The organism is Hydrogenophaga sp. LT287 (genome assembly GCF_055702805.1).
In genome coordinates, this window is sequence record NZ_JBVPZC010000009.1 from 58,530 (window position 1) to 112,732 (window position 54,203).

Genomic DNA, 54,203 nt, shown 5'->3' on the forward strand with positions numbered 1-54,203 from the left:
GAGGTGCTGGAAGTCAAGATTGAGCGTGGCACGCGCAGCTTCAACGTGGCCGACGTGCTGAACCTCACCGTGAGCGAAGCGGCGGCGCTGTTTGCGGGCGACCGCGAAGTCATTCGTGCGCTGCAGCCCATCGTGGACGTGGGCCTGGAATACGTGAAGCTCGGCCAGCCGGTGCCCACGCTCTCGGGCGGTGAAGCCCAGCGCCTGAAGCTTGCGGGCTTTCTGGCCGAAGCCGCCAAAACGGCCAGCGCCAGCCGCCAGCCGTTGTCGCGCAAGGGCACGCTGTTTCTGTTTGACGAACCCACCACGGGCTTGCACTTTGACGACATCGCCAAGCTCATGCGCAGCCTGCGCAAGCTGCTGGACGCTGGGCATTCGCTGATCGTGATCGAGCACAACCTGGACGTGATCCGCGCCGCCGACTGGCTGGTTGACCTGGGCCCCGAAGGCGGCGTGGCGGGTGGCCTGATCGTGACCGAAGGCACACCGGAAGAAGTGCGGCTGCACCCCACCAGCCACACGGCCAAGGCGCTGCGCGACTACGCGGCATCCATGGGCGAGGTGCATGCGGTGCACGAAGGTCGGTTGACCGATTACCTGCAGCAGCCCCAGCGCCAGCACGCGGCGGCGGAGCGCCAGGCGGGCCACAGCAACGCCATTCGCATCGTCAACGCCAAAGAGCACAACCTCAGAAACCTGAGCGTGGACATTCCGCGCGGCCAGTTCAACGTCATTTCGGGCGTGAGCGGTTCCGGCAAGTCCACGCTGGCCTTCGACATTTTGTTCAACGAGGGCCAGCGGCGTTACCTTGAATCGCTCAACGCCTACGCGCGCAGCATCGTGCAGCCGGCCGGCCGGCCCGAGGTGGACGCGGTGTATGGCATTCCGCCCACGGTGGCCATTGAGCAGCGGCTTTCGCGCGGCGGGCGCAAGAGCACGGTGGGCACCACCACCGAGGTTTGGCACTTTCTGCGCCTGCTGTATGTGAAGCTGGGCACCCAGCATTGCGTGCACGACGGCGCAGCCGTGATGCCGCAAAGCCCCGACAGCATCGCCGCCGCCATTCTTCAGCGCTACAAGGGCCAGCACATTGGCCTGCTGGCGCCGCTGGTGATCAACCGCAAAGGCGTTTACACCGAGCTGGCCGACTGGGCTCGCCCGCGCGGCCACACCCACCTGCGGGTGGACGGCGAGTTTCTGCCCACCACCGGCTTCCCGCGCATCGACCGCTTCAAGGAGCACACCATTGAACTGCCGGTGGCCGACGGCGTGGTGAACCCCGCCGACGAAGCCTGGCTGCGCACGCAGCTCACCAAGGCGCTGGAAATTGGCAAAGGGCAGGTGCATGTGTTGCACCCGCTCGATGGCCTGGCCCAGGCGCTGGCCGACGGCACCACCACCGTGGGGCTGGGCCGGCTGGAGGTGTTTTCGACCACCCGCGCCTGCCCGGTGTGCGCCACCAGCTACCCCGAACTGGACCCGCGCCTTTTTTCATACAACAGCAAACACGGCTGGTGCCCCGACTGCGTGGGGACCGGTCTGGCGCTCTCGCGCGAGCAGCGCAAGGCGCTGGACGACTCGGTGCGCGACGACAAAGAGCGCGGCCGCGAGCAGAGCTTTGCCGAGCCCGAGGTGGAAGACCTGGTGGACCAGCCTTGTCCCAGCTGCGAGGGCACGCGCTTGAACGCACAGGCCCGCGCCGTGCGGTTCGGCGCCTATGCGAAGACCGGTCAGGCCGGTCTGGGCATCACCGATGTGGCGCGCCTGTCGGTCAGCGAAGTCCGCGCGTGGGTGCAGGGCTTGCTGAAAGTGGACGTGTTGACGAGCCGCGAAGCCGACATCGCGCGCGATCTGCTGCCCGAGATCGAAAGCCGCCTGGCTTTCCTGGAAGAAGTGGGCCTGAACTACCTCACGCTCGACCGTGGCGCACCCACCCTCAGCGGTGGCGAGGCCCAGCGCATCCGCCTGGCGGCGCAGCTGGGCAGCAATTTGCAAGGCGTGTGTTACGTGCTCGACGAGCCCACCATTGGCCTGCACGCGCGCGACAACGCGATTTTGCTCAACGCGCTGCACAAGCTCGGCGACATGGGCAACACCCTGGTGGTGGTGGAGCACGACGAAGACACCATCCGCCGCGCCGACCACATCATCGACATTGGCCCCAGCGCCGGCAAACGCGGTGGGCGGGTGGTGGCGCAGGGGTCGGTGGCCGACCTGTCGGCGAACGAAGAGTCCGTCACCGGGCGCTACCTGCTGCACGCCATGAAGCACCCGCTGCAACCAAGGCGGCTTGTGTCTACTGCGGCTGGCGAGGTGGCGACAGCTGAAAAGGGGTCAGATCCAGATTCAGGACAGTCCCCTCAACGGAGCGCGAAACGCAATTCGAAATCGGGCTCTGACCCCATTTCAGCGACTTCAACGCCCACACCTCTTGCGTCCACCCCCCTCGACAACCACTGGCTCGAAGTGCGTGGCGCCAAGCTGCACAACTTGCAAAACCTCACGGTCGCCGTGCCCCTGCAGCGCCTGGTGGTCGTCACCGGCGTCAGCGGCTCCGGCAAGTCCACCTTTGCCCGCGACGTGCTGCTCACCAACGCGGCAGCAGCCGTGTCGCAGCGCAGCACCTTCGCTGGCCGCCAGCAGTGGGACGCCGGCGAGCGCCCCACCTGGACCGGCTGCGACAAGCTCATTGGCTCCGAGGTGGTGGACCGCGTGCTGGAAGTCGACCAAACCCCCATCGGCAAAACCCCGCGCAGCTGCCCCGCGACCTACATCGGTTTCTGGGACACGGTGCGCAAGCTGTTTGCCGACACGCTGGAAGCCAAGGCGCGCGGCTACGGCCCGGGCCGCTTCAGCTTCAACACCGGCGAAGGCCGCTGCCCCGGCTGCGAAGGGCAGGGCATGCGCACCATCGAAATGAGCTTCTTGCCCGACGTGAAAGTGCCCTGCGAGGTCTGCCACGGTGCGCGCTTCAACCCCGAGACCCTGGCTGTGACCTGGAAGGGCAAGAGCATTGGCGACGTGCTGCAGATGGATGTGGACGAAGCGGTCGAATTTTTCGCCGCCATGCCCAACATCAGCCACCCGCTGCAGCTGCTGAAAGACGTGGGCCTGGGCTACCTTACGCTGGGCCAGCCCAGTCCCACGCTCAGCGGCGGCGAGGCGCAGCGCATCAAGCTCGTGACCGAGCTCAGCAAGGTGCGCGACGACATCGGACGGCGCGGCCAGAAGGCGCCGCACACGCTCTACGTGCTGGACGAGCCCACGGTGGGCCTGCACATGGCCGACGTGGAAAAACTCATTCGTGTGCTGCACCGCCTAGTGGACGGCGGCCACAGCGTGATCGTGATCGAACACGATCTGGACGTGATGGCCGAAGCCGACTGGATCATCGACCTGGGCCCCGAGGGCGGTGGTGGCGGTGGCCGTGTGGTGGCCGAAGCCCCTCCCGACGAGGTGGTGCGGCTGGACACGCACACCGGCCGGGTGCTGGGGCCAGTGCTGGCGCGGGTGTGAAACATCCGTTCGGGCTGAGCCTGTCGAAGCCCAATCGAGAGCGCCATTGAGCCCGTACCAAGTCATTCACATCCACCCCGACGCGCCGCACCAGCCAGCGCTGGGCGCGCCCTGCAACGGTTGCGGGGTGTGTTGTCTGGCTGAGCCTTGCCCGCTGGGTCAGGTGATCTCGCGCAAGCGAACGGGCGCTTGCGACGCGCTGCGTTGGGCAGACGCCGATTGCCTTTACCGTTGTGGCGCTATCAACGATGCCGAGGGCGTGCTGGGGCCGCGCTGGCGCTGGGCGGCACCGCTGCTGCGCCGGCTGGCGCGGCGCTGGATCGCGGCCGGTGTGGGTTGCGACGCTTCGCTGACCGCGCAGCGCCCTGACCAAGGGGCGCGCTGAAGCCGGATGGCCCGGCGGTGGTGCTCAGCGCAACGCCAGCCACGCCACGGCCAGCACCAGCGCCGCTGCGCCCCACAGCAGCATGCGGGTGCGCAGGCGCAGCACTTCCACGGCGCTGACCAGGCGCGCATTTTGTTCGGCCAGTTCGGCCAGTGTCTGGGTGAGCTGTTCTTGCGTCTCGGCTTGCCGGTCCAGCTGCACCTGGGCCGCAATCAACCGGTTTTTGAGTTCACCCAGGCTCGGCTGGGCCTCGCCCATCCAGTCGGCGGTGGCGGTTGTGGACACGGCGGGCGCGGGTTCGGTGCGCTGGCGGTCCATCAGCTTGCGTGCGGCGTTGAGCACCTTGGGCGCGTGCTCAATCACGTCGCCCCAGGGTATGACTTTGAGAGCCAGCAGCCAGGGAATGGCCATTGAAGGGTCCTTTCGGGTTTCAGAAAACGCTGTTGTATGAGCTTAACCCGTTGAAAACGTTGCACAGAGTTTGCTAAAGATCAACCCGGCGGATGGGCCTCGGCGTAACATCCAAAAATACGCATATACAAATAATTGGAGTCGCAATGGACTGGACAGGCTGGATTGAGAGCCGGGGCGAACCCAAGGTGCTGGCGCTTTGCGGCGTGCTGGTGGGGCTGGGCTTCGGCTTTTTTGCCCAGCGCTCGCGGTTTTGCCTGCGTGCGGCGGTCATTGAGTTTTGGCACGGCAAGTTTGGTGACAAGCTGGCGGTGTGGTTGCTGGCCTTTGCCACGGCGGTGGTGGGCGTGCAGCTGCTGGTGGTGTCGGGCGGGCTGGACGTGAGCACGGCGCGCCAGCTGTCGGCCCAGGGCAGCTTGTCGGGCGCTTTGCTGGGCGGGCTGATTTTTGGTGTGGGCATGGTCATGACGCGGGGTTGCGCCAGCCGCTTGCTGGTGCTGTCGGCCAACGGCAACCTGCGTGCCCTGCTGTCGGGGCTGATCTTTGCGGTGGTGGCCCAGGCTTCGCTGGGTGGGGTGCTGGCGCCGCTGCGCGAGGCCATGGCCAGCTGGTGGGTGGTGGACGGTGGCCCGGCGCGCAGCGTGTTGGCGCTGGTGGGTGCAGGCCCTTGGGATGGGCTGGTGTTTGCTGCGGTGTGGTTGATCACGGCGCTGTTTTTTGCGCACCACAGCGGCTGGGGCTTCTGGAAATGGGCGGGCGGCATCGGCACCGGGCTGATGGTGGCGCTGGCCTGGGCCGGCACCTACCAGGTGATGGCGAACTCGTTTGAGCCGGTGCAGATTCAGGGCCTCACCTTCAGCGGCCCTTCAGCCGAATGGCTGATGCGGGTGCTGAGCGAGCCCGGCGAGCCATGGACCTTTGGTCTGGGGCTCATGCCCGGGGTGTTTCTGGGCTCGCTGGTGGGTGCGCTGGTGGGCGGCGACTGGAAGCTGGAAGGCTTTGGCGGCGGCTACACCATGCCGCGGTACATCATCGGCGCGGTGCTGATGGGCTTTGGGTCGATGCTGGCCGGCGGCTGCGCCGTGGGCGCCGGTATGACGGGAGGCGCCATTTTTGCCGTGACGGCGTGGCTGACCTTGCTGGGCATGTGGGTGGGTGGCGGCCTGGCCGACCGGGTATTTGACCGCCCGCACCACAAGGTCGAGGCGCCCAGCGGTGCGGCGGTGGCGCAGCAGGCGCCTTGACGCCGGTGTGTTTGGCGCCCGCTGGCCGGTTCTCAGTGCTGTTCAGCCCGCGCGCGAGGCCAGCACGGCGTTCACCACCTCCGTAAAGCCGGCGCCGCGCTCGCCCGCCGTCACATAGCGGGGCTGGTGTGGCAGCTGGTGCCAGAAACGTGCCACATTGGCCACGCCCACGCTGTGGGGAAAACGGCCAAACATGCGGGCGTCGTTGGTGGAATCGCCCACGTACACCCACTGGTCCAGTTCCGCGTCGAGGTCGCGCCCGAGCTGTTGGCGCACGACCCAGCGGGCGCCTTCCAGTTTGTCATGTCCGCCTATCCAGCCGTTGATGTGGATGGAACTCACCGTGGCGTTGAGGCCCTGGTTTTGCATCAGCTGGACCACCCGCTGAATATCTGCTGCGGGTAGGTGGTGGTGTTCGCTGTGGTCAATGGCGATGTCGGTTTCTCGGCCCGCGCTGTCTTGTGCCAGGCGGGCGTGGGGCAGCTCGCTCAGAATGTGTGCGGCCACGGTTTGCAGCCGCTGGAAGTTGGCGCGGCGCGTGGTGGCGTCTTGCAAGTAACCGCGCTGCAGTTGCCCGGTGGGGCCCCTCCACAGCGCCACTGCGCCGTTTTCCGCCACGATGGCGTTCACCGGCCAGGCCAGGGCAAACGCTTCGCTCCACCCCGAGGGGCGCCCGGTGATGGCAAACACCGGCAGCCCTGCGGCCCGCAGCCGGTGCAGGGCGTCCAGCGCGTCAGGCGTGATGGCCCCTTCGGTGGTCAACGTGTCGTCAATGTCGGTCAGCACGCCGGCAATGCGCGCGCGGGCTGCTTGGGGCCAGCTGGAAAGGGGGGAATGGGCAAACTGGGGCATGAAAGCGCGCCAGTTTCGCACACACGCAAAAAGCCGGACTGCGCTAGAATTGCGGGATCCGAGGAGCGTTGCAGCGCACCCCTGGCCACCGGCCAGCGCGGGGCGTGAGGCTCGGAAATAAATGCAACGACGCTCATCCACCTCTGGTGCGATGGGCTTTTTTTTGCCCGCGTTTCGCGCCCAAGGTGGTTCATTCAACCTGTATTGGAGCGAACCATGAACGCACGCATTCCTTCCGCCCTCAACGCTGACTGCGTCATTGCCGACATTGGCCTGGCCGACTGGGGCCGCAAAGAAATCAAAATTGCCGAAACCGAAATGCCCGGCCTGATGGCCATCCGCGAAGAGTTCGCGGCCAAGCAGCCCCTGAAGGGCGCACGCATCACCGGTTCGCTGCACATGACCATTCAAACGGCCGTGCTGATCGAGACCCTGCAGGCGCTGGGTGCGCAAGTGCGCTGGGCTTCCTGCAACATCTTCTCGACGCAAGACCACGCCGCCGCGGCCATCGCCGCCGCCGGTACGCCGGTGTTCGCCATCAAGGGCGAAACCCTGGCCGACTACTGGGACTACACCCACCGCATCTTTGACTTTGGCGCCGCCGGCACCGAAGGCGAAGGCCCCAACATGATCCTGGACGACGGCGGCGACGCGACCTTGCTCATGCACCTGGGCAAGCGCGCTGAAAAAGACGCATCGTTGCTGGAGAACCCCACCAGCGAAGAAGAAACCTGCCTGTACGCCGCCATCAAGGCGAAGCTGGCCGAAGACGCCACCTGGTACAGCCGCAAGAGCGTCCAGATCATTGGCGTGACCGAAGAAACCACCACCGGCGTGCTGCGCCTGAACGAGATGTCGGCCAAGGGCTCGCTCATGTTCCGCGCCATCAACGTGAACGACTCGGTGACCAAGAGCAAGTTCGACAACCTGTACGGTTGCCGCGAGTCGCTGGTCGATTCGATCAAGCGCGCCACCGACGTGATGATCGCCGGCAAGGTGGCCGTGGTGGCCGGCTACGGCGACGTGGGCAAAGGCTCGGCCCAGGCCCTGCGCGCCTTGAGCGCTCAGGTGTGGGTGACCGAGATCGACCCCATCAACGCCCTGCAGGCCGCGATGGAAGGCTACAAAGTGGTGACCATGGAATACGCCGCCGACAAGTGCGACATTTTCGTGTCCGCCACCGGCAACAAGAACGTGATCCGCTACGAGCACATGGCGGCCATGAAAGACCAGGCCATCGTTTGCAACATCGGTCACTTTGACAACGAGATCGACGTGGCTTCGCTGGAGAAGCTGACCTGGGACGAGATCAAGCCCCAGGTGGACCACGTGGTGTTCCCGGACGGCAAAAAAATCATTCTGCTGGCCAAAGGCCGCCTGGTGAACCTGGGCTGCGCCACCGGCCATCCCAGCTTCGTCATGTCATCCAGCTTTGCCAACCAGACCATTGCGCAGATCGAGCTGTTTTGCCATGCCGACGGTTACGACGTGGGCAAGGTCTACACGCTGCCCAAGCACCTGGACGAAAAAGTGGCGCGCCTGCACCTGAAGAAGGTGGGCGCCCAGTTGACCGAGCTGAGCGACGAGCAAGCCGCTTACATCGGCGTGCCCAAGCAGGGCCCTTACAAGGCCAATACCTACCGGTATTGATGGTTCACCCGGCGCCGGCTGCGGTATCCCCCCTCAGGGGACGAGCCAGCTCTGCGGCACACTGGGTTTGAGCGGCCTGCGGGCCGCTCTTTTTCGCGCCAGACTGGCATTGGTTTTCGTTTTGATTGCGGTTCTTCATGCGTGCTGACCAGCTTCTCGTTGAACGCGGCCTGGCCGCTTCACGTTCTCAGTCCCAGCGGCTCATTGCGTCGGGCGTGCGTTGGCGTGTGTCGGGCGGCGACTGGAAAGTCGTTGCCAAAAACGGCGACGAGCTGCGCGAAACGGTGGAGCTGGAGCTGCTGGACGGCGCCGAATCGCGCTTTGTATCGCGGGGCGGGCTGAAGCTGGACGGCGCCCTGAGCCAGGTGGCTATGCCGGTGTCGGGCATGCGCTGCCTGGACGTGGGCCAGAGCAGCGGTGGCTTTACCGACTGCTTGCTGCACCGCGGGGCCGCCCAGGTTGTGGGTGTGGACGTGGGCCATGGCCAGTTGCACCCCAGGCTGCGTGCGGACGCCCGCGTGGTGTGCATTGAAAAATGCAATGCGCGCGAACTGGATGCCGAGGCTGTGGCTGCGGCGGGTGGCGGCGAGGCTGCGTTTGACCTGATCGTGGGCGACCTGTCGTTCATTTCGCAGACGCTGGTGTGGCCCGCCATCGTGCCCCTGCTCAAGCCCGGCGGCCGCCTGCTGATGCTGGTGAAGCCGCAGTTTGAACTGCAGCCCGCCCAGATTGGCAAAGGTGGTCTGGTGAAAGACCCCGCCAGCTACGCCGTGGTGCGCGAGCGCCTGGAACAAGCCTGCCGCGACCACGCACTGACGCTGCTGGATTACTTTGAAAGCCCGATCACCGGCGGTGACGGGAACCGCGAGTTTTTTGTGTTTGCCCGCGCCGCAGATTGATGCACGCGACGGCGAACACGCCTGTTTTTGAAGGAGGACCCGACATGGGCCTACCCCTGAGTTTTGAATTCTTTCCGCCCAAGACGCCTGAAGGCGCCGAAAAACTGCGCCTGGTGCGCGAGCAGCTCTACACGGTGAAGCCTGAGTTTTGCTCGGTCACCTACGGCGCGGGCGGCTCCACGCAGCAAGGCACGTTTGACACGGTGCGCGCCATTCAGGCCGAAGGCGTGGCGGCAGCTTCGCATTTTTCGTGCATTGGTGCCACCAAAGCCAGCGTGCTGGAACAGCTCGCCACGCTCAAGGCCATGGGCGTGAAGCGCCTGGTGGCGCTGCGCGGTGACCTGCCCAGTGGCTACGGCATGGGCGGCGAGTTTCACTACGCGAGCGATCTGGTGGCGTTCATCCGGACGGAGACCGGCAGCGACTTTCACATTGAAGTGGCCGCCTACCCCGAGGTGCACCCACAAGCCAAGTCGCCCGATGCCGACCTGCAGGCCTACGCCACCAAAGTGCGGGCCGGTGCCGACTCGGCCATCACCCAATATTTCTACAACAGCGACGCCTACTTCCGCTTTGTGGACGACGCCTACAAGCTCGGCGCCGATGTGCCGGTGGTGCCGGGCATCATGCCCATCACCAGCTCCACCCAGCTGATGCGCTTTTCGGACGCCAGCGGCGCCGAAATCCCGCGCTGGATCCGTTTGCGCCTGCAAGCCTTTGGTGACGACACCGCGTCCATCAAGGCCTTTGGCCTGGACGTGGTGACCGACCTGTGTGACCAACTGCGCAACGGTGGTGTGCCCGCGCTGCACTTCTACACCATGAACCAGAGCGCGACCACGCTGGAAATCATCAAAAGGCTGCAACTGGGGTAACTTGTCGGGCTGGCCAAAAACATCAGAGAGGAAACGCCATGCCCCTTCACTTTGAACCCTTAAACGCACCAGCGCGCCGGCACTGGGCGCTTGTCTGCCGGCCCTTGCTGGCAGTGCTGGCGCTCGGCTTGGCTGCTTGCAGCAGCCCACTGCCCAGACCGTCTGGTGAAGCGGCTCTTGCGCCAGTGCCACTGGCTGCGGTGCCTGTCACGCCGTCCAGCAGACCTGCAGCGCAAGCCCGAGTACCCAAGCCCGCTCCATCATCGGTAGACGTTGATCCTGCCGGCTCAGTGGCCGTTGAGCCCGAGGCCGCAACTGCGGCAGAAACCGTTGCACCACGCAGCCCGGCCACTGATGCTGGCACCGTGTTTGCCAAGGGCCGCGCGTCCTGGTACGGCAAGCGTTTTCATGGCCGGCGCACCGCCAACGGCGAGCGCTTTGACATGCATGCGCTGACCGCTGCGCACAAAACCTTGCCGTTTGGTACCCGCGTGCGGGTGCGCAGCGTGCACACGGGCAAAGAGGTGGTGGTGCGTATCAACGACCGGGGGCCTTACGCCCACCAGCGGATCATCGACCTGAGCCACGCCGCAGCCACCGCACTGGGCGTGCGCGAACGCGGGGTGACCGAGGTGCACTTGCTGCGAGAATGAGCGCGCCCCGTTGGCATCCAACCTCGCAGGAGACACCCATGAAACTCGAAACCATCGCCGTGCACGGCGGTTACACCCCGGACCCCACCACCAAGGCGGTGGCGGTGCCGATTTACCAGACCGTGGCTTACGCGTTTGACGACACGCAGCACGGCGCCGATTTGTTCGACCTGAAAGTGGCGGGCAACATCTACAGCCGCATCATGAACCCCACCAACGGCGTGCTCGAAGCGCGCCTAGCGGCCCTCGAAGGCGGCATCGGTGCACTGGCCATGGCCTCGGGCATGGCGGCCATCACGGCGGCGATCCAGACCATCGCCGAGAGTGGTGACAACATCGTCTCGGCCTCCACGCTCTATGGCGGCACCTACAACCTGTTCGCACACACCTTCCCGCAGCAGGGCATCACGGTGCGCTTTGCCGACCCGCGCGACCCAGCCGCGTTTGCCGCGCTGATCGACGAGCGCACCAAGGCCATCTATTGCGAGTCCATCGGCAACCCGCTGGGCAACGTGACCGACATCGGCGCGCTGGCCAAAGTGGCGCACGCCGCGGGTGTGCCGCTGATCGTGGACAACACGGTGACCAGCCCCTACCTGTGCCGCCCGTTCGAACATGGCGCCGACATCGTGGTGCACTCGCTCACCAAATACCTCGGCGGCCACGGCACCACCATCGGCGGCGCCATCGTCGACAGCGGTAAGTTCCCGTGGGCTGAACACAAGACCCGCTTCAAACGCCTGAACGAACCCGATGTGAGCTACCACGGCGTGGTCTACACCGAGGCGCTGGGCGCCGCCGCCTACATTGGCCGTGCGCGCGTGGTGCCGCTACGCAACATGGGCGCTGCGCTCTCGCCCATGAACGCGTTCCAGATCCTGCAAGGCATTGAAACATTGGCGCTGCGCATGGACCGCATTTGCGACAACGCCGTGAAGATTGCCACCCATCTGCAAAACCACCCCAAGGTGGCCTGGGTCAACTACGCCGGCCTGCCCGGCCACAAGGACCACGCGCTGGTGCAGCAGTACATGGGCGGCCGTGCCTCCGGCATCATCAGTTTCGGTCTCAAGTCGTCCGATGCGATTGCCGCCGGTACCCGCTTTCAGGACGCGCTGCAACTCTTCACCCGCCTGGTCAACATTGGCGATGCCAAGTCGCTGGCCTGCCACCCGGCTACGACCACGCACCGCCAGCTCAACCCCGACGAGATGAAGAAGGCCTGCGTGAGCCCCGACATGGTCCGCTTGTCGATCGGCATCGAGCACATCGACGACCTGATGGCCGATCTGGAGCAGGCCCTGGCCGCGGTCTAAAGCGTTGGTTTCCTGACAACAAAAAACCCGCCAAGGCGGGTTTTTTGTTGGGGCAACGTGGCCGGTTCAGCGCTCGTCGTAGCTGACCACCAGTTTGTTGGTGGTCGGCCGAGCCTGGCAGCTCAGCACAAAGCCTTTGTCGGTTTCCCAGGGCTCCAGGGTGAAGTTTTTGTCCATGGTCACGGCGCCTTCCATCACCTTGGCGCGGCAGGTGCAGCACACGCCACCCCGGCACGACCAGGGCAGGTCCAGGCCCGCGTTGAGCGCCACGTCGAGCACGCGCTCGTCCTTGCCCATGCGCAGCTGGTGCGGCTTGCCGTCGAGCACCACGGTCAGCGCGACTTCGCCGTCGGTGCGCACTGCCGGGTGGCCCAGCACCGCGCTCTGGCGCTGTTCGACGGGCAAGGCTTCCAAGGTGGGCGATGTGAAGCGCTCGGTGTGCACTCGGTCTGGGCGCACACCGGCGTCGAGCAGGGCTTTCTCGGTGGCTTCAATCATGGCCTCGGGGCCGCAGATGAACACCTCGTCCATGCTGCCCACAGGCAGCAGCGTGCTGATGATCTCGCGCACCTTGTCGCCGTCGATGCGGCCTTCCAGCAGCGGCACTTCCTGCGCCTGGCGCGAGAGCACATGGATCAGCGTGAGGCGACCCGGGTAGCGGTCCTTCAGGTCCTGCAAGGCTTCGTTGAACATCACGCTGGCCATGCGGCGGTTGCCGTAGACCAGGGTGAACTTCGCGTCGGGCGATTCCTCCAGCGTGCTGGCCATGATGGACAAAATCGGCGTGATGCCCGACCCCGCCGCAAAGCCCACACGGTGCAAGGCGCGCGGCTTGTGGATGGTGAAACGGCCTTCAGGCGGCATCACACGCAGCGTGTCGCCGGCCTTCAGTTCGGCCGCAGCCCAGTTGGAAAACACCCCGCCTTCGACCGGTCGGATACCCAGCGTGAGCTCGCCTTGCTGTGTGAGCAGGCTGCGCGGGCTGCTGATGGAGTAGCTGCGCCGCACGTCCTGTCCGTTGATGGTGGCGCGCACGGTGAGGAACTGGCCCGGCTCGAACGCAAAGGCCTCGCGCAGCGGCTCGGGAATGGCGAACGAGATCGCCACCGCACCCGCGGCTTCGGGGCTGACGCGGGAGATGTTGAGGTCGTGGAAGCGGGGGGCTGTGGCGGTCATGGCATGGGTCCTGTGGCAGCGGAGATGGTTAAACCCAGAAGGTCGCGGAACCGGCTTTGCCGGGCCGCAGACGTTGCCCCCTTAGGGGTGAAGGGCAAAGCCCGGCGCGGGGGTGGGTCTGTCTAAAAAGGTTTGAAATAGTCGAACGGTTCGAGGCAGTCGAGGCACTTGTAGAGCGACTTGCATGCGGTCGAGCCGAAGGGCGATGTTTCGGTGGTGTTGTGCGAGCCGCATTGCGGGCAGGCAATGGCTTCGGCCGTCACGGCCTGGCGGCTGAAGCGCATCACCCCGCTGGGGGCGGCTTGCGTGCAGCGTGGTGGCGCTATGCCATAGGCGCGCAGCTTCTCGCGCGCCACGTCGCTCATCCAGTCGGTGGTCCAGGCGGGGGCGAGTTGCGTGATCACGCGGCCGGGCAGGCCGGCCTCGTGCAAGGCCGCCACGATGTCGTCCTCGATCTGGCCCATGGCCGGGCAGCCGCTGTAAGTGGGGGTGATCACCACCTCGGGCGTACCGTCTGCGCCCTCCCGCACTTCGCGCAGAATGCCCAGCTCCGTCAGCGAGACGACGGGGATTTCGGGGTCAGACAAGTGGGCCAGCGCCTGGGCGATGGCCTGCAGCGAAGCGTCGGTGGCCACGCTCATGGTGCTCACCAAACCGCGTTCGGGTGTGCGCGCGCCAGGCTCTGCATCTCGGCGAGCAAGAAGCCCAAATGCTCCGAATGCACACCCACATGGCCCTGCGTCACGTAGCCCGCATGCGGCTGATCGTGTCGGCTCAACGTGGCTTCCAGCAGCGTTTCGTTGACCAGTGCATTCCACGGCTCACGCAGCGCGCGCAGGTCCACACCGCTGCCATCGGCCGCGGCAGCCTGCTCGGCGGGCGATGGCTGCCAAAACGCTTCGCAGTAGGGCAGCAGGTGGTCCACCGCCGCTTGTGCGCGGTGGCTGGATTCGTCGGTGCCGTCGCCCAAACGCACCAGCCAGTCGCTGCTGTGGCGCAGGTGGTAGCGCACTTCTTTGAGCGACTTGGTGGCGATGGCGGCCAGATGCGTGTCTTTGGACGCCTGCAGCGCGTCCCACACCAGCGCCATGAGGGCGCTGACGAGGAAGTTGCGTGCAATGGTCACCGCGTAGTCGCGTTCGCTCACCGCGTAGCCCACCAGTGGGCCGTGGTGCGGCAGCTCCATCAGCGTGTGGTTACGAAACTCGGCGGTGTCCCGGAAATAGGCCAGTGTGTCTTCCGTGACCAAACCATTCTGGCGCGCGCCCTGCAGGTGCGCGAAGCGCTGGGTCTCGGCCGGGTCGGCGTTGATGAGGCTGGCCGCGTGCTGGTACAGCAGCCGCGCCTGACCCATCAGGTCCAGGCTGTTGTTGGCCAGGGCCAGGTCTTCTTCGAGGATGGGGCCATGGCCACACCACTCGGCGTTGCGCTGGCCCAGCACCAAGGCGTTGTCGGCCAGGTGCAGCAGGTAATCGATGGGAGCCCCTACGCTTCCCACTTCGTGTGGTGCGCTGCCCCCCGAGGGGACGCTCGCTGGCTTGGGGCGGCCCTGCGCGGCGCTCGGTTCGGCGGACTTCATCACATGTGCCCCACTTTTTCGGGAATCTCGTAAAACGTGGGGTGGCGGTAGATCTTGTCGGCCGCCGGGTCAAAGAAGCTGTCTTTGCTGTCGGGCTCGCTGGCCGTGATGGCGTTTGAAGGCAGCACCCAGATGCTCACGCCTTCCTGTCGGCGGGTGTACACGTCGCGCGCCATCTGCAGTGCGTGCTGCGCGTCGCTGGCGTGCAGACTGCCGCAGTGCTTGTGCTCCAGGCCTTGCTTGCTGCGCACAAACACTTCCCAAAGGGGCCATTCTTTCAAAGCGGATGCGGGGGTGCTCATGCGGCCTCCTTCAGGTTGCGGGCTTGTTGTTTGGCGGCGTGGGCCATGGCGGCTTCGCGCACCCAGGCGCCTTGCTCGTGGGCTTTCACACGGGTGGCCAGGCGTTCTTTGTTGCAGGGTCCGTTGCCGTTCACCACGGCCCAAAACTCGTCCCAGTCGATCTGGCCGTAGTCGTGGTGGCCGCGGGCTTCGTTCCACTTCAGGTCCGGGTCGGGCAGCGTCACGCCCAGCACCTCGGCCTGCGGCACGGTGGCGTCCACAAACTTCTGGCGCAGGTCGTCGTTGCTGATGCGTTTGATGCCCCAGCGCATGCCTTGCGTGCTGTTGGGGCTGTCGGCGTCGGGCGGACCGAACATGGCCAGGCATTTCCACCAATAGCGGTTCACCGCGTCCTGCACCATGGCCTTTTGCTCGGCCGTGCCCTGCATCATCACCAGCAAGGCCTCGTAGCCCTGGCGCTGGTGGAAGCTTTCTTCCTTGCAGACGCGGATCATGGCGCGGGCGTACGGGCCGTACGAGCAGCGGCAGAGCGGGATCTGGTTCATGATCGCCGCGCCGTCCACCAGCCAGCCGATCACGCCCACGTCGGCCCAGTTCAGCGTCGGGTAGTTGAAGATGGAGCTGTATTTGGCTTTGCCGCTGTGCAGGCCGTCGAGCATCTGGTCGCGGCTGGTGCCCAGGGTCTCGGCGGCGCTGTAAAGGTACAGGCCGTGGCCGCCTTCGTCCTGCACCTTGGCGATCAGGATCGCCTTGCGTTTCAGGCTCGGCGCGCGGCTGATCCAATTGCCTTCGGGCAGCATGCCCACGATTTCGCTGTGGGCGTGCTGGCTGATCTGGCGCACCAGCGTCTTGCGGTAACCGTCTGGCATCCAGTCGCGCGGCTCGATCTTGCCGTCGGCGTCCACCACCGCGTCAAAGTGCGCTTGCAATGCCATTTCGGCTTCGCCCAGCGGGGCTGGCACAGCCTTCAGGCTTGCGGATTTGGCTTCGCCGGCATCGTCCGGCACGTTGAAAGATTGCGTGTACATGGGCAGCTCCTGCGCCGAGAGGGGGCGCGTGAGCCGCAGTATAGTCAATTAACCGACCGATCGGTCGGTTAATTGTGGGGTGCTGTACTAGGGTTTTACCGGGGGGTGGCGGCTCAGCCGCCCGAGTCCACCGTCTGGCCCTGGCCGCGGCCACGGCCCAGCACCGCGAGCATTTGCGGCAGTGCTGCTTGCAGCACCGCCTTGAGCGTGTGCGGCGGATTGATCACAAACATGCCGCTGGCGGTCAGGCCGGGGCGGTCTTCGGGGCCGTGCGTCGGGTCCTGGCCAATCGCCAGGGTGGCGTTCAGCCACGGCCGCTTCGATTGGTTTGACAGGGTTTTGAGCCGGCGCGGCAGGTCGTGCGCTTCCGGCCGGGGAATGATCGGGTACCACACCATGTAAGTGCCGGTGGGGAACCGCTTGAGCTGCTCCTGGATGCAGGCACTGACGCGGCCGTAGTCGGTCTTCACCTCGTAGCTCGGGTCCATCAGCAGCGCGGCGCGCTTGGAGCCGGTGGCCGATGGCGGCGGCGGCAAAAACGCCTTGATGCCTTCAAAGCCGTCTTCGCGCGCCACGGCAATCTGCCGGCCCGCTTCGAGCTGTGCGATGTTGGCCGCCAGCACCTTGCTGTCCGTGGGGTGCAGTTCAAACAGCTTGAGCCGGTCGCGCGACTCGGCACGCAGCAGGTGGTGCATAACAAAGGGCGAACCCGGGTACACCCGCAGGCCGCCAGACGGGTTGAAGCTGGCGATGAGGTCCATGTACTCGGCCAGCGCGGGTGCCGCCGTGGCCGGTGGTTTGCCCGCCGGGCGCAGCGCCGCAAACAGCTTCACCACACCATCTTTGGCTTCCCCGCCGGTTTCGGTGTAGTCACCATCGAGCCGGTACAACCCGGCACCCGCGTGGGTGTCGATCAGGGTGATGCCCGCCTCTTTTTGCATCAAATGGCGCAGGGTGGCGATCAAAATGGTGTGCTTGAGCACATCGGCGTGGTTGCCTGCGTGGAAGGCGTGTCGGTAACTGAACATGCGCTGATGGTAGCGCTTTGGCCACGTTCGCCACAAGCGCGTCGCACGAAACTTGCCGCACAGACACTTTTATTCGTACAATGGAAGGCTTCGCAGCGATACGCATGGCTCCGCGACGAAGACCAGCGCCTGGGTAACCAGAGGCTGGCAAACCCACCTAAGAGTTTTCCATCAGAGAAAAACCGACCGTGGAAAAGAGCCGCCAAACCACTTCTTGAATAGAGAAACTCATGACCAAAACGTTCAGCGCAAAACCCGCTGACGTGACGCACGAGTGGTTTGTGATTGACGCGACCGACAAGGTCCTCGGACGAGTAGCCAGTGAAGTTGCTCTCCGTTTGCGCGGCAAACACAAGGCCATTTATACGCCTCACGTCGATACCGGTGACTTCATCGTCATCATCAACGCAGCCAAGATCCGCGTCACGGGCAACAAAGCCCTGGACAAGGTGTACTACCGCCACTCGGGTTACCCCGGCGGTATTTACGGCACCAACTTCCGCGACATGCAAGCCAAGCACCCTGGCCGCGCACTCGAAAAGGCTGTCAAGGGCATGCTGCCTAAAGGCCCGCTCGGCTACGCCATGATCAAGAAGCTCAAGGTGTACGGTGGTGCAGAGCATCCGCACACCGCCCAACAGCCGCAAGTGCTGGAACTCTAAAGGAGCCTTGAGATGATTGGTGAATGGAACAATGGCACCGGCCGTCGCAAATCCAGCGTCGCCCGCGTGTTTCTGAAAAAAGGCTCCGGCCAGATCGTTGTGAACGGCAAGGACATCCAGTCCTATTTCGGCCGTGAAACCTCGATCATGATCGCCAAGCAACCCCTGCTGTTGACCAACCACGCCGATACCTTCGACGTGATGGTGAACGTGCATGGCGGTGGTGAATCTGGCCAAGCCGGCGCTGTGCGCCACGGTATCACCCGCGCCCTGATCGACTACGACGCCACGCTCAAGCCGAGCCTGTCGCAAGCCGGTTTCGTGACGCGCGATGCCCGTGAAGTTGAACGTAAAAAGGTCGGTCTGCGCTCTGCGCGCCGCGCCAAGCAGTTCAGCAAGCGTTAATACGCCGGGCTTCTGCCGCGAAAACCGCCTTCAAGCTCGTCTTGGGGCGGTTTTTGCATTCTGGGGCCTTGTTGCGTTTGCTTGCACTTTGAAAGGTGGCCTGAATGCGTTTGCGCTTGTTGCGAAGAAGACTGACTGTGAGTGCGCCCCGCATGGCGGTGCGCAGCGCGTTGCCGTGGCCGTTTCGCTGGTTGTTGGGCGCTGTGGTGCTCGGGTTTTCGGGTGCGCTGGCGCTCTGGGCCTTTGAGGTCGGCAAGGACATTGCCGGCCTGGACCGCAATGCCAAACAGGAGCTGGTGCAACTGCGCGCCGAGGTGCAGCAGCTGCGCAGCGACCTGGCCAAAGCCCAATCGGTGTCCAACACATCCGAGAGCCTGCTGACCGCAGAAAAAGCGGTGCAGGAGCAGTTGGCCCAGCAGATTCGCCAACTGGAACTCGACAACCAGATGTTGCGAAGCGACCTCGGTTTCTTCGAGCGCCTGATCCCTGGCACGGGCAGCGATGCGCTGAGCATTCGGGGTTTGCAGGTGGAGCGGCTGTCTGAAGGGCAGATCAAGTGGCAGGCCCTGATGATCCAGGCAGCCAAAAATGCGCCAGAATTCAAAGGCTCGCTGGAGATCACGTTCAGCGGAACACTGGAAGGCCAGCCTTGGTCCATGGCCCAGGCGGCTGCGCCTCAGGCGGTCTTGATCAAGAGTTACCTCCGGCAAGAGGGTATCGTTTCGGTGCCCCCGTTGGCGGTGGTGAAAGTCGTGACGGCCAAAATCCTGCAAGGCGGTGCCGTCAAGTCGGTGCAAACCGTTAAGCTATAAATTCCCATCTGTCTGGAGACCCACCATGTTTGGCAAGAAAAAACAGCCACCGATCAAAAGCCTGATTGCCCAAGGCACCCGCATTGATGGCAACGTGGTCTTTCACGACGGCCTGCGGGTCGATGGCGAAGTGGTGGGGAATATTCGGGCCAGCGACGAACAGCCCAGCATTTTGGTGGTCAGCGAGTCTGCCAGTGTGACCGGGCAAATTCACGCGGACCACGTCATCATCAACGGCGCGGTGAAGGGGCCGGTGTTTGCCTTTGACCTGCTGGAGCTGCAGCCCAAGGCGCGGATTGAGGGTGACGTGTCTTACAAGGCGCTGGAAATGCACCAAGGTGCCACCATCTCTGGCCAGCTCAAGCCGATGACCGGTGGCGTTGAAGACAAACCCACACTGAAATTGGCGGCAAATAACGGCTGAGCACAATTCCGACCGTTTTGCTATAGCATTGAATACTGTTGTGGGTGACGGTCACCCGCAGCGCCTATTTTTCTGTGGCGGTCACACCCGCTGCAACCACGATACGAGGTGATCCATGAGCGCAATGGCCGAGAACATCCAGACTGAAATGCCTGCTCCGCTGGTCTTTACAGACAGTGCAGCGGCCAAGGTGGCCGATCTGGTGGCTGAAGAAGGCAACCCGGACCTGAAGTTGCGCGTGTTCGTGCAAGGTGGCGGCTGCTCGGGTTTTCAGTACGGTTTCACTTTTGACGAAGTGATCAACGAAGACGACACCATCATGTCCAAAAATGGTGTGTCCTTGCTGATCGATGCCATGAGCTACCAGTATCTGGTGGGTGCCGAGATCGACTACAAGGAAGACTTGGAAGGCGCGCAGTTCGTCATCAAGAACCCCAATGCCAACAGCACCTGCGGTTGTGGCTCCAGCTTCAGCGTTTAAGCTTCGTACCAAGCAAAAAAGGGAGCCACTGGCTCCCTTTTTTCGTTTGAGGTCGGCGTGACGTCAGCTTGGCGGATTGTTACTGTGCACTGGCCTGCTGCAAGGTGGCGGCTGCGTCCAGCTGCAGGCGCTGCAGTTGCGCTACCGCTTCGAAGCGGGCGCGCAAGGCGGGGTTGATGGGAATGTTTTCGCTCTGCCGTGCGACTTCCAGTGGGTCTTGCGGCACGTTGTTGGTTCGGAATTCAAAGTGCAGGTGTGGACCGGTGGACGCACCGGTGGAGCCCACTGCGCCCACGCGGTCCCCTTGCTCAACACGCTGCCCACGGGTCACATCTATGCGGCTCAGGTGTGCGTACAGCGTGCTTTTGTCCTCTTTGTGCTGGATCTGGATGGTGTTGCCGTAGCCGCGCTGCCAGCCAGCAAAGGTCACCACGCCGTCACCAATGGTGCGCACCGGGGTGCCAGTGGGGGCTGCATAGTCAACGCCAAGGTGCGCCTTTCGCTGACCTGAAATGGGGTGAAAACGCATGCCGTAGCCGCTGCTAACCCGCGAGAACTCCAGTGGAGACGTGAGGTAGGACTTGCGGGAGCTTTGTCCGTCAAACCCGTAATAGGCGCCTTTCTTGCCCTCGCCATCAAACCAGACGGCCTCGTGTTCGCGGCCGTTGTTGATGAATTCCGCGCTCAGCACCTGGCCAGCCCGCATGGCTTCGCCGTCGGCTTCCAAGGTTTCGTAGACCACGCTGAAACGGTCGCCCTGGCGCAGGTCGCGTCGGAAGTCGATATCAGAAGCGAAGATTTCGGCGAGCTGGACCGCTACGCTGTCGGGCAGGTTGACCGCATCGGTGGCAGCGAACAACGAACTGCGAATGGTGCCGCTGGCCAGTCGGGCCGATGCCGTGAGTTCACCCGTTTCGAGGCGCGAACCGAGCCCAGTGTCCTGTTTTTCGATCACCAGCCGGTTGAATTGACGGCTGTCATCGGGCAGCCAGCGTGCGGTCAGTCGCAGCAATTCGCCACGGTCGGTGGTTTCCACGCTGACCAGCTTGCCCGTGCGGCCCGAAAAAAGCTGTTTGGCGACTGGGTCTGAGCGCAGAAACTGTTGGGCGGTTGCATCGCCGACGCCCATGCGCTGCAGCAGGCTTTGGGCGGTATCGTCGCGGCGAATGGTGTCGCTGCGAAACAGCGTGAGCGGCACGGCTGCGGCAAAAGTGTCCACCGCCAGGGGTTCCAGCGCCAGGGACTCAATGACTTGACTGACCGGGAGTTTGGATGCGTCGGGCGCGAGCGGGGCGATGCCAAAAGCGGTGACCCCGGTGCCCAGCAGCAGCACACCAATGGCGCCCATGACGCGACGGGGGTGATTTGCGATGCTTGTGCTTGTGGCTTGAACGAGACTGGCCAGCGTGTTGAGTAGCGAATTGGTCAAAATACGGTTCCGGCAGGCAGACCGCCGTAGCGGTTTGCAAAAAGCATGGTGGAGACAGCAGAACGCACGATGGTTCCCGCTGGCTGAGGCGTGGCCTTGAAACAGTTTGCAGCGCCCAAAAAATCGCGCCACTAAAATCTACGGTCAATCTCTAAAAGTATAGCCAGATCAAGGGCTATTGCATCCGAAAAACCCCGTATGAACCCCAGCCAAAAAGACGTCGATAGTTCTAAAAACAATACCCCTCCTGGGCTTGAACTGACAGACGGCGTGCGCGAGGCGATGGCCGTGACACTGCGCGGCTGTGAGGAATTGATTCCCCAGGACGACTGGGCGAAGAAGCTCATGAGGGCGGAGGCGAGTGGGGTGCCGCTGCGGATCAAGCTCGGGCTGGATCCGACGGCACCCGACATTCACATTGGCCACACGGTGGTGTTGAACAAGATGCGCCAGTTGCAGGACCTGGGGCACCAGGTGATCTTTTTGATCGGCGACTTCACCAGCCTGATCGGTGATCCCTCTGGCCGCAACAACACGCGCCCGCCGCTCACCAGCGAGCAGATCAAGGCCAACGCCGATACCTATTACAAGCAGGCCAGCCTGGTGCTGGACCCAGCCAAGACCGAGATTCGTTACAACAGCGAATGGAGCCTGCCGCTGGGTTCGATGGGCATGATCCAGCTGGCTGCCAAGTACACCGTGGCCCGCATGATGGAGCGCAACGACTTTCACGACCGCTTCAAGGCCGGCACACCGATCAGCGTGCACGAATTTTTGTACCCGCTGATGCAGGGCTACGACTCGGTGGCGCTCAAGAGTGACCTGGAGCTGGGCGGCACGGACCAGAAGTTCAACCTGCTGATGGGTCGCCATTTGCAGCAAGAATATGGGCAGGAGCCGCAGTGCATTTTGACCATGCCGCTGCTGGAAGGCTTGGACGGCATCGACAAGATGTCCAAGAGCAAGAACAACTACATCGGGATCACCGAGGAGCCGAACAGCATGTTCGCCAAGGTGCTCTCCATCAGCGACACGCTGATGTGGCGCTGGTACACGCTGTTGTCGTTCAAGTCGATGGCCGAGATTGAGGTTTTGAAGTCGGAAGTGGCGGGTGGTCGCAACCCCAAGGATGCGAAGGTGATGCTGGCCAAGGAAATCACTGCGCGCTTCCACAGCGCCGCGGCGGCGGACTCGGCGGAGCAGGATTTCATCAACCGCAGCAAAGGCGGCGTGCCGGACGAAATTCCCGAGGTGTCGCTGTCTGGCGTGCCTCTGGGCATTGCTGCGCTGCTCAACGCGGCGGGGCTGGTAGCGTCCAACGGCGAAGGCAACCGCTTGATTGATGGTGGTGGTGTTCGCATCGATTCCGCTGTGGTCAGCGACAAGGGTTTGAAGCTGAGCGCTGGCGTGTACGTGGTGCAGGTGGGCAAACGGAAGTTTGCTCGCGTGACTTTGGTCTGATTTTTCACGCCCGGTTGTGTGCGGGATCGGAGCGCCAGCGCGCTCTGTTCCGTTCGTGTCCCCCGGACCGGCTGCGCCGGCCCTCCTCCTTGACCTCACTGCACAGAACGCACTGGCGCCCCGATCCTGAGGTGATGGTGGCCCGCGACGGTCAGCGCTGGCGCTCGTTCCATGAGGTAGCGCGGGACAGAAAAGAGACTCAACGCGCCCCAGCCTTCTCCAGCATCGACACCATCGCCGAATACCCGCGAGCCTTTGCCAGCGTAAGCGGCGTCTGACCGCTGCGGTCCGCCAGCTGCAGATTCGCTCCTGCGTCGATCAGCGCCTTCAGCGTCACCTGGTGCCGTGCTCCGCCGTCCCCCAGCACGATCGACTCGATCACGGCGGTCCAGTGAAGGTTGTTCACATGGTCCAGCGGCGCGCCGGCGGCGATCAACTGCCGCACCACGCCGTCGTGCCCCAGGTGCGCGGCCGCGATCAGGGCCGTGCCGTCGTAGCGGCTGGTGGTCTGCTTCGCGCTGGCGCCCAAGTGGAGCAAGACCTTGAGCGTTTCCTCGTCGTCCGCCACCGAGGCGATGGTGACGGCGTCGTAGCGGTCGCTCTCCAGTTTGTTGAGATCGGCCCCGGCTTTCACCAGTGCGCGGACCGCTTCCCGCTGGCGGGCGAAGGTGGCGACGTGCAGCGGCGTACGGCCGTAACCGTCGGTCGCGTTCAGTGCCGCGCCCGATGCCACCAAGCGCTGGATCTTGGCCACGTCGCCCTTGTGCGCCGCGGCGTGCAGCCCGGTGTAGCCCGCGGCCTCGGCCGCGCTGGGCGCGACCTGGGCCTGCCCGGCGAAGGGGGCCACGGCCAGCGACAGAGCCAGCAGCAGCGTCTTCATTTCAGCAACTCGGCCACTTTGGCAATGCCGGCGTTGGCGCATTGTTCGTCCAGGTGGCCGCCTGGCGCACCGCCCACGCCCACGGCGCCGATCACTTCGTTGCCCACCTTCACAGGCACGCCACCGCCCAAAATGAGGAAGCCGGGAATGTCGACCAGCGTTGCGGCGCCAGGGTTCTTTTGCACGTTCTCCAGCATGGCGCCGGTGCTGTTGCGGGCCGACGCTGAGGTGTAGGCCTTGCCTTGCGCGGCCCCCACGGTGTGCGGGCCGGCGTTGTCGGCGCGCTGCAGGGCGCGCAGGTTGCCCGCTCGGTCGACCACGGCGGCGGTTACGTTGTAGCCGCTGGCGCTACAGGACGCGACGGTGGCCGCGGCGATCTGGTTGGCCAGCTCCAGCGACATGTTCTTTTCGGTGCGCACGGCCTGCGCGCTGGCGGCACTGGCGATCAGGGAAAGGGCGAGGGCAGATGCAAAAGCGAAGGATTTCATGGAGTTCTCCAGGGTGTTGAACGGTTCGATCAACCGTGGGAGAACTGTAAAAATTTGAGGCCGCCAGCGCCATTCGGGCGGCTACGCGCGGGGCTCCGTAAAACTACGGAGTGGCACCTTCAGCGTCGACCAGCGCGGCATAGCGGCGGATCAGCTGCGCCAGCGACTCGGCCTGCAGCTTGGCGAACAGGTTGGCACGGTGGGTTTCCACCGTGCGCGGCGAGAGGTCGAGCGCGCGGCCAATTTCCTTGTTGGTCAAGCCCGCGACGATGAAGCCCAGCACCTCGCGCTCGCGCTCCGACAGCTGCGCATACCGCTCTCGCGCTTCGCGGTCCGCCTGGTGGCGCTCGCGCGAGCGCACGTGCTGGCGCACCGCGTTTTGCAGCGTCTCGATCAGCAACTCGTCGTCGACCGGCTTTTCCAGGAACTCGGCGGCACCGGCCTTGAAGGCGCGGCGGCACATGTCCACCGTGCCGTGACCGGTCAGCATGATCACCGGCTGGTCCACGCCTTGCGCAACCAAGGTGTCGAGCACGGTCAGGCCGCTGATGCCGGGCATGCGCACGTCGAGCACGATGGCGCCAATGCCGTCTCGGTCGAAATGCGCCAGAAACGCCTGCGGATCGGCCCAGGTCATGACCCGCAGCCCAACGGTACCGATCAGCAGCGCCAGACTTTCTCGTACCGCTTGATCGTCGTCAATCAACTGGATGGTGGGCGAAAGCAGGCTGCCCGCGGCGGCGTTGGAGCGGCTGGCTGTCATGTCGCGGTGTCCTGTAAAGGCAGGCGCAAGCAGAACAGTGCGCCGCCCTCGGGGCGGTTGGCCGCGGTGAGCGATCCGTCCATGCCAGTGGCCAGCGTTTCGCACAGCGTGAGGCCCAAGCCAAGACCACCCTCGCGCGCTGAGAAAAAGGGCTCAAACAGGCGCGGCAAAAGCTCGGGCGCAATGCCCGGCCCGGAGTCGGCGACCTGCAACTCGCCTTGGGCACCCCTGCGCGCCACGGTCAAGGTAAGCCTACGGGCTGCCACGTCCACCGATTCCAGCGCCTGCAAAGCGTTCATCAGCAGGTTGTGCACGATCTGGTCGAGCGCCACCGGGTCCGCCCTGACGTGCACGGGCTCGGGTGCATGCAACTGCAGCACAACACCGCGCCGCTGGCACTCGGGTTCCAGCAGGTGCAAGGCGCGGCGCAGGGTTTCAGCCAGGTCCACCGGGTGCGACTCGCCGCGCGACTCGGGGCGCTCCACCGCACGGCGCAACCGCCCCACCACATCGACGGCGCGCCGCGCTTGCGCAACCGCCTGGCCCATGGCGTCGCGAGCGGTGGCCTGCTCGGGTGGGTCTTCGGCCAGCAGCCGCTGGGCGGCTTGCGTGTTGGCGAGCACCGCGGTGAGTGGCTGGTTAAGCTCGTGGGCCATGCCGGCGGCCAGCTCGCCCAGCATGTTCAGCCTGGCCACCTGCCCGAGCCGCAGCAATTCTTCAGCCCTCCGGCGCGCGGTGCGCTGGCGCTGCAATTGGGCCAGCACCGACAGCACCGCCGCCACCGCCAGTGACCACGCCAACATGCGAAGCCAGGGCAGCTGGCCCCAGCCCAGGTGCCGCAGGGCAACCACCTGAAAGGGCTGGCTCTCAGACGCCAGGGGTTTGTTGAACTCGAAGCGCCAACCACCGCCCGACGCAAGTGCGCGCGTGTCGCCCGGCTGCACTTCAAAGCGCTGGCTCCCATCTTCCAGGGCCACGCTCACTGGGCTGGTCTCGGGCTCCATGGGCCAGTCGCTCCAGGGCACCATGCCGCGCAAGTCGATGGACAGCGCGTAGGCAGTGGGTTCGGCGGCGAACACCAGGCGGTAACGGCCGCTGCTCAGGTCGGGCTGCGCCAGCGCGGCGCGGCGGGCAAGGCGTGAGTCGGTTTCGGCGGCGCTCAGGGCGGCGTCGGGCCAGGTTTGACCACGGTCACGCCGCTGCACCGCGAGGATATGCGGGTACAGCGCTGGCAGGCGCTGCTCAGGCGGGGCTGCGCCGGGGGCTTCGGGGCTGGGTTGCAGCAGGGCCAGGGAGCCCAGAATCGCGTCGTGCTGCACCACCTGCTGGCTCAGCAAGCGGTGCACGATGCGCGCATCGGTTTCGAACGCCTGCCGCTGGCGGTCGATTTCCAGCCGGGCGAGCACCACACCGCCCACCACCGCGAGCACCGTGCCAGTGGCAACCCATGCCGCTATCGCCTGCCAGGACTTTTTCATGTGGCGGATTCTGGCATGGGCTGCCGCAGGCGCTGGGCGACAATCCCAGCATGTCCTTTATTGCTGCCCGTTTCCTCACCCCGCGGCGCCTGCTCATGGCGTCGGTCGTGGTCGCCCTGATCACCATCACGCTCAAGACCCTGGCCTGGGTCATCACCGACTCGGTGGGCTTGCTGTCTGACGCCATGGAGTCGCTGGTGAACCTGGCCAGTGCGGTGTTTGGTCTGGTCATGGTGACCATTGCCGCGCGCCCGGCCGACGAAGACCACCCCTACGGACACCACAAGGCCGAGTATTTTTCGTCCGGCTTCGAAGGCATTCTGATCATCGTCGCGGCGCTGGGCATCCTCTGGGCGGCCACGCACCGCTTGCTGGACCCGCAGCCGATCCAGCAGGTGGGCTGGGGTCTGGCGCTGTCGGTGGCCAGCTCGGCGCTCAATGGCCTGCTGGCCTGGGTGATGTTTGGGGCCGCACGGCAGCACCGCTCCATTGCGCTGGAGGCCGACGCCAAACACCTGGTGACCGACGTGTGGACGTCGGCGGGCGTGGTCATTGGCATTGCCATGGTGCATTTCACAGGGTGGCTCTGGCTGGACCCGGTGGTGGCCATGGCGGTGGCCGCGAACATTTTGAAAGAAGGCGTTCACCTGATGTGGCGCTCGTCGCAAGGGCTGATGGACGAAGCGGTTGAGCCCGAGATCATGGCCACCATTCAGGAAACCCTGGCGGTTTTTGCCAGCCAGGATGGCGAGGCGGCCATCATCCGGTTTGACCACCTGAGCACCCGCAAAGCCGGCCAGCGCAGGTTTCTGGACGTGCACATGCACATGCCAGCCGCTTGGTCGCTCGGCCGTGCGGCGGCGGTGCGCACCAGCGTGGAGCAGGCACTGATGAGCGCGGTGCCCGGCTTGCGCGCCACCATCCAGCTGCTGCCCAGCGACGTGGAAGCCCACTTTGACGACGAAAAGGACCTGATTTGATCGCCTTGCTGCAGCGTGTGAGCGAAGCCCGCGTGGTGATCGCCGGGGAAACGGTGGGTCAGATTGGCGCTGGCTTGCTGGTGCTGGTGTGCGCTGAGCCGGAGGACACCGAAGCGGTGGGCCAGAAGCTGCTGGCCAAGATACTGAAGCTGCGCATTTTTGGCGATGACGCGGGCAAGATGAACCGCAGCGTGCAGGACGTGGGCGGTGGCTTGCTGATCGTCAGCCAGTTCACGCTGGCCGCTGATACGAAAAGCGGCAACCGCCCGGGTTTCACCGGGGCCGCCGCGCCCGCGCTGGGCGAGGCGCTTTACAACCAGTTGGTGGCAGCGGCGCGGGCCCAGCACCCGCTGGTGCAAACCGGGCGCTTTGGTGCCGACATGCAGGTGCATCTGGTCAACGATGGGCCGGTGACCATTCCCTTGCGAATGGTTTGAGCGCCTGGGCTCAGGCGTAGGGGTTGGGCAGTCCCAGGCCCGCCAAAATTTCAACTTCCCGCGCTTCCATTTCCTCGGCATCGGCCTCACTGGTTTCGTGGTCCCAGCCCTGGGCGTGCAGGGTGCCGTGCACCAGCAGGTGCGCGTAATGTTCGCCCAGTGTCTTGCCCTGCTCAGTGGCTTCGCGGGCCACCACGGGCGCGCACAACACCAGGTCGGCCATCACCATCGGGTCGGTTTCGTAATCGAAGGTGAGCACGTTGGTGGCGTAGTCCTTGCCCCGGTAATCGCGGTTCAGGGCCTGGCCTTCTTCGGCATCGACGATGCGCACGGTGATTTCCGCATTCGCTTCCAGCGCGTGGCGGATACAGCGGGCCACGGTGTGGCGGGGCAGGGCGGCACGGTGGGTGGCGGCGTCGGCGAGCGCGCCGAACTGAAGTGAGAGGTTGAGGGTAGGCAGGGGCATGGTGGTTGCAGTCTCAGACCGTCTTGCGGCGTGGGCGTTTCGCTGGCAAGGCTTCGTCAGTGTCAGCGTCGGGGCTGCGGGCATCGTAGGCGTCCACAATGCGGGCCACCAGCGGGTGGCGCACCACATCGGCGCTGGTCAGGCGGTTGAAGGCAATGCCGGTGACGCGCTTGAGCACGCGCTCGGCGTCGATCAGGCCGCTGAGCTGGGTGCGCGGCAGGTCGATCTGGCTCACGTCGCCGGTGACCACGGCCTTGCTGCCGAAGCCGATGCGGGTGAGGAACATCTTCATCTGCTCGGGCGTGGTGTTCTGGGCCTCGTCCAGGATCACAAAGGCGTGGTTGAGCGTGCGCCCGCGCATGAAGGCCAGCGGCGCGATCTCGATCTGCTGGCGTTCGAACGCTTTCTGAACCTTGTCAAAACCCATCAGGTCGTGCAGCGCGTCGTACAGCGGGCGCAAATACGGGTCGACCTTCTGGCCCAGGTCGCCGGGCAAAAAGCCGAGCTTTTCACCCGCTTCCACCGCCGGGCGGGTGAGCACGATGCGCTGCACCGCGCTGCGCTCCAGCGCGTCCACCGCACAGGCCACGGCCAGATACGTCTTGCCGGTGCCGGCCGGGCCAATGCCGAAGGTGATGTCATGCGTGGCCATGTTTTCCAGGTAGCGCGCCTGGTTGGGCGTGCGCCCGCGCACCTCGCCGCGGCGCGTCTGCATGGCCAGTGCGCCGTCGCCCGGCTCGGCCAGCGCCGTGTCGCCGCTCAGCATCAGCTGCACGGTTTCGGCCGGAATTGGCTTCTTCGCCATCTCGTACAGCGCCTGCAGGGTTTCCAGCGCCTGGTTGGCCTTGGCCTTCGGGCCTTCAATGCGGAACTGCTCAAAGCGGTGCGCCACCTTGACCTGCAGCGCCGCTTCAATGCTGCGGATGTGGCTGTCCATGGGGCCGCAGAGGTGGCCCATGCGCAGGTTGTCGGGCGGGGAGAAGGTGTGTCTGAGAATCAAACCGATAATCCATCAAGGTGAAGGGTCCCCGCTCTGGCTGCGCCAAGGCCCCGCAAGGGGTTCCGCTGTGGGTGGGCGGCCCGGCCAACGACTGAAACAAGGAATCCCCCAATGATAGGCAAGTTGACCGGCACGCTGCTGGAAAAGAATCCACCGCAACTTCTCATCGACTGCCATGGCGTGGGTTACGAGGTGGATGTGCCCATGAGCACGTTTTACAACCTGCCTGCCCTGGGTGAAAGGGTGTCGCTGTTGACGCACTTTGTGGTGCGCGAAGACGCGCAGATTTTGTATGGCTTTGGCACCGCGCCAGAGCGCGAGGCGTTTCGCCAGCTCATCAAGATTTCGGGCGTGGGTCCGCGCATGGCGCTCAGTGTGCTCAGTGGTATGAGCGTGGGCGACCTGGCTCAGGCCATCAGCGCGCAAGACAGCGGGCGTATCGTCAAGGTGCCCGGCATTGGCAAAAAAACCGCCGAGCGGCTGCTGCTGGAGCTCAAGGGCAAGCTCGGTGCCGACCTGGGCCTGCCCGGCGCCGGCCCGGCCCAGAGCGATGTGCAGAGCGACATTCAGCAGGCGCTGATGGCGCTGGGCTACAGTGAAAAAGATGCGGCCGCCGCGCTCAAGCTGCTGCCAGCCGAGGTGGGCGTGAGCGACGGTATCAAGCTGGCGCTGAAGGCGCTGGCCAAGTGACGATTGCAGATTGAACCCATGAGCATCCAGACCGACGACTTCGCCCCCGCGCCCCGCATGGTGTCGGCGGCGCCCGCTTCGCCGAAAGAAGAGGCGATTGAGCGCGCGCTGCGCCCCAAGCTGCTGGACGACTACGTGGGCCAGCAAAAGGTGCGCGAGCAGCTGGAGATCTTCATTGGCGCGGCAAAAATGCGCAACGAAGCGCTGGACCATGTGCTGCTGTTTGGCCCGCCCGGCCTGGGCAAGACCACGTTGAGCCACATCATTGCGCAAGAGCTGGGCGTCAACCTGCGCCAGACCAGCGGCCCGGTGCTGGAGAAACCCAAGGACCTGGCGGCGCTGCTGACCAACCTGGAGCCCAACGATGTGCTTTTCATCGACGAGATCCACCGCCTCAGCCCGGTGGTGGAAGAGATCTTGTACCCCGCGCTGGAGGACTACCAGATCGACATCATGATCGGCGAGGGCCCGGCCGCGCGCAGCATCAAGCTCGATTTGCAGCCCTTCACGCTGGTGGGCGCCACCACGCGCGCGGGCATGCTCACCAACCCGCTGCGCGACCGCTTTGGCATTGTGGCGCGGCTGGAGTTTTACACCGCTGAAGAGCTGGCACGCATCGTCAAGCGCAGCGCGGGTCTGTTGAACGCGCCCATGGACGAGGCCGGCGGCATGGAAGTGGCGCGGCGTTCGCGCGGCACACCGCGCATTGCCAACCGGCTGCTGCGCCGCGTGCGCGACTACGCCGATGTGAAGGGCAGCGGCACCATCACGCTGGACATCGCCAACCGCGCGCTGGCCATGCTCGACGTGGACCCGCAGGGCTTTGACCTGATGGACCGCAAGCTGCTGGAAGCCGTGATTCACCGCTTTGATGGCGGGCCGGTGGGGCTGGACAACATTGCGGCCAGCATTGGCGAAGAGCGCGACACGATCGAAGACGTGATTGAGCCCTACCTGATTCAGCAGGGTTATTTGCAGCGCACGCCGCGCGGGCGCATTGCCACGCTGGCGGCTTACCGCCACCTGGGTGTGGCACCGCCCAAGACCGACGGTTTGTTTGAGGCGGGCCTGTGAGCCGGGCGGCCTCGGCACCGGCAGGGCGCCGCCGGCTTGTTGTTGCAGGCGCCGTGCTGGTGGTGGCCGCCGTGTGGGGCGCCTGGCTGTTCATGCGGGGGCCGGTGATTGATGCTGTCACCGTGCAATCTGCCCCCTTGGTGCGCACGCTGCAGTTTTCGGCCCGCGTGGCCGCCCTTTCGCGCGTGGACGTGGGCAGCACCATCACCGGGCGGGTGGCGCAGGTGCTGGTGGACGAGGGCGCTGCCGTGCGCCAGGGTGACGTGCTGCTGCGGCTGGAGTCTGACGAACTGGACGCGGCATGGGCGCAGGCGCAGGCCGCCCAGCAGCAAGCCCAGGCGCGCCTGGCCGGCTTGCGCAGCACGGGGCGCAGCGCGGCCTCTGCCGCCGTGGCCCAGACGGACGCAACCTTGCGCGCGGCAGCGGCAGAACTGGCCCGCACCGAGCAGCTGGTGGCCCAGGGCTTTTTGAGCGCCGCCCGGCTGGACGATGCCCGGCGTGCCGTGGCCGTGGCTCAGGCCCAGCAGGCCAGCGCACGGGCGCAAAACCAGGCTGTGGGCGAGGCGGGTACCGAACTTGCGCAGGCGCAGGCCCAGCTGGCGGTGGCGCAAGCGGCCAGCGCGGCGGCGCGGGCGCGCCAGGCGCAGGCCAGCGTGCGTGCGCCAGCCGATGCGCAGGTGCTCTCACGCACCGTGGAGCCGGGCCAGATTGTGCAGCCGGGCCGGGCGCTCATGGCCCTGGCGCTGGCTGGCCCGACACAGCTGAGCGCGCAGGTGGACGAGCGCTTTCTGGACCAGCTGCGCCCGGACCAGACCGCTGCGGTCGTGGCCGATGCGTTCCCCGCGCAGCGCTTCATGGCCAGGGTGTTGTCCATTGCCCCGGCGGTGGACGCCCAGCGGGGCGCCATCGAGGTGCGGTTTGCGCTGGTGGAGGCGGCGCCGCCTTATTTGCGCGAAGACATGACCTTGTCGGTCGAGGTGGAGACCGCCCGGCGCGACAGTACGCTGGTGTTGCCGCTGGCGGCGTTGCGCGATGGCGTGGCCAGCGCGCCTGGTGACACCGGTGCTGCCGGCTATGTGCTGGTGCGGGTGGATGGCCGTGCCCAGGCCCGCGACGTGCGCCTGGGGCTGCGAACGCTGGATGCGGTCGAGGTGCTGGAAGGGCTGGCCACTGGCGACGAAGTCTTGCTGGGTGGTGCGCTGGAAGCGGGGCAGCGGGTGCGTGCGCGGCCGGTGGCGGGGCCTTCGGCGCGCGCTGCTGCGTCGGCGCAGGACGCCGGCTCGGCGCTCACCAACACCATGGGGCGCTGAGCGCCATGAACGCCATCACTGCGCTGCTCGGCTTCGAGTTTCGGGTGGCCATGCGTTTTCTGCGCGAGGGGCGCATGCAGACCGTGTTGATCATGGTCGGTGTGGCGGCGGGGGTGGCGGTGATCGCCTACATCTCGGCGCTGATTAGTGGCCTTCAGGAAAATACGCTGGCTAAAACCCTCGGCGCGCAGGCGCACATCACGCTGCGCTCGCCCGACGATGTGGTGGTGCCCGCCGCCGAGCGCGTGCTGGGGGCCCAAACGCTGACCGAAACCCAGCCGCGCGCCCAGCGCCTGCGCTCGGTGGCCAACTGGCAGGCGCTGTTGCCCGGGCTTGAACAGCGGCCCGGCGTGGCCGCCGTCTCGCCCATGGTGGCCGGCGCGGGGCTGGCCTTGCGGGGCGAGGCCACGCAGTCTATTTCGCTCATGGGCGTTGATCTGGACCGCTACGACCGCATCGTCGGGTTGCGCGGCAAGGTGGTTAGCGGCGTGGCACGGTTGGCGCCCGGTGAAGCCATTGTGGGGCGCGACCTGGCCGCCGACCTGGGCGTGCGCGTGGGCGATCGCTTCACGGTCCAGACCGCCTTGGTCAGCGACGCGGTGCGCGTGACCGCGCTGGTGGACCTGGGTGTCAAAGAGCTCAACCGGCGCACCGTGATCGTGCCGCTGCGCGCAGCCCAAAGCCTGCTCGACCTGCCCGGTGGTGCGACCACCATCGACCTCGCCGTGCGCGACGTGTGGGCGGCGCAGGCGTTGGCCGACGACTTGCGCCGCCAGTTGCCTTACCAGGTGGAAAGCTGGCAGGAAAGCAATGCACAACTGGTTTCAGCACTGAACGCACAGTCGGTCAGCACCAGCCTGATCCGGGGTGTGGTGCTGGTGGTGGTGGTGCTGGGCATCGCCAGTGTGTTGGTGGTGTCGGTGGTGCAAAAGAGCCGCGAGATTGGCATCTTGCGTGCGATGGGCGCCACGCAAGGCCAGGTATTGCGGGTGTTTCTGCTGCAGGGGGCGGTGTTGGGTTCGGTGGGTTCGGTGCTCGGGCTGGTGCTGGCGGTGGTGCTGATCTGGCTGTTCACCACCTTTGTGCGGGGCGCCGATGGGCTGCCGCTGTTCAACATCACCCTGCAGCCGGCGCTGGCCGTGCAGATCGCCTTGCTCGCCACCGTGTGCGGAGTGCTGGCGGCCGTGGCGCCGGCGCGGCGTGCGGCCGCCATGGACCCGGCGCAGGCCATCCGCATCTGACTGCAGGCCCCACCGCACATGGCAGAACTTGTAACCCCGTCACCCACCCCGTTGATCGAGCTCGACGGTTTGCGCAAGACCTACAACGCCGGACTGCCCTCCGAGGCCGAGGTGCTGCACGGCCTGTCGCTGCGCGTGAACACGGGCGAATTCATGGCGCTGATGGGGCCTTCCGGTTCGGGCAAGAGCACGCTGCTGCATATCGTGGGATTGCTTGAGCGCATGACGGCGGGGAGCTACCGCCTGCAGGGCGAGGCGGTGCAAGACCTGGGCGACACCGAACTGACCTTGCGCCGGCGACTGATGCTCGGTTTCGTGTTCCAGTTTCACCACCTGTTGCCGGCCTTCACCGCGCTGGAAAACGTGACCATGCCCGCCCTCATGGCCGAGGGACGGGTGGGCGCCAAGCAACTGGCCCGCGCCCGTGAGCTGCTGGACGCGGTCGGTTTGTCAAAGGCCATGGACAAACGCCCGTCCGAGCTGTCAGGTGGCATGCAGCAGCGGGTGGCCATTGCCCGTGCCTTGGTGATGGAGCCGCCGCTGGTGCTGGCCGATGAACCCACAGGCAACCTGGACACGGCGTCTTCGGACGAGGTGTTCGTGCTGCTGCGCCGCATGCACGCCGAGCGCGGCGTGTCGTTTGTGGTGGTGACCCACGACCCCCGGCTGGCCGCACGCTGCGACCGCCTGGTGGAACTGGTCGATGGTCAGATTGCGCGCGACGAGCCGGTTGCGCCATCCCCATCGTCTGCCCCGGTGGTGGGCGCTGGCTGACCCTGGACCCGTCCCGCTGGCGCTTTCTCAGGCTGTGCGCTCGTCCAGCGCACCGGTTTGCAGGTGGTGGGTGTCGGCCCAGCCCACCAGGCTCAGGCCTTCGGGGGTCCACAGCAGGCGGTTGATGGCGGTGTTGGTCAGCTCCCAGCTGCGCGGCGCCTGCAGTTCCAGGCGGGTGGCGGCGCGGTACAAAATGTCCAGCACCCCGCCGTGGGCCACCATCAGCACCTGTTCACCGGGATGGCGCGCGGCCAGTTCGGTGACCGCAGCCACCACCCGGGCTTGCAGTTGCACCAGCGACTCACCGCCGGGCGGTGCGAAGTCGGGCACGCGTTTGCGCCAGGCCAGCGCGTCCTCGGGCCAGCGGCTTTCCAGGTCGGCCCAGGTGTGGCCTTCAAAACGGCCAAAGCAGCGCTCGCGCAGGCCCGTGTGGGTGGTCACCTGGCCGCTGTGCAGCGTGGCCACGGCCTGCGCTGTTTCGTGGGCGCGGCTCAGGTCGCTGGCGTAAAAAGCGGCAATCGGCTCCTCGCGCAGCGCCTGCGCCAGTTGCTGTGCCTGCCAGCGGCCGTGTTCGTTCAGCTCAATGTCGGTGTGGCCCTGGATGCGGGTGTCGCGGTTCCAGGCGGTTTCACCGTGGCGCACGGCCAAAATGCGGGTGACTTGCAAGGGGATGTCCTTGGGTGGGTGCAAAAGCGCACTGTACCGGCATGCGCCGGGCGGCGCTGGCTGTTCGATCGGCTGCGCAATGGGTGGGAGTTGAATCCCCCGCATTTTTCACGCAACGCCGCAAGGCTTTGCGACAGAATGTGCAAATGTCCATGCCAGACCCTTCCTTGGCCGGAGACTTTTCGTCCCTGTTCAATTTTTTGCCCATCGGCGCCTACCGCAGCTCAGCGGAAGGCGCGATGCTGCGTGCCAACCCCGCGCTGGTGCAACTGAACGGCTATGAGTCTGAAGCCGAGATGCTGACCAACGTCAACCGCATCGGTAGCGATTGGTACACGGTGCCTGGCCGGCGCACCGAGTTTCAAAGCCTGTTGGCGCACCACGGTTTTGTGCGGGGTTTTGTCTCTGAGGTGATCCGCCACGGTGGCGACGAGCGCCTGTGGGTCAGCGAAAACGCCCACACGGTGCGCGACGCCCAAGGGCAGCTCTGCTATTACGAGGGCACGGTGGAAGACATCACCGAAGCGGTGCGCGCGCAGCAGGCGCTGCGCCACAGCGAAGAGCAGTTGCGCCTGATCACGACGCAGATACCCGGCATGGTGTTTGTGGTGCATGTGGCCCCCAACGGATGGCGCAGCTTTCGGTTTGTCAGCCCGGGGGTACAAGAAATTTACGGGTTTTCGCCCGAAGACCTGATGCGCGACCCGATGCTGGTGACCCGCTACCGCCACCCCGACGACCAGCCGCAGCTGGAGCAGGATGTGAACCAGATTGCACAGGGGCCCGTGGATCTGGTGGGTGAGTTCCGCATCGTGCTACCCGACGGCCGAATCAAATGGCTGCTGCGCCGGTCGTGTGCGGTGGCCTCTGACCACGAGGGCCATGTGCGGGTGGGCGTGTTGCTCGACATCACCGACCGCAAACAGACCGAGATGGCGCTGCGCCAGAGCGAAGCCCTGTGGCGGCTGGCCCTGGAGAGCGCGGGCGACGGCGTGTGGGACTGGAACCTGAAAACGGGTGAGGAATTCCTGTCGCCCAGCATCAAAGCCATGTTTGGCTTTGGCGACTCCGATCTGGCCAACCTGGCCGCCGCACTCGACGAACGTACCCACCCGGACGATGTGGCGAAGATGGCCGCCGACCGGCACGCGCATTTCGACGGCACGACCCCGGTGTACCGCAACGAGCACCGGGTGCAATGCAAGGACGGCACCTGGAAATGGGTGCTTTCGCGCGGCATGGTGATTGCCCGCGACGACGCGGGGCAACCCCTGCGCATGGTGGGTACCCACACCGACATCACCGAACTGAAGCAGGCCGAAGCCCAGCAGCGTGCGCTGGAAGCGCAGTTGCGCGAGTCGCAAAAAATGGAGGCCATTGGCACCCTGGCCGGCGGGGTGGCGCACGATTTCAACAACCTGCTGGCCGCCATTTTGGGCAACCTGGTGCTGGCCCGTGAAGATGTGGGCGAACACCACCCGGCCCAGGAAAGCCTCACCGAAATCAGCCGCGCGGCCATTCGGGCGCGCCAGCTGGTGCAGCAGATACTGACCTTCAGCCGCCGCCAGACGCAGGAAATGCAGCGCCAGCCGCTCACGCTCCTGGTGGAGGAGGCGCTGGGTCTCATGCGCTCGCTGCTGCCGGCGGGCATCAAGCTGGTCGCCCGGTTGCCGTCGGCCACGCTGCCGGTGGTGGCCGATGCCACGCAAATGCAGCAGGTGCTGATGAACCTGTGCACCAACGCCTGGCAAGCCATGGAGGGCCGTTCGGGCGACGTGACCGTGGCGCTGCGGGAGGTGCGCCTGGACGCCGCCCAGGCCTTGCTGCTGGGCGACGATTTGCCCAGCGGCGCTTACGCCTGCCTGAGCGTGGCCGACAACGGGCCGGGTATGGACGCGGACATCCAGCGCCGCATTTTTGAGCCGTTTTTCACCACCAAGGCGCCGGGTGCTGGCACCGGGCTGGGGCTGGCGGTGGTGCACGGTATTGTCAAAACCCACCACGGCGCTATTGCGCTGGCCAGCCGCCCCGGTGAGGGTGCTCGCTTTGATGTGTACCTGCCGCTGGCCGGCGCCGAAACGGCGGTGGCTACAGATGCGCCACCGCCGAGTGCGCCGCCCGAAGCCAGCGCGGCGCCGGGCAAACACATCGTCTACATCGACGACTACGAGGCCATGGTGTTTCTGGTGGGGCGCTTGTTGCGCAAGCAGGGCTACCGCGCCAGCACGTTCAATTCGGGCGAAGAAGCCTTGGACTGGCTGCGCGCCCACCCACAAGAACCGGTGGACCTGGTGGTGACCGACCAGAACATGCCCGGCATGTCGGGTGTGGACGTGGCCAGCGCCCTGGCGCAGTGGCGCCCCGGCTTGCGCGTGGCCATTGTTTCAGGCCATGTGAACGACCAGCTGCTGACCGCTGCAGCGGCGGCGGGCGTGACCGAGGTGATGGGCAAACAAGACAGCATGGACGCGCTGGGCGATGCCATACGTGAACTGCTGGAGCGCACGACCGGCGCCGCGCGCTGAAGCGGGCGGGCGCCTGCGCTGCCTCAGCGCGGCACTTCGATGTTGACCTGCCGCACACCGTCCGGTGGCGTGGGGAAGTCGCGCAGGGCTGCGTCGAGCATGGCGCTCCACAGCTCGGGCGCACTGTTCCAGCGGCCTTCGTGGGCCGCCCGCGACTCGTACACCACCCGCGCACTGGCCGCGTGGCGCACCACCAGCGACACCTCGCGTTTGTAGTACGGCATGTCCATGCGCATGAACACGGGCGACCAGATGATGTGCCCACTGGCTGTGACCGCGTAGTCGCGCCCCGGAAAACCCAAACCGCCCCAGTAGCCGTCCCACGGGTCTTCCCAAGGCGCGCGGGGCAGCCGCAAGGTGCCGGCGCTCACTTGCACCGTCCAGGGGGCTGCCGTGGGCGCATCGTGCACCGACCAGCCCACCTTGGCCAGCGCCACACGTGCCAGGTCTTCCAGTGCGTCTTGCCCGGCTGCGCCCGGCCCGGCGCCTTGCGATGGCAAGCGTTCAAAGCGGTAGGTTTGTGGCGCCTGCGGCACGGCCGCCGGGGCTGTGGCGGCGGCGTCGCTCCAGCGCGCAAAGCTTTGCACCTGGTTGTCCACCAGGTACACGCTGGCACAGCCGCTCAACAGGCTCAGCGCCAGCGCGGCCAACGCCGCCGTCATGGGGCGCAGCCGGGTGGTGCGTTGTGGGGCATGCAGCGGGTGTTTCGTCATGGGGCCTCCGGCAGGTGGGTGGCGCCCAGTCCCCAAAGAGGGGTCAGTGCGCCGTGGCGATGGGTATCACGGCTTTGGTGACCGTAGCGTTCCCGGCGTCCGTGAGCAAGTCCTCTGCGTCAAATTTTGGAGCCGGCAAGGGCTCCTCGTCAAACGCCTTGTCACCGTCTTCGCTGGCCACACCCGTGGCCTTGAGGGTGGTGAACGGGTGCAGCTTGGTGTCCAGCAAATGGCTGGCCACCACGTTTTGCAGGGCCGAAAACATGTTTTCAATGCGCCCTGGAAACTTCTTTTCCCATTCTTTGAGCATGTTGCCCACCTGCTTGCGCTGCAGGTTTTCCTGGCTGCCACACAGTGTGCAGGGAATGATGGGGAATTCGCGCAGCTCGGCCCAGCGGCTCAGGTCTTTTTCGGCCACGTAGGCCATGGGGCGGATCACCACGTGCTGGCCGTCGTCGCTCACCAGCTTGGGTGGCATGGACTTCAGCTTGGCGCCAAAAAACATGTTGAGCAGCAGGGTCTGCAAAATGTCGTCGCGGTGGTGGCCCAGGGCAATTTTGGTGGCGCCCAGCTCGCTCGCTACGCGGTACAAAATGCCCCGGCGCAGGCGGCTGCACAGGCTGCACAGCGTTTTGCCTTCGGGTATGACGCGTTTGACGATCGAATACGTGTCCTGGTTTTCAATGTGGAACTTCACCCCCAGTTTCGTCAGGTAGGCGGGCAAGATGTGCTCGGGGAAACCGGGTTGCTTCTGGTCCAGGTTCACCACGATCAGCTCAAAGTTGATGGGCGCGCGGGCCTGCAGCTTTTGCAAGATGTCGAGCATGCCGTAGCTGTCTTTGCCCCCCGAGAGGCAGACCATGACCCGGTCGCCTTCCTCGATCATGTTGTAGTCCACGATGGCGCGGCCCACTTCACGGCACAGGCGTTTTTCAAGCTTGTGGTTTTCGCGCTGCTGCTTGCCCGCGGCACCGTATTCGGCGGCCGGTGCTTCGGTGGGGCTGGTGTCGTCCAGGGTGGGGTCGACCCAGCCAGGGGCGTTCGTTGTGGTTTCCATCGTGTTCACCATTGGCCACTTTCCATGCGAATCGCCACTTCGCAGTCGTCAAAAATTTCGAGTTTGGCAATTTTTACCCGCACGCCAACCACACCCGGCATCTGCATCAGTCGGCGGGTCAGTTTGCCAATCAGGCTTTCCAGCAGGTTCACGTGTTCGGCGGTGCATTCGTCAATGATCAGCTGGCGCACCTTGCGGTAGTCCAGTACGTGGCTGATGTCGTCGTCGTGCGGCAGCAGCGGCTGCGTACCCTGGTTCAGCTCGGCGTCTACCTGGATCGGCTGCGGGCTGGTTTTTTCGTGCTCCAAAATGCCCAGGTTGGCGTCGAAGCGCAGGCCGGTGAGGGCCAGTATTTGGGTGCCGGCCTGCGGCGCAAAAGGTGTGTTCATGACGGACGGTACAGGTTGGGCCGCGAGGCGGGTTACATCAGCGAGAAGTCGCGTTCAAAGCGCATCAGGTGCTGGCCACCGTCCACCAGCAAGGTGGTGCCGGTGATGGATCGGTTGTCCAGCGCAAACGCGACCGTGGCCGCCACGTCTTCCGGGGTGGACGAGCGCCCCAGTGGCGACTGGCGGTGCAGCGCCTCGAACTTGTCGTCGCTGAGCATGTGGCTGGTGAGCGTGAGGCCCGGGGCCACGCCCACCACCCGCACGCGCGGCGCCAGCGCCATGGCCAGCATGGTGTTGGCCGCTTCCAGCGCCGCCTTGGACAGCGTGTAGCTGAAAAAGTCGGGGTTCATGTTCCAGAGCTTCTGGTCCAGCAGGTTGACCACGGCGGCGTCGCCCTGGCCATCCACCGCCACCCGGTGGGCGTGCAGCGCTTGGGCCAGCAGCACGGCGGCACCCGTGTTGGCCCGCAGGTGGGTTTCCATGGCGGCAAAGCCAAAGCTCTCGGCGCTGTCGTGCTCAAAGGTGGACGCGCTGTTGACCACCGCATCCACCGCACCAAAATGCGCCACCACCGCGGGCAGCAGGGCCCGCACGCTGGTCTCATCGGCCAGGTCGGCGTAGAACGGGTGGGCGCTGCCTGCACGGCCGGTCAGCGCGTCGCAGTCGGCCGCGGTTTGCTGGGCGTCGGCCACCGAATGGCGGTGGTGCACCGCCACGTTCCAGCCGGCGCTGGCCAGCTTGAGGGCAATTTCGCGGCCCAGGCGTTTGCCCGCGCCGGTCACAAGCACGGTGCGGTGCGCAGGCTGTGCAGCAGCCGCAGGGAGGGAAGCGAGGGACATTGGGCGACAATCTGAGGGTGAGCACCCCCTTGATGACAGAACCTTCTAGTTTAACGATCGCCCTGCTGCAGCGGGTGCATGAGGCCATGGCCGAGGCCGGCGGCTGGTTGCCGTTTGACCGTTTCATGGCCATGGCGCTGTACGAGCCGGGGCTGGGCTACTACGCCAACCAGACCCCCAAATTTGGCCAGATGCCCGGGGGTGTGGACGGGCAGGGCAGCGATTTCGTGACCGCGCCCGAACTCACCCCCCTGTTTGGCCAGACGCTGGCGACCCAGGTGGCGCAGGCCTTGAGCGCCACCGGCACCGACGAGGTGTGGGAGTTTGGCGCCGGCACCGGCGCGCTGGCCTTGCAGGTGCTGGACGCGCTGACCGCCCAAGGTCACATGCCCAGGCGCTACACCATCGTGGACCTGTCCGGCAGCCTGCGCGAGCGCCAGCAGGCCACCCTGGCCGCCTACGCGGGTGTGGTGCGGTGGGCCGACGCCTTGCCCGAGCGCTTTGAAGGCGTGGTGCTGGGCAACGAGGTGCTGGACGCGATGCCGGTGCAGCTGCTGGCGCGGGTCAGCGGCGCCTGGTTGGAGCGTGGCGTGGCGCTGGACAGCGCCGGCGAGCTCGCCTGGGCAGACCGGCCCACTGCGCTGCGCCCACCGGTGGAGGTAGAAGGCGTGCACGACTACCTGACCGAAATCCACCCCCAGGCCGAGGCCTTCGTCAAAACGCTGGCCGACCGGTTGCAGCGCGGCGCAGCCTTGTTGCTCGACTACGGTTTCCCCGAGGCCGAGTACTACCACCCGCAGCGCCACATGGGCACGCTGATCTGCCACCGCGGCCACCGCACCGACCACCACCCGCTGACCGATCTGGGCTTGAAAGACATCACCGCGCACGTGAACTTCACCGGCGTGGCGCTGGCCGCGCAAGACGCCGGCATGCAGGTGCTGGGCTACACCAGCCAAGGCCGTTTTTTGTTCAACTGCGGTCTGCTCGACCTGGCCCGCAACGCCAGCGTGCGCGACAACGTCATGATGCAAAAGCTGGTCAACGAACACGAAATGGGCGAGTTGTTCAAGGTGCTCGCACTGGCGCCTGCCGCCAGCGCCACGGGCTGGGAACCGCTGGGCTTTTCCCACGGCGACCGCACGCACCGGCTGTGATCGCCATGACCGCTGGATCCCGTTTTTCAACAGGCTGCCCATGATCCGCTGGATGATCGTCATTTTTCTGGCGCTGCTGCTCATCAGCTGGTTTACGCCGTTTTTGCAAAAGCTGGGCTTGGGCAAGTTGCCGGGTGATGTCCGCTTCCGCTTTCTGGGTCGCGACTGGTTTTTGCCGTTCACCACCACGCTGCTGCTGAGCTGGGGCGCCAGCCTGATCGCGCAGTTCGTGTAAGGTGGGTATACCCACCGGGGTGTCTTGATTTTTCGGCGCTGACCGCCAACTGAAGCGTCACACCCCCCCACGGAGCCACCATGTCCAACGAATCCCTGCACATTGTTTGTCCCCACTGCCACACCACCAACCGCGTGGCCAGCGCCAGCCTGGGCCAGGCGCCCGACTGCGGCAAGTGCCACCGCCCCCTGTTCACCGGGCATCCGGTGGCGCTGAACGAGGCCGCGTTTGACAAACACATTGCGCGCTCACAGGTACCGGTGTTGGTGGATTTTTGGGCGCCCTGGTGCGGCCCCTGCCGCATGATGGCGCCCGCATTTGAGCAAGCCGCCCAGCAACTGGAGCCGCAGATGCGTCTGGCCAAGGTGGACACCGAGGCCGAGCAAAACCTGGGCGCGCGCCTGAACATTCGCAGCATCCCCACGCTGGCGCTGTTTGTGGGCGGGCGCGAGGTGGCGCGCCAGGCCGGCGCCATGGGCGCGGCCGACATCGTGCGGTGGGCGCGTTCGCACGGGGTTTGATCGGCGGTTGATGCGCAGGCCTTTGCGGTGAATGGCTGGTAACTGAGTTACGTGTCCCGCATAATCCGGACTCGTTCGAGCCGTTTTTGACGGCACGGGACCGATCTGTTTTGTGGTTTTCACCCTATGTCCTCTTCAACCTCCGACCGTCCCCGCCTGCTCGCCGACGTGGGCGGCACCAACGCCCGATTTGCCTGGCAAGCTGGCGCTGGCGCACCCATCACCGATGTGCGGGTGTTGCCTTGCGCCGAGCACGCGACGCTGCAGCACGCCATACAAACCTACCTGAGCGCCCTGGGGCGCGGCACGCCGCACGCGGTGGCCATTGCCATTGCCAACCCGATCACGGGTGATCAGATCCGCATGACCAACCACCATTGGTCGTTTTCGCAAGCGGCGGTCAAGGCCGAGTTTGGTTTTCACACGCTGCGTCTGTTGAACGACTTCACCGCCTTGGCGCTGGCGCTGCCTGACTTGCCGGCGCACGAGCTGCGCCAGGTGGGCGGCGGCATGGCGCAGCCCAACGCGGCCATGGGGCTGGTGGGTGCCGGCACCGGGCTGGGTGTTTCGGGCTTGTTGCCCAATGGTTTCGGGGGCTGGGTACCGCTGGAAGGCGAGGGTGGCCACGTGACGCTGCCCGCCACCACACCGCGCGAACGGCTGGTGATGGACGGTTTGATTCGCCGCTACGGGCACGCCTCGGCCGAGCGTGTGACCTGCGGCCAGGGCCTGCTGGACACCTACCTGTTGCTGTGTGAAGCCGATGGTGTGAGCGTGGGCGGTGTGAATGGTGCTGCCGACGTGAGCGACGCCGCCCTGAAAGCCGGGCACCCGCAGGCGCTGGAAGCGCTGAACCTGTTTTGCGCCATGCTGGGCTCGGTGGCCGGCAACCTGGCGCTCACGCTGGGTGCGCGCGGTGGCGTGTACGTGGGCGGCGGCATTGTGCCGCGCCTGGGCTCCTGGTTTGACGCCTCGCCGTTTCGCGAGCGGTTTGAAACCAAGGGCCGGTTTCAGCCCTATTTGAGCGCGCTGCCGGTGTGGGTGATTACGTCGGCCCAGTCGCCGGCCTTGATGGGGGCTGCCCGCGCGCTGGGTTGAAATTTAGTAACAGATTTGCGGGTTTTCCCTGATGGTCGTTTTCATTAATTAATGAAAAATTAATGACCCCGGCGCGCTGTGCGTGGGGCCAACCAACAACGGGCCACAGGCCCCTCTCGGAGACAGCCATGAAGTTCAATTACACCCTGGGCGCGACCTTGGTGGCGGCCATGTTGGCCACCGCTTGCGGAAAAAAAGAAGAAGTCGTTGCCACTCCTGCACCAGCGCCCGCTGCTGCGCCTGAGCCCGCAAAAACCTCGGTCGAGGTGTTGCACTACTGGACATCGGGTGGCGAGGCCAAGTCGGCAGCCGAGCTCAAGGCCATGCTGGAAGCCAAGGGCCACGAGTGGAAAGACTTTGCTGTGGCCGGTGGCGGTGGTGACAACGCCATGACCGTGCTCAAGAGCCGCGCCGTGTCGGGCAACCCGCCCACGGCCGCGCAGGTCAAGGGCCCGGCCATCCAGGAATGGGCGACCGAAGGCATGCTGGCCAACATCGACAGCGTGGCCCAGGCCGAGAAGTGGGACGAATTGCTGCCCAAGGTGGTGGCCGACGTGATGAAGGCCAACGGCAGCTACGTGGCCGCCCCTGTCAACGTGCACCGCGTCAACTGGATGTGGGCCAACCCCGAGGTGTTGAAGACAGCCGGCGTGTCCGGCATGCCCAAGACCTGGGACGAGTTCTTTGTCGCGGCCGACAAGATCAAGAAGTCGGGCAACGTGGCGCTGGCCCACGGCGGCCAAAACTGGCAGGACTTCACCGTGTTCGAGTCGGTGGTGCTGGGTGTGGGTGGTGCCGCGTTTTACAACGACGCACTGGTGAAGCTGGACCCGGCTGCCATTGCCAGCCCAACCATGACCAAGGCGCTGAACACCTTCCGCAAGCTCAAGGGTTACACCGACGCTGCCTCCACCGGCCGCGACTGGAACATGACCACCGCCATGGTGATTGGTGGCAAGGCCGGTTTCCAGTTCATGGGCGACTGGGCCAAGGGCGAATTCACCGCCGCAGGTCAGAAGCCGGGTGAAGGTTTCCTGTGCGCTGCCGCACCGGGCACGGCCAACGCCTACACCTTCAACGTGGACTCGTTCATCATGTTCAAGCTGAAGGACGAAGGCGCCCAGAAGGCCCAGGCCGATCTAGCCTCGGCCATCCTGAGCACCGAGTTCCAGGAAGTGTTCAACCAGAACAAGGGTTCCATCCCCGTGCGTCTGGGCCACAACATGGACAAGTTTGACGACTGCGCCAAGCTCTCGGCCGCCGACTTCGTGGAAACCGCCAAGTCGGGCGGTCTGGTGCCGTCCATTGCCCACGGCATGGCGGTGGACCCAGCCAAAGCCGGCGCCATTCAGGACGCGGTCACGCAGTTCTGGAACGACGACAAGTTGAGCGTGGCCGACGCGCAAAAGCGCATCGCACAAGCCGCCACCAACTAAGCGGCTTCACCAAGCCTTATCAGCGAGTCAGGCACGGGCGCTCCCCAGCGGGGGGTGTCCGTGTCCGAACCTCCCATGCCCAAAACACCCGACAACCTCCTGCCCAAGCTGGTACTGGCGCCCGCCTTTGTACTCGGCCTGGCCTTCATCTACGGCTTCATGGTCTGGAACGGGCTGCTGTCCGTCACGGCATCGCGCATGTTGCCCAACTACGAGCTGGTGGGACTGGCCCAGTACGAGCGCCTGTGGGCCATGGACCGCTGGTGGGTGGCCCTGAAAAACCTGGCCATTTTTGGCTTTCTGTATGTCGGCGTGTCGATGGCGCTGGGCGTGTTTCTGGCCGTGCTGTTGGACCAGAAAGTGCGTGGCGAAGGCTTCATTCGTACCGTGTACCTTTACCCCATGGCCTTGTCGTTCGTGGTGACCGGCACCGCCTGGAAATGGATTTTGAACCCCAGCGAAGGCCTGCAGAAAATGATGCAGGACATGGGCTGGACAAGCTTTACGTTTGACTGGCTGGTCCAGTCGGACATGGCGATTTACTGCGTGGTGATTGCCGGTGTGTGGCAGTCGGCGGGGTTTGCCATGGCGCTGTTTCTGGCCGGCTTGCGCGGTGTGGACGACAGCATCATCAAGGCCGCGCAGATCGACGGCGCATCACTGCCCCGCATCTACCTGCGCATCGTGCTGCCCGCGCTGCGGCCGGTGTTCTTTTCAACCCTGATGGTGCTGGCTCATCTCGCCATCAAGAGCTTTGACCTGGTGATGGCGCTCACATCGGGCGGCCCCGGCTACGCCACCGACGTGCCCGCCACCTTCATGTTTGCCATGAGCTTTACCCGTGGCCAGATCGGTCTGGGTGCCGCCAGCGCGACCATCATGCTCGCCACCGTGGCGGCCATCGTGGTGCCGTATTTGTACAGTGAGCTGAGGAGCAAGCCCCATGACCGCTAGATTTTCCCTGGGGCGCCTGGTGCTCATGACCACGCTGCTGGTGGGCGCTGCCTTCTTCCTGGCGCCGCTCTATGTGATGGTGGTCACGTCGCTCAAAGACGCCGACGAAATCCGCAACGGCAACCTGTTGAGCCTGCCCGGCAGCCTGAACTTTTCGGCCTGGGGACAAGCCTGGTCCACCGCCTGCACCGGCGTGGAATGCAAGGGCCTGCAGCCGTTTTTCTGGAACTCGGTGTGGATGGCGATTCCCGCGGTGTTGATCTCCACCACCTGGGGCGCCCTCAACGGCTATGTGCTCAGCCTGTGGAAGTTTCGCGGAAGCGAAACCTTTTTTGGCTTGCTGCTGTTTGGCGTGTTCATGCCGTTTCAGGTGGTGCTGCTGCCCATGAGCCAGGTGCTGGGGTGGCTGGGCTTGTCCAGCACCATCGGCGGTCTGATCTTTGTGCACTGCCTGGCCGGTTTGCCCAGCACCACGCTGTTTTTCCGCAATTACTACGCTGCGGTGCCCGGTGAGTTGCTCAACGCCGCCCGGCTCGACGGTGCGGGTTTTTGGCAGATCTTCCTGCGCATCATCGTGCCCATGTCCACCCCCATCGTCATGGTCACGCTGATCTGGCAGTTCACCCAGATCTGGAACGACTTCTTGTTTGGCGTGGCCTTCAGCGGTGCCGATTCCAAGCCGGTCACCGTGGGCCTGAACAACCTGGCCAACACCACCAGCAGCGTCAAGGCCTACAACGTGGACATGGCGGCGGCCCTCATTGCGGCGCTGCCCACGGTGGCGGTGTATGTGCTCGCCGGGCGGTATTTTGTGCGCGGCCTCACCGCTGGCGCCGTCAAAGGTTAAGGAAAAAAATCATGGCATCGTCACTCGACATTCAAGGCGTTCGCAAGTGTTTCGGCAAGGGCGACAAAGCGGTGGAGGTGTTGAAAAAGATCGACATCGCCGTCGCTCCGGGCGAATTTCTCATCCTCGTGGGCCCATCGGGTTGCGGCAAGTCCACCCTGCTCAGCATCATTGCCGGGCTTGAAGAGCCCACCGAAGGCGCCATCAAGATTGCGGGGCGCAACGTGGTGGGCGTGGCCCCTGCGCAGCGCGACATTGCCATGGTGTTCCAGAGCTACGCGCTCTACCCCACCATGAGCGTGGCCGACAACATTGGCTTTGCGCTGGAAATGCGCAAAGTGCCCAAGCCCGAGCGCAAAAAGCGCATCGACGAAGTGGCTGCCATGTTGCAAATTGAGCACCTGCTGGACCGCCGGCCCAGCCAGCTTTCGGGCGGGCAGCGTCAGCGCGTGGCCATGGGCCGGGCGCTCGCGCGCCAGCCGCAGCTGTTTCTGTTTGACGAACCGCTGTCCAACCTGGACGCCAAGCTGCGCGTCGAGATGCGCGCCGAAATCAAGCGGCTGCACCAGGCCAGCGGCATCACCAGCGTGTATGTGACCCACGACCAGATCGAGGCCATGACGCTGGGCAGCCGCATCGCGGTCATGAAAGACGGCATCTTGCAGCAGCTGGGCACGCCGGACGACATTTACAACCGCCCGGCCAACACCTACGTGGCCACCTTCATCGGTTCGCCCACCATGAACCTCATCACCGGCAAGGCCATTGCGGCGGCCGATGGTGGCGGTTTTGGCATTCAGGGCGCCGACTTGCGCCTAGCCAGCCCGGCGCCCCAAGGCAGCCAGGCCGTGCTGGGTTTGCGCCCCGAGCACATCGTGTTCAGCGACGCAGCGCCTTGGCGCGGTGAGGTGAGCGTGGTGGAACCCACTGGCGCCGACACCTACGTGGTGGTGAAAACCGCGGCGGGCGACGTGACGGTGCGCACCGCGCCGCAAGTGCGGGTGAACCCCGGCGACCGCGTGGGTCTGGACATTCAGATGGCGCACGCCAACTGGTTTGACACCCAGTCGGGTGTGCGGCTCGGCTGACCCGCCAGCAAAGGACCAAGCCCCGGCGGCTAACCCAGCCGCAGCTCCACCCGCAAGCCTTGCGGTTGCACCCGCTCCACCCGCGCTTCACCGCCGTGGCGGCGGGCGATCTCCTGCACGATGGCCAGGCCCAGCCCGCAGCCGCCAGGCTGTTCGCTGGCGCGCCAGAAGCGTTGAAACACGTGCGCCATGTCCTCGTCGCTGAGCCCTGGTCCGTTGTCTTCCACCGCCAGCAGAGCGCCGCTGGGCAGTGCCTGCACCCGCAGGGTGATGGTGCTGCCGCACGGGGTGTAGCGCAAGGCGTTGTCGATCAGGTTGGCCATGGCCTCACGCAGTTGCAGCGTGTCGCCGTTCATCACCAGGTGATCGGCGCCCTCGTAGCCCAGGTCCATGCCGGCGGCCAGTGCGCGCGGTGTCCATTCGCGGGCCACTTCACGGGCCAGCACCGGCAAGTCCAGCGGCTCGCTGCGGGCGCGGGTTTCGGTGCGGGCCAGGGTCAGCAGCTGGTGCACCAGGTGGGCGCTGCGCTGCGCGCCGGTGAGCACCTTGGCCAGCCGCTGCGACAGGGCAGGGTCGCTGGTTTCCCGCTGGGCCAGTTCCACCTGGCTGATCAGCCCGGCCAGCGGCGTGCGCAGCTGGTGCGCCGCGTCGTTGATGAAGCGCTTTTCCTGGTTCACACTGCGCGCCACCTCGTCCAGCAGGCCGTTCACCGCCTGCACCAGTGCATGCACTTCGCTGGGGGCCTGCGTCATGCCAATGGGCGACAACGCGTTCACCGAGCGGTGTTCCAGCTGGGCCGTGAGGCGGGTCAACGGGGTCAGCCCGCGCCGGATGCCGCCGTACACCAGCAGGCTCAGCAGCACACCCAGGGCCAGCAGCGGCGCCAGCATGTCGGCCACCAGCTCGCGGGCAATGCGCTGCTGCACCGCCAGGCCCTTGCCCACCTGCACGCGCAAGGTTTGCGGCGTGGCACCTTCGCCGTACCGCACGTCCATGGCCACAATGCGCAGCGGTTTGCCGTCCAGCAGGCCGCCGTACAGCAGCGGCTCGCCCGGCCCGCCAGGCGCTTCGGTGGGCTGGGGCAGGCGCTGGTTGCCCAGCAAAAACTGCCCCGGCGGTGACGACACCATGTAGCTGATGCGGTCGTCCGGGTCTTGTTCCAGCACGTCTTGCGCGGCGCGGGGAAAGTCGATCAGCAAGCCCGAGCCCACCGGCTTGACCTGCCGCGCCAGCGCCCGCACCGACTGGGTGAGCGACTGGTCAATGCCTTTTTCAGCGTAAGACAGTGCGATGCGGTAGGTGAGCAAGCCGCCACCGGCCCACAGCACCAGCTGCGGCAGCAGCAGCCACAGCAGCAGCTGGCGGCGCAGCGAAAGCAGGGCAGGGGCGGACATGTGGGTTAGCGGTGAGCGGGCATGAGTAAAAGACTCGCAGCCTCTCAACCCGCCGCCGTTTCCAGCATGTAACCCAGGCCGCGCACATTGCGTATGTTGAACGTGGAGCCCGCCAGCTTCCGCCGCAGGCGGTGCACATACACCTCCAGCGCGTTGGACGCCACAGCACCCGGCTCGCCGGGGTCCGACTGCCAGGCGCCCAGCACGTCTTCGCGGCTGACCACCTGGCCGCTGTGGCGCACCAGCAGGTCGAGCAAAGCCCATTCGCGCTGGGTCAGGTCTATGGCTTCCTCGCCCAGCCAGGCCCGTGGCACCTGGGGATCCAACCGCAACTGGCCCACACCAGTGCCCTGCACGGGTGCGGGGTTGGCGCCGCCAAAAGCCGGCAGGCTGGCGCGGCGCAGCATGGCCTGCAGCCGTGCTTGCAGCTCGTCGCGGTTGAAGGGTTTGGTCAGGTAATCGTCGGCGCCGGCATTGAGACCCGCCACCCGGTCTTCCACGCCATCGCGCGCGGTGAGTATCAGCACCGGCAGAGCCGGCAAGCGCTGGCGCAGGGTGCGCAGCACGGTCAGCCCGTCGACCTTGGGCAGGCCCAGGTCCAGCACCATGCCGTCGAAGGACACCGTTTGCAGCAGGTGCAGCGCCTGTTCGCCGTCGGCGGCGGTGTCGGTGCGGTGCCCCGCTTGCATCAGCTGGGCGCTCAGTCCGTCGCGCAGCAGTTCGTCGTCTTCAACAATCAGGAGGTGGGCCATGCGGCCAAATTATGCGGGCTTTTGCACGGGTGCTGCGGCCGGTTCGGTGGGGTGGTCGTGCGCCAGCCCCAAGGCGTGGGCAATGGCCCGCGCCCGGGCTTCGTGAATGGCGCCTGCAATGCGCAGCCCCACGGCGGTCGCGTCGGCGGCGGTTGCCGTTGGGGAAGTGTCGGGTGTATCGGCTGCGCGCTGCAATACGCTGGCGGCCAAGGCGCCGGTGTCCACCGACAAGGCCGCGTCCAGCGCCTGGCGCAGACGGGGGCGTTGCGGGTACGTTTTTTCGCTATGGCCCAGGCGCCCCCGGGCATCGCATTCGCAGGCCAGCAGCGCCTCGTCAAACCGCTCGGGGCGGCGCAGCGCGTCGCAGCGTTCCAGCAGGCGCAGCAGCGCGGCCGCGCCAAACTCGGTGCTGCGGTGGATGTTGCCGTGTTCGCGGGCCACCACGTCGGCCAGCTCGCGGCTCTCGCGCGGCACACGCCAGCGCTCGCACAGCCCGCGCAACAGCTTTGCGCTGCGCTCTTCGTGGCCTATGTGGCGCGGCAGCACGTCGGCGGGCGTGTTGCCTTTGCCCAGGTCGTGGCCCAAGCAGGCAAAGCGCACCGGCAGCGGGGCGGCCAGGCGGGCGCTCATGTCCAGCACCATCATCAGGTGCACGCCGGTGTCGATTTCGGGGTGGTAGTCGGCGCGCTGCGGCACGCCCCACAGGCGGTCCACCTCGGGCAGCAGCCGCACCAGCGCCCCGCAGGCACGCAGCACTTCAAACATGCGGCTGGGACGCTGTTCCATGAGCCCGCGCGACAGCTCTTGCCACACCCGTTCGGGCACCAGGTGGTCCACCTCGCCGTGGTCCACCATGTGGCGCATCAGGTCCAGCGTTTCGGGGGCCACTGAAAAGTCGGGGAAGCGGGCCGCAAACCGCGCCAACCGCAAGATGCGCACCGGGTCCTCGGCAAACGAAGTCGTCACGTGGCGCAACACCCGGGCCTGCAGGTCGCGGCGCCCGCCGTAGGGGTCGATCACATACGCGGTGGCTGGGTCGTCGGCTTCTGCCTCGCTCACCGCCATGGCGTTGATGGTCAGGTCGCGCCGGGCCAGGTCGTCTTCCAGCGTCACGCCCGGTTCGGCGTGAAAGGCAAAGCCGTGGTAACCCGGGGCGGTTTTGCGCTCGGTGCGGGCCAGCGCGTATTCTTCGCGCGTTTTGGGGTGCAAAAACACCGGAAAATCGCGCCCCACGGGCAGGTAGCCCTGCGCTTGCATGGCTTTGGGTGTGGCGTCCACCACGACCCAGTCGCGGTCAAAATGAGCGGGGGGAGCGGCCAGGGTGTCTTGTTGCATCAGGGCGTCGCGCACCGCGCCGCCCACCAGGTAAATCTTCATGCTGCCAAGTTTATGTCCAGCGCAGCCCGGCGGTGGGCTTAGCGGCCCAGCCGGTAAGGCTCTTCAAAGTCCAGAAAATCGTGTTCGGCCAGCGCGCCTTGCACCCAGGCTTGTACGCCGGGCAGCGAAGCCACCCGGTCCACATAGGCTGCCAGGTCGGCGGGCAGGGGCAGGCCGTAGGTTTTCAGGCGCATGCACACGGGCGCAAAGTAGGCGTCGGCAATGGTGAACGTGCCAAACAGCAGCGGGCCCGTGCCGTCGGGCATCTGCGCAGGCTGGGCCGCCAGCAGCTCGCCCCACAGGCCACACAGGCGGGCCACGTCGGCGCGCACACCAGCCTGGTCGCGCCAGATCAGGCGGCCCACGTCGGGCAGGCTGGCTTCAATGTTCATGGGGCAATGGCTGCGCAGCGCGCCAAAACCGCTGTGCATTTCGGCGCACACGCTGCGGGCCCGAGCGCGTGCCCGCAGATCAGCAGGCCACAGGGCTTTTTCAGGGAAGCGCTCGGCCAGGTACTCGGCAATGGCCAGCGTGTCCCACACCGCAAAGCCGTCGTCCACCAGCACCGGCACCTTGCCCACCGGGTTGATGCCGCGCATCTGCCGCTTGAAGGTGGAGTTGGCCTCGAACGAGTCGAAGCGCACCATGACTTCTTCAAATGCAATGCCCGCCTGCGTCAGCAGCACCCAGGGGCGCATGGACCAGGACGAATAGTTTTTGTTGCCAATATAGAGTTGCAGCGCCATGGATGTTCCTTGTCAGAGCCTGCATGCTAAGGCCTCGTCGTCGCCGCATTGATGCAAAAAAACCGCAAATTGATGCGGGTTCGGGGTGTCAGAGCCGGGCGTTTGGGTCAGCGCCCGTGGCCACGCATCAAGCGTACTTTTCCAGAATGCGCGTGGAGCGCTCAACTTCCCGGAACGTGTCCACTTCCGACTCCGAGGTCGAGACCGCTTCCATCACCGAGCAGGCCATCATCCGGTAGAAGGCCTTGTCCATCGCTTTGCGGGCGGCCGACATTTGCTGTGCCACGTCTTCACAAGGGCGGCCGCTTTCCACCATGTCAATCAGGCCGCGTACCTGGCCCTCAATGCGTTTGAGGCGGTTGATCACGTCGCGCTGGTGTTCGGACCGGTAGGCCGATGCCGTTGCAGAAGGCTCTGAGGCGCTGGACGCGGTTTTTGCTGAAGTGGCTGCCATGGTGTGTCCTGTAAGAAAGGTGCTAGCCCAGAGTTTGCCAAAGAAACGGCTCCCCACGTCGTCATGCAATCCCTAATAGTGACTTTGGTTTAGGTGCGTACCCTACCCCCTAGGGTAGTCACCAATGACGAAGTGCAGGGGGATCGATAAGTTACGGGTTGCAACGTTTGATGAAAGTCAAACCGCAGTTTCACCACCCACGGACAAAGAGGACCCGTTTCATGCATATCTTCAAGCGCATCTCCATCGGCCTGGCCCTGACGGCCACCCTGCTCGTGACCACCGGTTGCGGCAGCCTGGCCACCATCAGCAAACTCGAAGACGGCGCCGGCGCAGAAGCCTCGCGCATGTGGGACCGCTGGATCGAGGGCAACGGCGACATCGCTGTGGCCACCACCTGGGAAGCCAAGGTCAAGCCCGGCTTGAAGGCCAGCGAGGTGGAGGAGATCCTCAAAGCAGTTGCCGTTGAGCGCAACATGCGCGACGTGGGCACGCTGCCGCTGTCCAAAGAACTCGAAGCCCGCTCGGGCAAGAAGGAAAAACTGCTGACCGTGTATTCCTTCTGCAGCCCGGCCACCGCTCGCAAGATGGTGGACTTCAGCCCCCACATGGCCGCTTATCTGCCTTGCCGCATCAGCATGGTCGAGCACGACGATGGCAGCCTGTGGCTCTACACGCTGAACATGGACATGATGGTCAAGATGGGCCGCAAGCTGCCCTCGCCCCTGAAAGAAGAAGCCCAAGCCGTGCGCGACACCATCTGGGAAATGATGCAGCGCGGCTCCAAGGGTGAGTTCTAAACCCCCAGCTTCCATTCAATAAAACCACCCGAGGAGACACTTCATGACGTTCAAAATTCACGCCTTGCGCGCAGCGGCACTGCTTGCCTTGGGCGCAGCCATGCTGCCCGCCCACGCCACCAATGGCTACTTCCCGCATGGCTTTGGCCTCAAGGCCAAGGGCATGGGCGGCACCGCCGTGGCCCTCACGCACGACGCCTTTGCTGGTGTGAACAACCCGGCCTCGGCCGCATTCGTGGGGAACCGTTATGACATTGGTGCAGAGATTTTCTTGCCCAAGCGCAGTGCGACGGTCCCTCCAGCCATGGGCGGCGTTACCGTGGAAAGCGGCAAGAGCGCATTCCTGATTCCTGAATTCGGCTACAACGTGGCGCTGTCGGACAAGCTGGCCCTGGGCCTCACGGTCTATGGCAACGGCGGTATGAACACCAGCTATGCGCCGAGCTTTGGCGACATGAATATTTTTGGCGGCACTGGCAAGCTGGGTGTGAACCTGATGCAACTCATCGTGGCGCCCACAGTGGCCTACAAGTTGGCGGATAACCACTCGCTGGGCCTGTCGCCCTTGTTGGTTTACCAGCAGTTCGAGGCGTATGGGCTGGATGGCCCGGGCTTCGGACTGGAAAACCAGGGCAAAGACAACAGCACTGGCATTGGCGTGCGTCTGGGCTACATGGGCCAATTTGGCGATGCCGTGACCGTGGGTGCCTCGTATTCACCCAAGATCAACATGTCCCGCTTCAAGGACTACGCCAACCTCTTTGCCGAGAATGGCGACTTCGACATTCCAGAAAACTACGCCTTGGGCGTGGCTGTCAAGGTGACTCCGGCGGTGCAGGTGGCTTTGGATTACACGCGCATCAACTATTCGGGTGTTGCGTCTATTGGCAACGCCAGCTCAGACCCCGCAGCGCCAGGTTTCGGCTGGCAAGACGTCAAGACCGTCAAGCTGGGTGTGCAGTGGCAAATGAACAACCAATGGACGC

57 protein-coding genes and 1 riboswitch (2 of these 58 cut by a window edge) are annotated in these 54,203 nt (G+C 65.2%); of the genes, 32 read left to right on the forward strand and 25 right to left on the reverse strand.

The features are described from left to right. Together AC0GNR_RS09345 and AC0GNR_RS09350 are read left to right on the forward strand one after the other, a co-directional pair. Positions 1-3,516, forward strand: the 3' portion of a protein-coding gene (locus AC0GNR_RS09345; protein ID WP_472900689.1) for an excinuclease ABC subunit UvrA. It extends 2,643 nt beyond the left edge of the window; the window shows 3,516 of its 6,159 coding nt (coding positions 2,644-6,159); its start codon lies off the left edge, out of view; the stop codon is at positions 3,514-3,516. Positions 3,517-3,562: 46 nt separating this feature from the next. Next, positions 3,563-3,901 (forward strand): hypothetical protein, encoded by a 339-nt coding sequence (locus tag AC0GNR_RS09350; protein ID WP_472900690.1) that lies wholly within the window; start codon positions 3,563-3,565, stop codon positions 3,899-3,901. Positions 3,902-3,925: 24 nt separating this feature from the next. Here the strand turns inward: AC0GNR_RS09350 and AC0GNR_RS09355 are convergent, their stop codons facing one another. Continuing rightward, on the reverse strand, positions 3,926-4,312 hold the full coding sequence (locus AC0GNR_RS09355) for a hypothetical protein (protein WP_472900691.1): 387 nt from the start codon (positions 4,310-4,312) through the stop codon (positions 3,926-3,928). Between the two features lie 146 nt (positions 4,313-4,458). Here AC0GNR_RS09355 and AC0GNR_RS09360 point away from each other — a divergent pair, with 146 nt between their 5' ends. Next, the gene (locus AC0GNR_RS09360) at positions 4,459-5,556 is read left to right on the forward strand and encodes a YeeE/YedE family protein (protein WP_472900692.1); all 1,098 of its coding nucleotides are present in this window, start codon (positions 4,459-4,461) and stop codon (positions 5,554-5,556) included. Positions 5,557-5,598: 42 nt separating this feature from the next. Here the strand turns inward: AC0GNR_RS09360 and AC0GNR_RS09365 are convergent, their stop codons facing one another. Next, complete coding sequence (locus AC0GNR_RS09365) at positions 5,599-6,408, reverse strand: HAD-IIB family hydrolase (protein WP_472900693.1); 810 nt, start codon at positions 6,406-6,408, stop codon at positions 5,599-5,601. A 54-nt stretch (positions 6,409-6,462) separates the two neighbouring features. Then, a riboswitch (S-adenosyl-L-homocysteine riboswitch) is annotated at positions 6,463-6,550 on the forward strand. Positions 6,551-6,624: 74 nt separating this feature from the next. On the opposite strand from AC0GNR_RS09365, the gene ahcY reads away from it, so the two are divergent. The 5 genes from ahcY (at position 6,625) to AC0GNR_RS09390 (ending at position 11,801) form a co-directional block, all read left to right on the forward strand. Beyond that, positions 6,625-8,058 (forward strand): adenosylhomocysteinase, encoded by a 1,434-nt coding sequence (gene ahcY, locus AC0GNR_RS09370; protein WP_472900694.1) that lies wholly within the window; start codon positions 6,625-6,627, stop codon positions 8,056-8,058. Positions 8,059-8,195: 137 nt separating this feature from the next. After that, entirely contained in the window at positions 8,196-8,957 is a 762-nt protein-coding gene (locus AC0GNR_RS09375; protein WP_472900695.1) for a TlyA family RNA methyltransferase, read from the forward strand. Positions 8,958-9,001: 44 nt separating this feature from the next. Beyond that, positions 9,002-9,832: a methylenetetrahydrofolate reductase [NAD(P)H] gene (metF, locus tag AC0GNR_RS09380; protein ID WP_472900696.1), complete on the forward strand. Its 831-nt coding sequence runs from the start codon at positions 9,002-9,004 to the stop codon at positions 9,830-9,832. Positions 9,833-10,122: 290 nt separating this feature from the next. Beyond that, positions 10,123-10,485, forward strand: a complete 363-nt coding sequence (locus AC0GNR_RS09385; protein ID WP_472900697.1) for a septal ring lytic transglycosylase RlpA family protein — start codon at positions 10,123-10,125, stop codon at positions 10,483-10,485. A 38-nt stretch (positions 10,486-10,523) separates the two neighbouring features. Next, the gene (locus tag AC0GNR_RS09390; protein ID WP_472900698.1) at positions 10,524-11,801 is read left to right on the forward strand and encodes an O-acetylhomoserine aminocarboxypropyltransferase/cysteine synthase family protein; all 1,278 of its coding nucleotides are present in this window, start codon (positions 10,524-10,526) and stop codon (positions 11,799-11,801) included. Positions 11,802-11,867: 66 nt separating this feature from the next. Here the strand turns inward: AC0GNR_RS09390 and paaE are convergent, their stop codons facing one another. From paaE to AC0GNR_RS09420, 6 genes are all read right to left on the reverse strand, one after another. Beyond that, positions 11,868-12,977 (reverse strand): 1,2-phenylacetyl-CoA epoxidase subunit PaaE, encoded by a 1,110-nt coding sequence (gene paaE, locus AC0GNR_RS09395; protein WP_472900699.1) that lies wholly within the window; start codon positions 12,975-12,977, stop codon positions 11,868-11,870. A gap of 122 nt (positions 12,978-13,099) precedes the next feature. Continuing rightward, a complete protein-coding gene (paaD, locus tag AC0GNR_RS09400) occupies positions 13,100-13,618 on the reverse strand; it encodes a 1,2-phenylacetyl-CoA epoxidase subunit PaaD (protein WP_472900700.1) in 519 nt (172 codons plus the stop codon). Between the two features lie 5 nt (positions 13,619-13,623). Continuing rightward, positions 13,624-14,556 carry a 1,2-phenylacetyl-CoA epoxidase subunit PaaC gene (gene paaC / locus AC0GNR_RS09405; protein ID WP_472900701.1) on the reverse strand — a complete coding sequence of 311 codons (933 nt, stop codon included), beginning with the start codon at positions 14,554-14,556 and terminating at the stop codon, positions 13,624-13,626. Beyond that, positions 14,556-14,858, reverse strand: coding sequence for a 1,2-phenylacetyl-CoA epoxidase subunit PaaB (paaB, locus tag AC0GNR_RS09410; RefSeq protein WP_304840182.1), 303 nt, complete (start codon positions 14,856-14,858; stop codon positions 14,556-14,558). The genes paaC and paaB overlap by 1 nt, the downstream gene beginning before the upstream one ends. After that, positions 14,855-15,793: a 1,2-phenylacetyl-CoA epoxidase subunit PaaA gene (gene paaA / locus AC0GNR_RS09415; RefSeq protein WP_472900759.1), complete on the reverse strand. Its 939-nt coding sequence runs from the start codon at positions 15,791-15,793 to the stop codon at positions 14,855-14,857. The genes paaB and paaA overlap by 4 nt, the downstream gene beginning before the upstream one ends. A 206-nt stretch (positions 15,794-15,999) precedes the next feature. Further along, positions 16,000-16,914, reverse strand: coding sequence for a 23S rRNA (adenine(2030)-N(6))-methyltransferase RlmJ (locus tag AC0GNR_RS09420; RefSeq protein ID WP_472900702.1), 915 nt, complete (start codon positions 16,912-16,914; stop codon positions 16,000-16,002). A 230-nt stretch (positions 16,915-17,144) separates the two neighbouring features. Between AC0GNR_RS09420 and rplM the strand changes: the two genes are divergently transcribed. The 5 genes from rplM to erpA all read left to right on the forward strand — a co-directional run bounded on the left by rplM (position 17,145) and on the right by erpA (position 19,698). Continuing rightward, positions 17,145-17,576, forward strand: a complete 432-nt coding sequence (gene rplM / locus AC0GNR_RS09425) for a 50S ribosomal protein L13 (RefSeq protein ID WP_056267763.1) — start codon at positions 17,145-17,147, stop codon at positions 17,574-17,576. A 12-nt stretch (positions 17,577-17,588) separates the two neighbouring features. Continuing rightward, on the forward strand, positions 17,589-17,981 hold the full coding sequence (rpsI, locus tag AC0GNR_RS09430) for a 30S ribosomal protein S9 (RefSeq protein WP_304832514.1): 393 nt from the start codon (positions 17,589-17,591) through the stop codon (positions 17,979-17,981). A 137-nt stretch (positions 17,982-18,118) separates the two neighbouring features. Continuing rightward, positions 18,119-18,793, forward strand: a complete 675-nt coding sequence (locus AC0GNR_RS09435) for a DUF6776 family protein (RefSeq protein ID WP_472900703.1) — start codon at positions 18,119-18,121, stop codon at positions 18,791-18,793. 25 nt (positions 18,794-18,818) lie between these two features. Beyond that, positions 18,819-19,217, forward strand: a complete 399-nt coding sequence (locus AC0GNR_RS09440; RefSeq protein WP_472900704.1) for a bactofilin family protein — start codon at positions 18,819-18,821, stop codon at positions 19,215-19,217. 115 nt (positions 19,218-19,332) lie between these two features. Continuing rightward, complete coding sequence (erpA, locus tag AC0GNR_RS09445; RefSeq protein WP_304840170.1) at positions 19,333-19,698, forward strand: iron-sulfur cluster insertion protein ErpA; 366 nt, start codon at positions 19,333-19,335, stop codon at positions 19,696-19,698. A gap of 79 nt (positions 19,699-19,777) precedes the next feature. Here erpA and AC0GNR_RS09450 read toward each other — a convergent pair whose 3' ends face one another. After that, positions 19,778-21,127 (reverse strand): peptidoglycan DD-metalloendopeptidase family protein, encoded by a 1,350-nt coding sequence (locus AC0GNR_RS09450; protein WP_472900705.1) that lies wholly within the window; start codon positions 21,125-21,127, stop codon positions 19,778-19,780. Positions 21,128-21,409: 282 nt separating this feature from the next. On the opposite strand from AC0GNR_RS09450, the gene tyrS reads away from it, so the two are divergent. Further along, positions 21,410-22,588 (forward strand): tyrosine--tRNA ligase, encoded by a 1,179-nt coding sequence (gene tyrS, locus AC0GNR_RS09455; RefSeq protein ID WP_472900760.1) that lies wholly within the window; start codon positions 21,410-21,412, stop codon positions 22,586-22,588. Between the two features lie 199 nt (positions 22,589-22,787). On the opposite strand, the gene AC0GNR_RS09460 is transcribed toward tyrS, so the two are convergent. The 4 genes from AC0GNR_RS09460 to AC0GNR_RS09475 all read right to left on the reverse strand — a co-directional run bounded on the left by AC0GNR_RS09460 (position 22,788) and on the right by AC0GNR_RS09475 (position 26,197). Continuing rightward, positions 22,788-23,468, reverse strand: coding sequence for an ankyrin repeat domain-containing protein (locus tag AC0GNR_RS09460; protein ID WP_472900706.1), 681 nt, complete (start codon positions 23,466-23,468; stop codon positions 22,788-22,790). Beyond that, positions 23,465-23,956: a GlcG/HbpS family heme-binding protein gene (locus tag AC0GNR_RS09465; protein ID WP_472900707.1), complete on the reverse strand. Its 492-nt coding sequence runs from the start codon at positions 23,954-23,956 to the stop codon at positions 23,465-23,467. The genes AC0GNR_RS09460 and AC0GNR_RS09465 overlap by 4 nt, the downstream gene beginning before the upstream one ends. Positions 23,957-24,059: 103 nt before the next feature. Beyond that, positions 24,060-24,719: a response regulator transcription factor gene (locus AC0GNR_RS09470; protein WP_472900708.1), complete on the reverse strand. Its 660-nt coding sequence runs from the start codon at positions 24,717-24,719 to the stop codon at positions 24,060-24,062. Further along, positions 24,716-26,197: a sensor histidine kinase gene (locus AC0GNR_RS09475; protein WP_472900709.1), complete on the reverse strand. Its 1,482-nt coding sequence runs from the start codon at positions 26,195-26,197 to the stop codon at positions 24,716-24,718. The genes AC0GNR_RS09470 and AC0GNR_RS09475 overlap by 4 nt, the downstream gene beginning before the upstream one ends. Before the next feature lie 50 nt (positions 26,198-26,247). Between AC0GNR_RS09475 and AC0GNR_RS09480 the strand changes: the two genes are divergently transcribed. Next, on the forward strand, positions 26,248-27,177 hold the full coding sequence (locus tag AC0GNR_RS09480; RefSeq protein WP_472900710.1) for a cation diffusion facilitator family transporter: 930 nt from the start codon (positions 26,248-26,250) through the stop codon (positions 27,175-27,177). Further along, positions 27,174-27,614, forward strand: a complete 441-nt coding sequence (gene dtd, locus AC0GNR_RS09485; RefSeq protein WP_472900711.1) for a D-aminoacyl-tRNA deacylase — start codon at positions 27,174-27,176, stop codon at positions 27,612-27,614. The genes AC0GNR_RS09480 and dtd overlap by 4 nt, the downstream gene beginning before the upstream one ends. Positions 27,615-27,624: 10 nt before the next feature. Here the strand turns inward: dtd and ybeY are convergent, their stop codons facing one another. Continuing rightward, complete coding sequence (ybeY, locus tag AC0GNR_RS09490) at positions 27,625-28,080, reverse strand: rRNA maturation RNase YbeY (protein ID WP_472900712.1); 456 nt, start codon at positions 28,078-28,080, stop codon at positions 27,625-27,627. A gap of 13 nt (positions 28,081-28,093) precedes the next feature. After that, a complete protein-coding gene (locus AC0GNR_RS09495) occupies positions 28,094-29,080 on the reverse strand; it encodes a PhoH family protein (protein ID WP_472900713.1) in 987 nt (328 codons plus the stop codon). A 111-nt stretch (positions 29,081-29,191) separates the two neighbouring features. Between AC0GNR_RS09495 and ruvA the strand changes: the two genes are divergently transcribed. From ruvA to AC0GNR_RS09520, 5 genes are read left to right on the forward strand one after another with little or no spacing between them, the layout of a single operon-like run. Further along, the gene (gene ruvA, locus AC0GNR_RS09500) at positions 29,192-29,770 is read left to right on the forward strand and encodes a Holliday junction branch migration protein RuvA (RefSeq protein ID WP_472900714.1); all 579 of its coding nucleotides are present in this window, start codon (positions 29,192-29,194) and stop codon (positions 29,768-29,770) included. Between the two features lie 18 nt (positions 29,771-29,788). Further along, on the forward strand, positions 29,789-30,844 hold the full coding sequence (gene ruvB, locus AC0GNR_RS09505; RefSeq protein ID WP_472900715.1) for a Holliday junction branch migration DNA helicase RuvB: 1,056 nt from the start codon (positions 29,789-29,791) through the stop codon (positions 30,842-30,844). After that, entirely contained in the window at positions 30,841-32,154 is a 1,314-nt protein-coding gene (locus tag AC0GNR_RS09510; RefSeq protein ID WP_472900716.1) for an efflux RND transporter periplasmic adaptor subunit, read from the forward strand. Before ruvB ends, AC0GNR_RS09510 begins: the two co-directional genes overlap by 4 nt. Before the next feature lie 5 nt (positions 32,155-32,159). Continuing rightward, positions 32,160-33,395, forward strand: coding sequence for an ABC transporter permease (locus tag AC0GNR_RS09515; protein WP_472900717.1), 1,236 nt, complete (start codon positions 32,160-32,162; stop codon positions 33,393-33,395). A gap of 18 nt (positions 33,396-33,413) precedes the next feature. Then, on the forward strand, positions 33,414-34,169 hold the full coding sequence (locus AC0GNR_RS09520) for an ABC transporter ATP-binding protein (RefSeq protein WP_472900718.1): 756 nt from the start codon (positions 33,414-33,416) through the stop codon (positions 34,167-34,169). Between the two features lie 27 nt (positions 34,170-34,196). Here the strand turns inward: AC0GNR_RS09520 and AC0GNR_RS09525 are convergent, their stop codons facing one another. Further along, positions 34,197-34,835 carry a histidine phosphatase family protein gene (locus AC0GNR_RS09525; RefSeq protein WP_472900719.1) on the reverse strand — a complete coding sequence of 213 codons (639 nt, stop codon included), beginning with the start codon at positions 34,833-34,835 and terminating at the stop codon, positions 34,197-34,199. 152 nt (positions 34,836-34,987) lie between these two features. On the opposite strand from AC0GNR_RS09525, the gene AC0GNR_RS09530 reads away from it, so the two are divergent. After that, a complete protein-coding gene (locus tag AC0GNR_RS09530) occupies positions 34,988-37,360 on the forward strand; it encodes a hybrid sensor histidine kinase/response regulator (protein WP_472900720.1) in 2,373 nt (790 codons plus the stop codon). A gap of 23 nt (positions 37,361-37,383) precedes the next feature. On the opposite strand, the gene AC0GNR_RS09535 is transcribed toward AC0GNR_RS09530, so the two are convergent. Genes AC0GNR_RS09535 through AC0GNR_RS09550 form a run of 4 tightly spaced genes read right to left on the reverse strand, consistent with a single transcriptional unit; the run spans position 37,384 to position 40,358 of the window. Further along, a complete protein-coding gene (locus tag AC0GNR_RS09535; RefSeq protein WP_472900721.1) occupies positions 37,384-38,073 on the reverse strand; it encodes a DUF4136 domain-containing protein in 690 nt (229 codons plus the stop codon). A 43-nt stretch (positions 38,074-38,116) separates the two neighbouring features. Continuing rightward, entirely contained in the window at positions 38,117-39,130 is a 1,014-nt protein-coding gene (gene ttcA / locus AC0GNR_RS09540; RefSeq protein WP_472900722.1) for a tRNA 2-thiocytidine(32) synthetase TtcA, read from the reverse strand. A gap of 5 nt (positions 39,131-39,135) precedes the next feature. Next, on the reverse strand, positions 39,136-39,519 hold the full coding sequence (locus tag AC0GNR_RS09545) for a dihydroneopterin aldolase (protein WP_472900723.1): 384 nt from the start codon (positions 39,517-39,519) through the stop codon (positions 39,136-39,138). A 32-nt stretch (positions 39,520-39,551) separates the two neighbouring features. Next, on the reverse strand, positions 39,552-40,358 hold the full coding sequence (locus AC0GNR_RS09550) for an SDR family oxidoreductase (RefSeq protein ID WP_472900724.1): 807 nt from the start codon (positions 40,356-40,358) through the stop codon (positions 39,552-39,554). A 32-nt stretch (positions 40,359-40,390) separates the two neighbouring features. Between AC0GNR_RS09550 and AC0GNR_RS09555 the strand changes: the two genes are divergently transcribed. From AC0GNR_RS09555 to AC0GNR_RS09590, 8 genes are all read left to right on the forward strand, one after another. After that, complete coding sequence (locus AC0GNR_RS09555) at positions 40,391-41,515, forward strand: class I SAM-dependent methyltransferase (RefSeq protein WP_472900725.1); 1,125 nt, start codon at positions 40,391-40,393, stop codon at positions 41,513-41,515. A gap of 40 nt (positions 41,516-41,555) precedes the next feature. Then, the gene (locus AC0GNR_RS09560; protein WP_439113043.1) at positions 41,556-41,750 is read left to right on the forward strand and encodes a DUF2905 domain-containing protein; all 195 of its coding nucleotides are present in this window, start codon (positions 41,556-41,558) and stop codon (positions 41,748-41,750) included. Between the two features lie 80 nt (positions 41,751-41,830). After that, positions 41,831-42,271 carry a thioredoxin TrxC gene (gene trxC, locus AC0GNR_RS09565; protein ID WP_472900726.1) on the forward strand — a complete coding sequence of 147 codons (441 nt, stop codon included), beginning with the start codon at positions 41,831-41,833 and terminating at the stop codon, positions 42,269-42,271. Between the two features lie 126 nt (positions 42,272-42,397). After that, complete coding sequence (gene glk / locus AC0GNR_RS09570) at positions 42,398-43,369, forward strand: glucokinase (protein WP_472900727.1); 972 nt, start codon at positions 42,398-42,400, stop codon at positions 43,367-43,369. 128 nt (positions 43,370-43,497) lie between these two features. Beyond that, positions 43,498-44,805 carry an ABC transporter substrate-binding protein gene (locus AC0GNR_RS09575; protein WP_472900728.1) on the forward strand — a complete coding sequence of 436 codons (1,308 nt, stop codon included), beginning with the start codon at positions 43,498-43,500 and terminating at the stop codon, positions 44,803-44,805. A gap of 75 nt (positions 44,806-44,880) precedes the next feature. Continuing rightward, complete coding sequence (locus AC0GNR_RS09580) at positions 44,881-45,759, forward strand: carbohydrate ABC transporter permease (protein ID WP_472900729.1); 879 nt, start codon at positions 44,881-44,883, stop codon at positions 45,757-45,759. Next, positions 45,749-46,606 (forward strand): carbohydrate ABC transporter permease, encoded by an 858-nt coding sequence (locus AC0GNR_RS09585; RefSeq protein WP_472900730.1) that lies wholly within the window; start codon positions 45,749-45,751, stop codon positions 46,604-46,606. Before AC0GNR_RS09580 ends, AC0GNR_RS09585 begins: the two co-directional genes overlap by 11 nt. A gap of 11 nt (positions 46,607-46,617) precedes the next feature. Further along, entirely contained in the window at positions 46,618-47,694 is a 1,077-nt protein-coding gene (locus AC0GNR_RS09590) for an ABC transporter ATP-binding protein (protein ID WP_472900731.1), read from the forward strand. 29 nt (positions 47,695-47,723) lie between these two features. Here the strand turns inward: AC0GNR_RS09590 and AC0GNR_RS09595 are convergent, their stop codons facing one another. From AC0GNR_RS09595 to AC0GNR_RS09615, 5 genes are all read right to left on the reverse strand, one after another. Next, positions 47,724-49,088, reverse strand: a complete 1,365-nt coding sequence (locus tag AC0GNR_RS09595) for a sensor histidine kinase (protein WP_472900732.1) — start codon at positions 49,086-49,088, stop codon at positions 47,724-47,726. Positions 49,089-49,132: 44 nt separating this feature from the next. Next, positions 49,133-49,840, reverse strand: coding sequence for a response regulator transcription factor (locus AC0GNR_RS09600; RefSeq protein ID WP_472900733.1), 708 nt, complete (start codon positions 49,838-49,840; stop codon positions 49,133-49,135). Positions 49,841-49,849: 9 nt separating this feature from the next. Next, positions 49,850-51,217, reverse strand: a complete 1,368-nt coding sequence (locus AC0GNR_RS09605; protein WP_472900734.1) for a multifunctional CCA addition/repair protein — start codon at positions 51,215-51,217, stop codon at positions 49,850-49,852. Positions 51,218-51,255: 38 nt separating this feature from the next. Next, on the reverse strand, positions 51,256-51,963 hold the full coding sequence (locus AC0GNR_RS09610; protein WP_472900735.1) for a glutathione S-transferase family protein: 708 nt from the start codon (positions 51,961-51,963) through the stop codon (positions 51,256-51,258). A 127-nt stretch (positions 51,964-52,090) separates the two neighbouring features. Next, positions 52,091-52,417: a metal-sensitive transcriptional regulator gene (locus AC0GNR_RS09615; RefSeq protein ID WP_472900736.1), complete on the reverse strand. Its 327-nt coding sequence runs from the start codon at positions 52,415-52,417 to the stop codon at positions 52,091-52,093. 221 nt (positions 52,418-52,638) lie between these two features. Here AC0GNR_RS09615 and AC0GNR_RS09620 point away from each other — a divergent pair, with 221 nt between their 5' ends. Both AC0GNR_RS09620 and AC0GNR_RS09625 read left to right on the forward strand, forming a co-directional pair. After that, positions 52,639-53,217: a DUF302 domain-containing protein gene (locus AC0GNR_RS09620; RefSeq protein WP_472900737.1), complete on the forward strand. Its 579-nt coding sequence runs from the start codon at positions 52,639-52,641 to the stop codon at positions 53,215-53,217. A 43-nt stretch (positions 53,218-53,260) separates the two neighbouring features. Further along, positions 53,261-54,203, forward strand: the 5' portion of a protein-coding gene (locus AC0GNR_RS09625; protein ID WP_472900738.1) for an OmpP1/FadL family transporter. 251 nt of this gene lie beyond the right edge of the window; only the first 943 of its 1,194 coding nucleotides appear in the window; the start codon lies at positions 53,261-53,263; its stop codon lies off the right edge, out of view.

What these genes read in the sequence shown, in the direction of transcription:
- AC0GNR_RS09575 (WP_472900728.1), top strand. Translation starts at nt 43,498, where the DNA reads ATGAAGTTCAATTACACCCTGGGCGCGACCTTGGTGGCGGCCATGTTG.
- metF (WP_472900696.1), top strand. Translation starts at nt 9,002, where the DNA reads ATGGGCCTACCCCTGAGTTTTGAATTCTTTCCGCCCAAGACGCCTGAA.
- AC0GNR_RS09460 (WP_472900706.1), bottom strand. Translation starts at nt 23,468, where the DNA reads ATGAAGACGCTGCTGCTGGCTCTGTCGCTGGCCGTGGCCCCCTTCGCC.
- AC0GNR_RS09610 (WP_472900735.1), bottom strand. Translation starts at nt 51,963, where the DNA reads ATGGCGCTGCAACTCTATATTGGCAACAAAAACTATTCGTCCTGGTCC.
- AC0GNR_RS09560 (WP_439113043.1), top strand. Translation starts at nt 41,556, where the DNA reads ATGATCCGCTGGATGATCGTCATTTTTCTGGCGCTGCTGCTCATCAGC.
- ttcA (WP_472900722.1), bottom strand. Translation starts at nt 39,130, where the DNA reads ATGGAAACCACAACGAACGCCCCTGGCTGGGTCGACCCCACCCTGGAC.
- paaC (WP_472900701.1), bottom strand. Translation starts at nt 14,556, where the DNA reads ATGAAGTCCGCCGAACCGAGCGCCGCGCAGGGCCGCCCCAAGCCAGCG.
- ruvB (WP_472900715.1), top strand. Translation starts at nt 29,789, where the DNA reads ATGAGCATCCAGACCGACGACTTCGCCCCCGCGCCCCGCATGGTGTCG.
- paaB (WP_304840182.1), bottom strand. Translation starts at nt 14,858, where the DNA reads ATGAGCACCCCCGCATCCGCTTTGAAAGAATGGCCCCTTTGGGAAGTG.
- AC0GNR_RS09375 (WP_472900695.1), top strand. Translation starts at nt 8,196, where the DNA reads ATGCGTGCTGACCAGCTTCTCGTTGAACGCGGCCTGGCCGCTTCACGT.
- tyrS (WP_472900760.1), top strand. Translation starts at nt 21,410, where the DNA reads ATGGCCGTGACACTGCGCGGCTGTGAGGAATTGATTCCCCAGGACGAC.
- AC0GNR_RS09590 (WP_472900731.1), top strand. Translation starts at nt 46,618, where the DNA reads ATGGCATCGTCACTCGACATTCAAGGCGTTCGCAAGTGTTTCGGCAAG.
- AC0GNR_RS09360 (WP_472900692.1), top strand. Translation starts at nt 4,459, where the DNA reads ATGGACTGGACAGGCTGGATTGAGAGCCGGGGCGAACCCAAGGTGCTG.
- glk (WP_472900727.1), top strand. Translation starts at nt 42,398, where the DNA reads ATGTCCTCTTCAACCTCCGACCGTCCCCGCCTGCTCGCCGACGTGGGC.
- AC0GNR_RS09520 (WP_472900718.1), top strand. Translation starts at nt 33,414, where the DNA reads ATGGCAGAACTTGTAACCCCGTCACCCACCCCGTTGATCGAGCTCGAC.
- AC0GNR_RS09555 (WP_472900725.1), top strand. Translation starts at nt 40,391, where the DNA reads ATGACAGAACCTTCTAGTTTAACGATCGCCCTGCTGCAGCGGGTGCAT.
- AC0GNR_RS09365 (WP_472900693.1), bottom strand. Translation starts at nt 6,408, where the DNA reads ATGCCCCAGTTTGCCCATTCCCCCCTTTCCAGCTGGCCCCAAGCAGCC.
- AC0GNR_RS09620 (WP_472900737.1), top strand. Translation starts at nt 52,639, where the DNA reads ATGCATATCTTCAAGCGCATCTCCATCGGCCTGGCCCTGACGGCCACC.
- AC0GNR_RS09595 (WP_472900732.1), bottom strand. Translation starts at nt 49,088, where the DNA reads ATGTCCGCCCCTGCCCTGCTTTCGCTGCGCCGCCAGCTGCTGCTGTGG.
- AC0GNR_RS09530 (WP_472900720.1), top strand. Translation starts at nt 34,988, where the DNA reads ATGCCAGACCCTTCCTTGGCCGGAGACTTTTCGTCCCTGTTCAATTTT.
- rpsI (WP_304832514.1), top strand. Translation starts at nt 17,589, where the DNA reads ATGATTGGTGAATGGAACAATGGCACCGGCCGTCGCAAATCCAGCGTC.
- rplM (WP_056267763.1), top strand. Translation starts at nt 17,145, where the DNA reads ATGACCAAAACGTTCAGCGCAAAACCCGCTGACGTGACGCACGAGTGG.
- AC0GNR_RS09600 (WP_472900733.1), bottom strand. Translation starts at nt 49,840, where the DNA reads ATGGCCCACCTCCTGATTGTTGAAGACGACGAACTGCTGCGCGACGGA.
- trxC (WP_472900726.1), top strand. Translation starts at nt 41,831, where the DNA reads ATGTCCAACGAATCCCTGCACATTGTTTGTCCCCACTGCCACACCACC.
- paaE (WP_472900699.1), bottom strand. Translation starts at nt 12,977, where the DNA reads ATGACCGCCACAGCCCCCCGCTTCCACGACCTCAACATCTCCCGCGTC.
- AC0GNR_RS09615 (WP_472900736.1), bottom strand. Translation starts at nt 52,417, where the DNA reads ATGGCAGCCACTTCAGCAAAAACCGCGTCCAGCGCCTCAGAGCCTTCT.
- AC0GNR_RS09545 (WP_472900723.1), bottom strand. Translation starts at nt 39,519, where the DNA reads ATGAACACACCTTTTGCGCCGCAGGCCGGCACCCAAATACTGGCCCTC.
- AC0GNR_RS09465 (WP_472900707.1), bottom strand. Translation starts at nt 23,956, where the DNA reads ATGAAATCCTTCGCTTTTGCATCTGCCCTCGCCCTTTCCCTGATCGCC.
- paaD (WP_472900700.1), bottom strand. Translation starts at nt 13,618, where the DNA reads ATGAGCGTGGCCACCGACGCTTCGCTGCAGGCCATCGCCCAGGCGCTG.
- AC0GNR_RS09390 (WP_472900698.1), top strand. Translation starts at nt 10,524, where the DNA reads ATGAAACTCGAAACCATCGCCGTGCACGGCGGTTACACCCCGGACCCC.
- AC0GNR_RS09475 (WP_472900709.1), bottom strand. Translation starts at nt 26,197, where the DNA reads ATGAAAAAGTCCTGGCAGGCGATAGCGGCATGGGTTGCCACTGGCACG.
- AC0GNR_RS09480 (WP_472900710.1), top strand. Translation starts at nt 26,248, where the DNA reads ATGTCCTTTATTGCTGCCCGTTTCCTCACCCCGCGGCGCCTGCTCATG.
- AC0GNR_RS09580 (WP_472900729.1), top strand. Translation starts at nt 44,881, where the DNA reads ATGCCCAAAACACCCGACAACCTCCTGCCCAAGCTGGTACTGGCGCCC.
- AC0GNR_RS09550 (WP_472900724.1), bottom strand. Translation starts at nt 40,358, where the DNA reads ATGTCCCTCGCTTCCCTCCCTGCGGCTGCTGCACAGCCTGCGCACCGC.
- ybeY (WP_472900712.1), bottom strand. Translation starts at nt 28,080, where the DNA reads ATGCCCCTGCCTACCCTCAACCTCTCACTTCAGTTCGGCGCGCTCGCC.
- paaA (WP_472900759.1), bottom strand. Translation starts at nt 15,793, where the DNA reads ATGGCATTGCAAGCGCACTTTGACGCGGTGGTGGACGCCGACGGCAAG.
- ruvA (WP_472900714.1), top strand. Translation starts at nt 29,192, where the DNA reads ATGATAGGCAAGTTGACCGGCACGCTGCTGGAAAAGAATCCACCGCAA.
- AC0GNR_RS09420 (WP_472900702.1), bottom strand. Translation starts at nt 16,914, where the DNA reads ATGTTCAGTTACCGACACGCCTTCCACGCAGGCAACCACGCCGATGTG.
- AC0GNR_RS09470 (WP_472900708.1), bottom strand. Translation starts at nt 24,719, where the DNA reads ATGACAGCCAGCCGCTCCAACGCCGCCGCGGGCAGCCTGCTTTCGCCC.
- erpA (WP_304840170.1), top strand. Translation starts at nt 19,333, where the DNA reads ATGAGCGCAATGGCCGAGAACATCCAGACTGAAATGCCTGCTCCGCTG.
- AC0GNR_RS09440 (WP_472900704.1), top strand. Translation starts at nt 18,819, where the DNA reads ATGTTTGGCAAGAAAAAACAGCCACCGATCAAAAGCCTGATTGCCCAA.
- AC0GNR_RS09535 (WP_472900721.1), bottom strand. Translation starts at nt 38,073, where the DNA reads ATGACGAAACACCCGCTGCATGCCCCACAACGCACCACCCGGCTGCGC.
- AC0GNR_RS09515 (WP_472900717.1), top strand. Translation starts at nt 32,160, where the DNA reads ATGAACGCCATCACTGCGCTGCTCGGCTTCGAGTTTCGGGTGGCCATG.
- ahcY (WP_472900694.1), top strand. Translation starts at nt 6,625, where the DNA reads ATGAACGCACGCATTCCTTCCGCCCTCAACGCTGACTGCGTCATTGCC.
- AC0GNR_RS09355 (WP_472900691.1), bottom strand. Translation starts at nt 4,312, where the DNA reads ATGGCCATTCCCTGGCTGCTGGCTCTCAAAGTCATACCCTGGGGCGAC.
- AC0GNR_RS09585 (WP_472900730.1), top strand. Translation starts at nt 45,749, where the DNA reads ATGACCGCTAGATTTTCCCTGGGGCGCCTGGTGCTCATGACCACGCTG.
- AC0GNR_RS09605 (WP_472900734.1), bottom strand. Translation starts at nt 51,217, where the DNA reads ATGAAGATTTACCTGGTGGGCGGCGCGGTGCGCGACGCCCTGATGCAA.